This window comes from Streptomyces crystallinus, from assembly GCF_039521265.1.
Lineage (GTDB): Bacteria > Actinomycetota > Actinomycetes > Streptomycetales > Streptomycetaceae > Streptomyces > Streptomyces crystallinus.
The window spans coordinates 114,582-172,252 of record NZ_BAAACA010000035.1 but is presented as its reverse complement, the minus strand read 5'-3'; the positions used below and the strand labels follow the sequence as shown (position 1 = coordinate 172,252).

Annotated in this window: 45 protein-coding genes (1 of these 45 only partly in view); 22 read left to right on the top strand and 23 right to left on the bottom strand. The window is 73.0% G+C overall.

What is annotated here, in order from left to right:
- Window positions 1–466: 466 nt before the first annotated feature.
- Genes ABD236_RS24905 through ABD236_RS24890 form a run of 4 tightly spaced genes read right to left on the bottom strand, consistent with a single transcriptional unit; the run spans window position 467 to window position 6,170 of the window.
- Complete coding sequence (locus tag ABD236_RS24905; protein ID WP_344076979.1) at window positions 467–1,627, bottom strand: acyl-CoA dehydrogenase family protein; 1,161 nt, start codon at window positions 1,625–1,627, stop codon at window positions 467–469.
- A gap of 6 nt (window positions 1,628–1,633) precedes the next feature.
- Window positions 1,634–2,563 (bottom strand): hydroxymethylglutaryl-CoA lyase, encoded by a 930-nt coding sequence (locus ABD236_RS24900; protein WP_344077118.1) that lies wholly within the window; start codon window positions 2,561–2,563, stop codon window positions 1,634–1,636.
- A gap of 8 nt (window positions 2,564–2,571) precedes the next feature.
- Window positions 2,572–4,524, bottom strand: a complete 1,953-nt coding sequence (locus ABD236_RS24895) for an acetyl-CoA carboxylase biotin carboxylase subunit (RefSeq protein WP_344077116.1) — start codon at window positions 4,522–4,524, stop codon at window positions 2,572–2,574.
- Between the two features lie 14 nt (window positions 4,525–4,538).
- Window positions 4,539–6,170, bottom strand: a complete 1,632-nt coding sequence (locus tag ABD236_RS24890) for a carboxyl transferase domain-containing protein (RefSeq protein ID WP_344076977.1) — start codon at window positions 6,168–6,170, stop codon at window positions 4,539–4,541.
- Window positions 6,171–6,300: 130 nt separating this feature from the next.
- On the opposite strand from ABD236_RS24890, the gene ABD236_RS24885 reads away from it, so the two are divergent.
- A complete protein-coding gene (locus ABD236_RS24885; protein ID WP_344076975.1) occupies window positions 6,301–6,894 on the top strand; it encodes an SACE_7040 family transcriptional regulator in 594 nt (197 codons plus the stop codon).
- Between the two features lie 162 nt (window positions 6,895–7,056).
- Window positions 7,057–7,836 (top strand): phosphatase, encoded by a 780-nt coding sequence (locus ABD236_RS24880; RefSeq protein ID WP_344076973.1) that lies wholly within the window; start codon window positions 7,057–7,059, stop codon window positions 7,834–7,836.
- A 124-nt stretch (window positions 7,837–7,960) separates the two neighbouring features.
- Here the strand turns inward: ABD236_RS24880 and ABD236_RS24875 are convergent, their stop codons facing one another.
- The 3 genes from ABD236_RS24875 to ABD236_RS24865 all read right to left on the bottom strand — a co-directional run bounded on the left by ABD236_RS24875 (window position 7,961) and on the right by ABD236_RS24865 (window position 11,498).
- A complete protein-coding gene (locus ABD236_RS24875) occupies window positions 7,961–8,821 on the bottom strand; it encodes an acyl-CoA thioesterase (protein ID WP_344076971.1) in 861 nt (286 codons plus the stop codon).
- A complete protein-coding gene (locus ABD236_RS24870; RefSeq protein ID WP_344076969.1) occupies window positions 8,818–9,975 on the bottom strand; it encodes an acyl-CoA dehydrogenase family protein in 1,158 nt (385 codons plus the stop codon). The genes ABD236_RS24875 and ABD236_RS24870 overlap by 4 nt, the downstream gene beginning before the upstream one ends.
- Window positions 9,976–10,064: 89 nt before the next feature.
- On the bottom strand, window positions 10,065–11,498 hold the full coding sequence (locus ABD236_RS24865) for a PucR family transcriptional regulator (protein ID WP_344076967.1): 1,434 nt from the start codon (window positions 11,496–11,498) through the stop codon (window positions 10,065–10,067).
- A gap of 157 nt (window positions 11,499–11,655) precedes the next feature.
- Between ABD236_RS24865 and speB the strand changes: the two genes are divergently transcribed.
- From speB to ABD236_RS24835, 6 genes are all read left to right on the top strand, one after another.
- Window positions 11,656–12,624: an agmatinase gene (speB, locus tag ABD236_RS24860; protein ID WP_344076965.1), complete on the top strand. Its 969-nt coding sequence runs from the start codon at window positions 11,656–11,658 to the stop codon at window positions 12,622–12,624.
- 24 nt (window positions 12,625–12,648) lie between these two features.
- Window positions 12,649–14,331 carry a thiamine pyrophosphate-binding protein gene (locus ABD236_RS24855; protein ID WP_344076963.1) on the top strand — a complete coding sequence of 561 codons (1,683 nt, stop codon included), beginning with the start codon at window positions 12,649–12,651 and terminating at the stop codon, window positions 14,329–14,331.
- A gap of 175 nt (window positions 14,332–14,506) precedes the next feature.
- The gene (locus ABD236_RS24850; protein ID WP_344076961.1) at window positions 14,507–15,499 is read left to right on the top strand and encodes a serine hydrolase; all 993 of its coding nucleotides are present in this window, start codon (window positions 14,507–14,509) and stop codon (window positions 15,497–15,499) included.
- Window positions 15,500–15,640: 141 nt separating this feature from the next.
- Entirely contained in the window at window positions 15,641–19,348 is a 3,708-nt protein-coding gene (locus tag ABD236_RS24845) for an ABC transporter ATP-binding protein (RefSeq protein WP_344076959.1), read from the top strand.
- 115 nt (window positions 19,349–19,463) lie between these two features.
- Window positions 19,464–19,865 carry a hypothetical protein gene (locus tag ABD236_RS24840; protein WP_344076957.1) on the top strand — a complete coding sequence of 134 codons (402 nt, stop codon included), beginning with the start codon at window positions 19,464–19,466 and terminating at the stop codon, window positions 19,863–19,865.
- A gap of 140 nt (window positions 19,866–20,005) precedes the next feature.
- A complete protein-coding gene (locus tag ABD236_RS24835; protein ID WP_344076955.1) occupies window positions 20,006–21,415 on the top strand; it encodes a S28 family serine protease in 1,410 nt (469 codons plus the stop codon).
- Between the two features lie 139 nt (window positions 21,416–21,554).
- On the opposite strand, the gene ABD236_RS24830 is transcribed toward ABD236_RS24835, so the two are convergent.
- From ABD236_RS24830 to ABD236_RS24805, 6 genes are all read right to left on the bottom strand, one after another.
- Window positions 21,555–22,136, bottom strand: a complete 582-nt coding sequence (locus ABD236_RS24830; RefSeq protein WP_425543938.1) for a hypothetical protein — start codon at window positions 22,134–22,136, stop codon at window positions 21,555–21,557.
- Window positions 22,137–22,196: 60 nt separating this feature from the next.
- Window positions 22,197–24,017: a glycoside hydrolase family 3 protein gene (locus ABD236_RS24825; RefSeq protein WP_344076951.1), complete on the bottom strand. Its 1,821-nt coding sequence runs from the start codon at window positions 24,015–24,017 to the stop codon at window positions 22,197–22,199.
- Window positions 24,018–24,368: 351 nt separating this feature from the next.
- Entirely contained in the window at window positions 24,369–25,133 is a 765-nt protein-coding gene (locus ABD236_RS24820; protein ID WP_344077114.1) for a sugar phosphate isomerase/epimerase family protein, read from the bottom strand.
- 74 nt (window positions 25,134–25,207) lie between these two features.
- A complete protein-coding gene (locus ABD236_RS24815) occupies window positions 25,208–26,062 on the bottom strand; it encodes a sugar phosphate isomerase/epimerase family protein (protein ID WP_344076949.1) in 855 nt (284 codons plus the stop codon).
- Window positions 26,059–27,213 (bottom strand): dihydrodipicolinate synthase family protein, encoded by a 1,155-nt coding sequence (locus ABD236_RS24810; protein WP_344076947.1) that lies wholly within the window; start codon window positions 27,211–27,213, stop codon window positions 26,059–26,061. Before ABD236_RS24810 ends, ABD236_RS24815 begins: the two co-directional genes overlap by 4 nt.
- Entirely contained in the window at window positions 27,210–28,334 is a 1,125-nt protein-coding gene (locus ABD236_RS24805; protein ID WP_344076944.1) for a Gfo/Idh/MocA family protein, read from the bottom strand. The genes ABD236_RS24810 and ABD236_RS24805 overlap by 4 nt, the downstream gene beginning before the upstream one ends.
- 289 nt (window positions 28,335–28,623) lie before the next feature.
- On the opposite strand from ABD236_RS24805, the gene ABD236_RS24800 reads away from it, so the two are divergent.
- On the top strand, window positions 28,624–29,670 hold the full coding sequence (locus tag ABD236_RS24800) for a LacI family DNA-binding transcriptional regulator (RefSeq protein ID WP_344076941.1): 1,047 nt from the start codon (window positions 28,624–28,626) through the stop codon (window positions 29,668–29,670).
- A 305-nt stretch (window positions 29,671–29,975) separates the two neighbouring features.
- A complete protein-coding gene (locus ABD236_RS24795) occupies window positions 29,976–30,782 on the top strand; it encodes an SDR family NAD(P)-dependent oxidoreductase (protein WP_344076939.1) in 807 nt (268 codons plus the stop codon).
- A gap of 55 nt (window positions 30,783–30,837) precedes the next feature.
- Here the strand turns inward: ABD236_RS24795 and ABD236_RS24790 are convergent, their stop codons facing one another.
- Window positions 30,838–31,251 carry a hypothetical protein gene (locus ABD236_RS24790; protein ID WP_344076937.1) on the bottom strand — a complete coding sequence of 138 codons (414 nt, stop codon included), beginning with the start codon at window positions 31,249–31,251 and terminating at the stop codon, window positions 30,838–30,840.
- 364 nt (window positions 31,252–31,615) lie between these two features.
- Here ABD236_RS24790 and recD2 point away from each other — a divergent pair, with 364 nt between their 5' ends.
- A complete protein-coding gene (recD2, locus tag ABD236_RS24785; RefSeq protein ID WP_344076934.1) occupies window positions 31,616–33,832 on the top strand; it encodes an SF1B family DNA helicase RecD2 in 2,217 nt (738 codons plus the stop codon).
- 179 nt (window positions 33,833–34,011) lie between these two features.
- Complete coding sequence (locus ABD236_RS24780) at window positions 34,012–35,301, top strand: citrate synthase (RefSeq protein ID WP_344076932.1); 1,290 nt, start codon at window positions 34,012–34,014, stop codon at window positions 35,299–35,301.
- A 477-nt stretch (window positions 35,302–35,778) separates the two neighbouring features.
- Here the strand turns inward: ABD236_RS24780 and ABD236_RS24775 are convergent, their stop codons facing one another.
- The 5 genes from ABD236_RS24775 to ABD236_RS24755 form a co-directional block, all read right to left on the bottom strand.
- Window positions 35,779–38,046 (bottom strand): heavy metal translocating P-type ATPase, encoded by a 2,268-nt coding sequence (locus ABD236_RS24775; protein ID WP_425543945.1) that lies wholly within the window; start codon window positions 38,044–38,046, stop codon window positions 35,779–35,781.
- A 130-nt stretch (window positions 38,047–38,176) separates the two neighbouring features.
- Window positions 38,177–38,488: a heavy-metal-associated domain-containing protein gene (locus ABD236_RS24770; protein WP_344076927.1), complete on the bottom strand. Its 312-nt coding sequence runs from the start codon at window positions 38,486–38,488 to the stop codon at window positions 38,177–38,179.
- Window positions 38,489–38,616: 128 nt separating this feature from the next.
- Window positions 38,617–38,820 carry a helix-turn-helix transcriptional regulator gene (locus ABD236_RS24765; protein ID WP_344076925.1) on the bottom strand — a complete coding sequence of 68 codons (204 nt, stop codon included), beginning with the start codon at window positions 38,818–38,820 and terminating at the stop codon, window positions 38,617–38,619.
- Window positions 38,821–39,085: 265 nt separating this feature from the next.
- On the bottom strand, window positions 39,086–40,105 hold the full coding sequence (locus ABD236_RS24760) for a Gfo/Idh/MocA family protein (protein WP_344076923.1): 1,020 nt from the start codon (window positions 40,103–40,105) through the stop codon (window positions 39,086–39,088).
- A 4-nt stretch (window positions 40,106–40,109) separates the two neighbouring features.
- Window positions 40,110–41,012: a sugar phosphate isomerase/epimerase family protein gene (locus ABD236_RS24755; RefSeq protein ID WP_344076921.1), complete on the bottom strand. Its 903-nt coding sequence runs from the start codon at window positions 41,010–41,012 to the stop codon at window positions 40,110–40,112.
- Between the two features lie 131 nt (window positions 41,013–41,143).
- On the opposite strand from ABD236_RS24755, the gene iolC reads away from it, so the two are divergent.
- Genes iolC through mmsA form a run of 5 tightly spaced genes read left to right on the top strand, consistent with a single transcriptional unit; the run spans window position 41,144 to window position 47,220 of the window.
- Window positions 41,144–42,100 carry a 5-dehydro-2-deoxygluconokinase gene (gene iolC, locus ABD236_RS24750; RefSeq protein WP_344076919.1) on the top strand — a complete coding sequence of 319 codons (957 nt, stop codon included), beginning with the start codon at window positions 41,144–41,146 and terminating at the stop codon, window positions 42,098–42,100.
- Window positions 42,097–42,996 (top strand): Cgl0159 family (beta/alpha)8-fold protein, encoded by a 900-nt coding sequence (locus tag ABD236_RS24745; protein ID WP_344076917.1) that lies wholly within the window; start codon window positions 42,097–42,099, stop codon window positions 42,994–42,996. Before iolC ends, ABD236_RS24745 begins: the two co-directional genes overlap by 4 nt.
- Before the next feature lie 9 nt (window positions 42,997–43,005).
- Window positions 43,006–43,827 (top strand): 5-deoxy-glucuronate isomerase, encoded by an 822-nt coding sequence (gene iolB / locus ABD236_RS24740; RefSeq protein ID WP_344076915.1) that lies wholly within the window; start codon window positions 43,006–43,008, stop codon window positions 43,825–43,827.
- On the top strand, window positions 43,824–45,704 hold the full coding sequence (iolD, locus tag ABD236_RS24735; protein WP_344076912.1) for a 3D-(3,5/4)-trihydroxycyclohexane-1,2-dione acylhydrolase (decyclizing): 1,881 nt from the start codon (window positions 43,824–43,826) through the stop codon (window positions 45,702–45,704). Before iolB ends, iolD begins: the two co-directional genes overlap by 4 nt.
- A gap of 13 nt (window positions 45,705–45,717) precedes the next feature.
- A complete protein-coding gene (mmsA, locus tag ABD236_RS24730; RefSeq protein ID WP_344076909.1) occupies window positions 45,718–47,220 on the top strand; it encodes a CoA-acylating methylmalonate-semialdehyde dehydrogenase in 1,503 nt (500 codons plus the stop codon).
- Here the strand turns inward: mmsA and ABD236_RS24725 are convergent.
- Window positions 47,130–47,954, bottom strand: a complete 825-nt coding sequence (locus ABD236_RS24725; protein ID WP_344076906.1) for a CTP synthase C-terminal region-related (seleno)protein — start codon at window positions 47,952–47,954, stop codon at window positions 47,130–47,132. The two genes, mmsA and ABD236_RS24725, sit on opposite strands and share 91 nt — an antisense overlap.
- 76 nt (window positions 47,955–48,030) lie before the next feature.
- Here ABD236_RS24725 and ABD236_RS24720 point away from each other — a divergent pair, with 76 nt between their 5' ends.
- The 5 genes from ABD236_RS24720 to ABD236_RS24700 all read left to right on the top strand — a co-directional run bounded on the left by ABD236_RS24720 (window position 48,031) and on the right by ABD236_RS24700 (window position 55,198).
- Window positions 48,031–48,918, top strand: coding sequence for a LysR family transcriptional regulator (locus ABD236_RS24720; protein ID WP_344076904.1), 888 nt, complete (start codon window positions 48,031–48,033; stop codon window positions 48,916–48,918).
- Window positions 48,919–49,285: 367 nt separating this feature from the next.
- Window positions 49,286–50,683 (top strand): APC family permease, encoded by a 1,398-nt coding sequence (locus tag ABD236_RS24715; protein WP_344076902.1) that lies wholly within the window; start codon window positions 49,286–49,288, stop codon window positions 50,681–50,683.
- Window positions 50,684–50,778: 95 nt separating this feature from the next.
- Window positions 50,779–51,573, top strand: a complete 795-nt coding sequence (locus tag ABD236_RS24710) for a maleylpyruvate isomerase family mycothiol-dependent enzyme (RefSeq protein WP_344076900.1) — start codon at window positions 50,779–50,781, stop codon at window positions 51,571–51,573.
- A 119-nt stretch (window positions 51,574–51,692) separates the two neighbouring features.
- On the top strand, window positions 51,693–54,314 hold the full coding sequence (locus ABD236_RS24705; protein ID WP_344076898.1) for an alpha/beta fold hydrolase: 2,622 nt from the start codon (window positions 51,693–51,695) through the stop codon (window positions 54,312–54,314).
- On the top strand, window positions 54,311–55,198 hold the full coding sequence (locus ABD236_RS24700) for an ABC transporter permease (protein WP_344076896.1): 888 nt from the start codon (window positions 54,311–54,313) through the stop codon (window positions 55,196–55,198). Before ABD236_RS24705 ends, ABD236_RS24700 begins: the two co-directional genes overlap by 4 nt.
- A gap of 121 nt (window positions 55,199–55,319) precedes the next feature.
- Here the strand turns inward: ABD236_RS24700 and ABD236_RS24695 are convergent, their stop codons facing one another.
- The 3 genes from ABD236_RS24695 to ABD236_RS24685 form a co-directional block, all read right to left on the bottom strand.
- The gene (locus ABD236_RS24695) at window positions 55,320–56,111 is read right to left on the bottom strand and encodes an alpha/beta fold hydrolase (RefSeq protein ID WP_344076893.1); all 792 of its coding nucleotides are present in this window, start codon (window positions 56,109–56,111) and stop codon (window positions 55,320–55,322) included.
- A 167-nt stretch (window positions 56,112–56,278) separates the two neighbouring features.
- Window positions 56,279–57,145, bottom strand: a complete 867-nt coding sequence (locus tag ABD236_RS24690) for a class I SAM-dependent methyltransferase (RefSeq protein ID WP_344076891.1) — start codon at window positions 57,143–57,145, stop codon at window positions 56,279–56,281.
- Window positions 57,139–57,671, bottom strand: partial view of an alpha/beta fold hydrolase gene (locus ABD236_RS24685; protein ID WP_344076889.1) — the 3' portion only. Its footprint extends 241 nt past the window's final position; only the last 533 of its 774 coding nucleotides appear in the window; its start codon lies beyond the right edge, outside the window; the stop codon is at window positions 57,139–57,141. Before ABD236_RS24685 ends, ABD236_RS24690 begins: the two co-directional genes overlap by 7 nt.

Here is a 57,671-nt window from a genome sequence, read left to right as displayed (position 1 = left end):
GCCTGCGACCCCTGCGCCCGCAGGTTCGTCCGCGGACCGTGCTTTGTCTGCGGGTGAGTGGTGGGCTGCTCGCGCAGTTCCCCGCGCCCCTAGGCAGTCCGGCCCCTCGGGCGGGCCCCGTGACCCCGAGACCCGCTTTCACCTGCGGGCCGGTGGCCGGTTACTCGCGCAGTTCCCCGCGCCCCTAAAGGACTACGGCTGAGCTGGGTTCGTTGGGTGACCGGGGCCCCTGAAGGTCTGTGGCTGAGCTGGAACTCGCCGGCCGACCGCAACCCCCAAGGGGCGCGGGGAACTGCGCGAGAAGCGGCCACCGGCCCGCAGTCGACGAACTACCCTAGGGGCGCGGGGAACTGCGCGAGCAACCCACCACACACCCGCAGACGAAGGCCGGGCGCAACAGGGGCGCGGGGAACTGCGCGGCCAGCCCACCACTCAGCCGCAGACGAAGTCCGGGCACATCACACGGCTACGCCGGCAGGCCCAGCTCCCTGGCGATCAGCATGCGCTGCACCTCACTCGTCCCCTCCCCGATCTCCAAGATCTTGGAGTCCCGCCACATCCGGGCGACCGGGTACTCGTTCATGAACCCGTACCCGCCATGGATCTGCGTCGCGTCACGCGCGTTGTCCACCGCCACCGTCGACGAGTACAGCTTCGCCAGCGCCGCCTCCTTCTTGAAGGGCTCGCCGCTCACCAGGCGGGACGCCGCGTCGCGCCAGCCCACGCGGGCCATGTGCGCGCGCATCTCCATGTCGGCGATCTTGAACTGGATCGCCTGGTTGTCCCCGATGGGGCGGCCGAACGCGTGGCGCTCCTGGGCGTACTTCACCGACTCGTCGACACAGCCCTGCGCCAACCCCGTGGCCAGCGCCGAGATGGCGACGCGGCCCTCGTCGAGGATGCGCAGGAACTGGGCGTAGCCCCGGCCCTCCTCGCCCAGGAGGTTGGCCACCGGGACGCGGACGTCCGCGAAGGACAGCTCGCGGGTGTCCGAGGCGTTCCACCCCACCTTCGAGTACGGCGCCGCCACCGTGAAGCCCGGCGTGCCGGACGGGACGATGATCGAGGAGATCAGCGGGCGGCCGTCGGGCTTGCGGCCGGTCACTGCCGTCACCGTCACCAGACCCGTGATGTCCGTACCGGAGTTGGTGATGAAGCACTTGGTGCCGTTGATGACCCACTCGTCGCCGTCGCGCACCGCCGTCGTGCGCGTGCCGCCCGCGTCCGAGCCGCAGTCCGGCTCGGTCAGACCGAACGCGCCCAGCAGCTCGCCGGAGCACAGCCGGGGCAGCCACTCCCGCTTCTGCTCCTCCGTGCCGAACCGGAACACCGGCATCGCGCCCAGCGAGACCCCCGCCTCCAGGGTGATGGCGACCGACGAGTCGACCCGCGCCAGCTCCTCCAGGGCGATGCCGAGGGCGAGATAGTCGCCGCCCATGCCCCCGTACTCCTCGGGGAAGGGCAGCCCGAACAGACCCATGCGGCCCATCTCGCGGACGATCTCGTACGGGAACTCATGGCGCTCGTAGAAGTCGCCGATCTTCGGGGCGACGACGTCGTGCGCGAACTCCTCGACCGTACGGCGGAGTTCTTCGTGCTCTTCGGAGAGCCGGTGGTCAAGGGACATGGGGGGTCACTCCTTGTGGGAGTCGGGGGAGAGGGCGCGGACGGTGCGGGACGGGCTCGGCCGTCCCAGCTGCTCGGCGAGCCACACGCTGGTGGCGGTGAGCCTGCCGAGGTCGACCCCGGTGTCGACACCGAGGCCCTGGAGCATCCACACGAGGTCTTCGGTGGCGAGGTTTCCGGTGGCGGACTTGGCGTAGGGGCAGCCGCCCAGGCCGCCCGCCGAGGCGTCGACCGTACGCACGCCGTGCTGGAGCGCGGCGAAGGTGTTGGAGAGCGCCTGGCCGTACGTGTCGTGGAAGTGCACCCCGATCGCGGAGGTCGGCACGCCCTCCTCGTTCAGGGCCGCGAGCAGGCTCCGCACATGCGCCGGGGTGGCGACCCCGATCGTGTCGCCGAGGCTCAGCTCGTCACAGCCCAGGTCCATCAGCGACTTGGCGACGCGGACGACCTGGTGGACGGGGACGGCTCCCTCCCACGGGTCGCCGAAGCACATCGACAGATAGCCCCGGACGTGGCCGCCCTGCTCCTTGGCACGGGCCACGACCGGCGCGAACATCTGGAGCGACTCGTCCACCGTACGGTTCAGATTGGCCTTGGCGAACGACTCCGTGGCGCTGGCGAAGACCGCGATCCGGTCGGCGCCGAGTGCGAGGGCCCGGTCCAGACCCCGCTCGTTGGGGACCAGGACCGGCAGGGCCACCCCCTGGAGGCCGTCGAGCATGGGGAACAGGCGCTCGGCGTCCGCCAGTTGGGGCACCCACTTGGGGTGCACGAAGCTGGTCGCCTCGATCGTGGTCAGGCCCGCCTGCGCCAGGCGGTGGATGAACTCCGCCTTGATCTCGGTGGGGACGACCGCCTTCTCGTTCTGGAGGCCGTCGCGGGCCCCCACCTCGTGGATCCGCACCGAGGCGGGCAGGTCCCGCGCCGGAACGACCATGGGGAGCGTCACTGGTCCTCCTTCGGGGTCACCACGGCCAGGACCTGGTCCATGGCCACGGTCGAGCCGGGGGAGACGTCCAGCTCGGTGACGGTGCCGGCGTGCGGGGCGGAGATGACGTGCTCCATCTTCATCGCCTCGACCACCAGCAGGCTCTGACCGGCCGCGACCTCGTCCCCGACCGCCACCTTGACCACGGTGACGGTGCCGGGCATCGGGGCGGCCAGGGTGTCCGCGCCGCCGTGCCCGGCGCCGGTGAGGCTCGCCGCCACGGGGTCGTGGTCGAGCACGTGCCAGCTGTCGCCGTCCCGCCCCAGCCAGGTCCCCTCCGGGGAGGGGGCGGTGGTGAAGGTGTGGGTGAGGCCGTCGAGCTCTACGGAGACCTGGCCGGGGGCGATCCGCCCGGCCGCCTTGCCGCGCACGGTGTGGGTGACGGGTTCGAGTCCCGGTACGCGGAACGGGAAGGCCAGGGGCGCCGGTTCGCCACCCATGCGCCAGCCGCTCGGCACCGCGAACGGGTCCAGCCACCCGCCCGTGGCCGCGGGCCGCAGCCCCTCCTGGCGCACCAGGGCCGCCGCCGCGTAGACCTCCTCGGGCACCCCGTCCGGCACCAGGCCGTCCGCCTCGCGCTCCACCAGGCCCGTGTCCAGGTCGCCCGCGACCACGGCCGGGTGCGCCAGCAGGCGGCGCAGGAAGCCCGCGTTGGTGGGGACGCCCAGGGTGACCGTGTCGGCCAGCGCGGCACGCAGCCGGCGCAGCGCGGTGGCGCGGTCCGGGCCGTACGCGATGACCTTGGACAGCATCGGGTCGTAGAGGCTGCCGACCTCGGTGCCCTCGCTCAGGCCCGAGTCGGTGCGCACCCCCTCGCCCTGCGGTTCGCGCAGCGCCAGGACCGTGCCCCCCGAGGGCAGGAAGCCGCGCGCGGGGTCCTCGGCGCAGATCCGGGCCTCGACGGCGTGGCCGGTCAGGGTGATGTCGCCCTGCCCGAACGGCAGTTCCTCGCCGGAGGCGACCCGCACCTGCCACTCCACCAGGTCGAGGCCCGTGATGAGCTCGGTGACCGGGTGCTCGACCTGGAGGCGGGTGTTCATCTCCATGAAGTAGTACGAGGACGGGTCGTTGCCCGGGACGATGAACTCCACCGTGCCCGCGCCCGCGTAGCCGCAGGAGCGGGCCGCCTGGACCGCCGCCTCGCCCATCGCGGCCCGGGTCCGTTCGTCGAGCAGGACCGAGGGGGCCTCCTCGATGATCTTCTGGTGGCGGCGCTGGAGGGAGCACTCGCGCTCGCCCAGGTGGACCACGTTGCCGTGGCCGTCCGCCAGGACCTGGATCTCGATGTGGCGGGGGCGGTCGATCCACCGTTCCACCAGGAGGGTGTCGTCGCCGAAGGAGGCGCGGGCCTCACGCCGGGCGGCCGCGATCTCGTCGGCGAGCGCCGCCTCCTCGCGGACCAGCCGCATGCCCTTGCCGCCGCCGCCCGCGCTGGGCTTCAGCAGCACCGGCATCCCGATCTCGCGCGCCGCGTCGGCCAGTTGGCCGTCGCTCAGGCCGCTGCCCGAGGAGCCCGGCACCACCGGGACACCGGCCGCCTTCACGGTCTCCTTGGCCCGGATCTTGTCGCCCATCAGGGAGATCGCGTCCGCCGGGGGCCCGATGAAGACCAGGCCCGCCTCGGCGCACGCGCGCGCGAAGCCGGCGTTCTCGGCGAGGAAGCCGTAGCCCGGGTGGACGGCCTGGGCGCCGCTCCTGGCGGCGGCCTCCAGGAGCCGGTCGATGGAGAGATAGCTCTCGGACGCGGCCGCGGGGCCGATCCGTACGGCCGTGTCGGCCTCGCGCACATGGCGGGCGTCCGCGTCCGCGTCGCTGAACACCGCGACCGAGCGCACCCCGAGGGCGCGCAGGGTGCGGATGACGCGGACCGCGATCTCGCCCCGGTTGGCGACGAGGACTGTGTCGAACATCGTCATGGTCCGCCTCACATCCGGAAGACGCCGAAGCCGGGCGCCGAGTAGTCCCGCTGGGGGAGGGGGGCGTTGGCGCAGGCCGTGAGGGCGAGCCCGAGGACCTGGCGGGTCTCCATCGGGTCGATCACCCCGTCGTCCCACAGCCGGGCCGACGCGTAGTAGGCGTTGCCCTGCTGGTCGTACTGGGCGCGGATGGGGTCCTTGAAGGACTCCTCGTCCTCGGCGGGCCAGGACTCGCCGCGCCCCTCCAGCTGGTCGCGCTTGACGGTGGCCAGCACCGAGGCGGCCTGCTCGCCGCCCATCACCGAGATCTTGGCGTTGGGCCACATCCACAGGAAGCGGGGCGAGTAGGCCCGGCCGCACATCGAGTAGTTCCCCGCCCCGTACGACCCGCCGACCACGACCGTCAGCTTGGGGACGCGGGTGCAGGCGACGGCGGTGACCATCTTGGCGCCGTGCTTGGCGATGCCTCCCGCCTCGTAGTCCCTGCCGACCATGAAGCCCGAGATGTTCTGGAGGAAGACCAGCGGGATGCCGCGCTGGTCGCACAGCTCGATGAAGTGGGCGCCCTTCTGGGCGGACTCGGAGAACAGGATGCCGTTGTTGGCGACGATGCCGACCGGGTGGCCGTGGATCCGGGCGAAGCCGGTGACCAGCGTCTGGCCGAACTCGGCCTTGAACTCCTGGAAGCGCGAGCCGTCGACCACGCGCGCGATGACCTCGCGGACGTCGTACGGCGTGCGCGAATCGACCGGGACCGCCCCGTACAGCCCGAAGGGGTCGACCTTGGGCTCCTCGACCGGCTCCACGCTCCAGGGGAGCTCGCCGCGCGCGGGGAGGGTGGCCACGATGTTGCGCACGATCCGCAGCGCGTGCGCGTCGTCCTCGGCGAGGTGGTCGGTGACGCCGGAGGTGCGCGAGTGGACCTCGCCGCCGCCGAGCTCCTCGGCGGTGACGACCTCGCCGGTGGCGGCCTTCACCAGCGGGGGGCCGCCGAGGAAGATCGTGCCCTGGCCGCGGACGATCACGGCCTCGTCGCTCATCGCCGGGACATAGGCCCCGCCCGCCGTGCAGGAGCCGAGGACCGCCGCGATCTGCGGGATCCCGGCGCCGGACATCCGGGCCTGGTTGTAGAAGATCCGACCGAAGTGGTCGCGGTCGGGGAAGACCTCGTCCTGCATCGGCAGGAAGGCGCCGCCGGAGTCCACCAGGTACAGACACGGCAGCCGGTTCTCCAGGGCCACCTCCTGGGCGCGCAGGTGCTTCTTCACCGTCATCGGGTAGTACGTGCCGCCCTTGACCGTGGCGTCGTTGGCCACGATCACGCACTCGCGGCCGCTGACCCGCCCGATCCCGGCGATCACCCCGGCGGCGGGCGCCTGGTCCCCGTACATCCCGCCGGCCGCCAGCGGCGCGAGCTCCAGGAAGGGCGAGCCGGGGTCGAGCAGGGTGTCCACCCGGTCGCGCGGCAGCAGCTTGCCGCGCGCGACATGGCGCTCGCGCGCCCGCTCACCGCCGCCGAGGCGGGCCGCGGCCAGTCTGGCGCGCAGCTCCTCGCCGAGGGCGCGGTGCGCCTCCTCGTTGGCCCGCCACGCCTCGGACGCGGGATCAGCCGCGCTCCCAAGGACCGGTGCCTGCTGCATCGTGTCGAGCCCCCTTGCCCGTACGAAGTCCTCCGGCGTCTGCCGGTGAGATCCGGCCTGATGTTAATGACCGTTAACTCATTTCCTCCAGGTTAACGAGCGCTAACCGCGTTGTCTAGAATGAATTCTCATGAGCACCCGGACCGATGCCCCCACCCGACGCGAGCAGATCCTGCGCGAGGCCGCGCGCCTCTTCGCCGAGCGCGGCTTCCACGGAGTGGGCGTCGACGAGATAGGCGCGGCGGTGGGCATCAGCGGCCCCGGCCTCTACCGGCACTTCGCGGGCAAGGACGCGATGCTGGCGGAGCTGCTGGTGGGGATCAGCGGGCGGCTGTACGACGGCGGCCGCAAGCGGGTCGCCGAGGCGGACGGGGGCCCCGAGGCGGTCCTCGGCTCGCTCATTGACGGCCACATCGACTTCGCCCTCGACGACCGGGCGCTGATCACGCTGCACGACCGGGAGCTGGACCGGTTGCGCGAGAGCGACCGCAAGCTGGTGCGCCAGCTCCAGCGGCAGTACGTGGAGCTGTGGGTCGCGGTCGTCCGCGAGCTGTACCCGCACGGCACCGAGGCCGAGGTCCGGACCGCCGTCCACGCGGTCTTCGGCCTCCTCAACTCGACGCCGCACCTGGGCTCGTACGGGGCCGGGCTGCCGGGGCGCCCCGCCACGGAGGCGCTGCTGCGGCGGCTGGCGCACGGGGCGTTCGCGGCGCTCGCGGGCTGAGCGGCCACGCGCGCGTAGGCGCTCGTGCGTGTACGTGGGCGTACGGCGGGCGTACGTCAGATGTGTGTCCGGTGCGTCCGGTGTGTGCGGGCGTACGTCAGGAGTGCGTCCACTGCGCGGACGACGGCGCCCGGCGCCCCGCACCGGGGCAGAATGGGGCGCATGCCGATACCCAGCCGTGCCGCTCTCGTCGACCACCTCGTCCGCACCCGTATCGCCGGAGACGTCGCCACCCCCCGCGACAACAACCTCTCCCACTACCGCAAGCTCGCCAACGGCGACCGCCACTACTGGCTGGGTCTGGAGCTGGGTGAGCGCTGGACCGACGAGCAGGACGTGCTCGCGGTGATGGCCGAGCGCTGCGGGGTCGTCGACGACCCCGAGTACCGCACGGGGCAGGACACCATCGACCCGGAGCTGACCGTCGACGCGCTGGAGCGGATGGCGGCGCGGCTGCGCAAGGCCGTGGCCGGGCGCGAGCGGGTGCTGTTCGCGACCGGGCACCCGGGGGCGCTCATCGACGTGCACAGCCGGACGGCGGCGGCGCTGCGGTCGGCGGGGTGCGAGGTGGTGCGGATTCCGGACGGGGTGCTCGCCGACGAGGGGTGTGTCGTCCAGTTCGCCGACGTCTCGCTGTACGAGCGCGGCGCGTCCCTGTGGCACACGCACTCGCCCGCGCCGATGGCGGCGATTCTGGATGCGCTGGAGCGGGAGGGGCGGGCGCTGCCGGATCTGGTTGTCGCGGATCACGGCTGGGCCGGGTGTGCTGCCCAGCGCGGGATCGACGCGGTCGGGTACGCCGACTGCAACGATCCCGCGCTGTTCCTGGCGGAGGCGGAGGGGACGCTCCAGGTTGCCGTGCCGCTGGACGACCACGTGGTCGACCCTCGGTTCTACGAGCCGATGATCGAATACTTGCTGGGTGCGGCCGAGTTGGTCTGAAGTCGCGCCGTGGGGGCGGGGGCTCGTGGTCGCGTGCGGACCGTGCGGGGCTGGTCGCGCAGTTCCCCGCGCCCCTATAGGGCGCCCCAGGACATCGGGGACCCAGGAAGGCGCGCGGCCAGGCCTAGCGCGGGACCCTGACCACGCCCTCCTGGATCACCGTGACCGCCAAGTGGCCGTCCTGGGTGTAGATGCGGGCCTGGCCCAGGCCACGGCCCGCCGCGGACGTCGGGGACTCCTGGTCGTACAGGAGCCACTCGTCGGCCCGGAACGGGCGGTGGAACCACATCGCGTGGTCCAGCGACGCGCCCACCACGTCGCCGACCGCCCAGCCGCCCCGGCCGTGGGCGAGCAGCACCGAGTCGAGCAGGGTCATGTCGGAGACGTACGTGGCCAGCACGATGTGCAGCAGCGGGTCGTCCGCGAGCTTGCCGTTCGTGCGGAACCAGACCTGTGAGCGCGGCTCGCGCGGGGTGCCGGCGGTGGCCCATGGAGGCGCGTCGGCGTAGCGCAGGTCGACGGCCGCGCGGGCCTCGATCAGACGCTCGGCGACGTCCGCCGGGAGGTGGCGCGGCAGCATCTCGGCCGCCGTCGGCAGCGACTCGGGGTCCGGCGCGGGCGGCATGTCCGCCTGGTGCTCCAGCCCCTCCTCGTACGTCTGGAAGGACGCCGAGAGGTGGAAGATCGGCTGGCCGTGCTGGACGGCGACGACCCGGCGGGTGGTGAAGGAGCGGCCGTCGCGGATGCGGTCGACCATGTAGACGATCGGCGCGCCCGGGTCGCCGGCGCGCAGGAAGTACGCGTGCAGGGAGTGCGCGAGGCGGTCCGCGGGGACGGTGCGGCCCGCGGCGACCAGCGCCTGGGCCGCCACCTGTCCGCCGAAGACGCGCGGGACGAGCGCCGAGCGGGAGCGGCCCCGGAAGTAGTCCCGCTCGATCTGCTCCAGGTCGAGCAGATCGAGCAGGGCATCCAGAGCCTTCGTCACAGACCCATGTCCTTGGCGATGATCGTCTTCATGATCTCGCTGGTGCCGCCGTAGATCCGGTTGACGCGGTTGTCGGCGTACAGACGGGCGATGGGGTACTCGTTCATGAAGCCGTAGCCGCCGTGCAGCTGGAGGCACTTGTCGATGACGCGGTGGGCGACCTCGGTGCAGAACAGCTTGGCGGAGGCGGCCTCGGCCGGGGTCAGCTCGCCCGCGTCCAGGGCCTCCAGCGCGCGGTCGGCGACCGCCTCGGCGGCGTCCACCTCGGCCTGGCAGGCGGCCAGTTCGAACTTGGTGTTCTGGAAGTGGGCGACCGGCTTGCCGAAGACGGTGCGCTCCCGGACGTACTCCTTGGCGAACCGCACGGCGGCCTTGGCCTGCGCGTAGGCGCCGAAGGCGATGCCCCAGCGCTCGGAGGCGAGGTTGTGGCCGAGGTAGGAGAAGCCCTTGTTCTCCTCGCCGAGGAGGTCCTCGACGGGGACCTTCACGTCGACGAACGCCAGCTCGGCGGTGTCGGAGGTCTTCAGGCCGAGCTTGTCGAGCTTGCGGCCGATGGAGTAGCCCTCGGACTTGGTGTCGACGGCGAAGAGGGAGATGCCGTGACGGCGGTCCTCGGCGGTGGGGGCGGCGGTACGGGCGCACACGATCACGCGGTCGGCGTGCACACCACCGGTGATGAAGGTCTTCGCGCCGTTGAGGACGTAGTGCGTGCCGTCCTCGGAGAGCTTGGCGGTGGTCTTCATGCCCGCGAGGTCGGAGCCGGTGCCCGGCTCGGTCATCGCCAGCGCCCACATCTCCTCGCCGGAGACGAACTTGGGCAGGAAGCGCTTCTTCTGCTCGTCGGAGGCGAGCATCTTGATGTACGGCAGGCCGAGCAGCACATGCACGCCGGAGCCGCCGAACTGGACGCCCGCGCGGGCCGTCTCCTCGTACATGACGGCTTCGAACTTGTACGAGTCGATGCCCGCGCCGCCGAACTCCTCGTCCACGCGGATGCCGAAGACGCCGAGCTCGGCGAGCTTGTAGTAGAAGTCGCGCGGCGCCTGGCCGGCGGCGAACCACTCGTCGTAGACGGGGACGACCTCGGCCTCGATGAAGGCCCGGATGGTGTCCCGGAACGCCTCGTGGTCCTCGTTGAATACGGTGCGGCGCACGGACGCTCTCCTTCTGACGGTGGCGACGGCTTGGGCCAGGCTATGGCTAAGCGCTTGCTCAGAGTTTGAAATACGAAGTTACCCGGCGGTCACTCGCACTGTCCAGAGTGAGCCTGCGCACGTCCTTCCGCACTGCGCAGCGCGAGCCACAGCTCGGTGCGGACGTCCATGTCGTCCAGGTCCGCGTCCAGCAGCGCCGCGCAGCGCGCCAGCCGCTGGCGGACGGTGTTGCGGTGCACCCCGAGGGCCGTGGCCGTACGGTCCCAGCTGCCGTGCAGCGAGAGCCAGGCGCGCAGGGTGGTGAGCAGCGGCTCGGTGAGCGGCGCGAGCAGCACGCGCGCGTGGGCGGCGGCCTCCTCGGGGTCCACCAGCGAGGCGTACCCGCCGGGACGGTGGCGCACCAGCGGCGAGCGGGTGGCCTCGGCCCGGCGCAGGGCCCGGCCGGCCTGGGCGTCGGCGGCGGCCAGCTCCCCGGCCGGGACGGGCGCGCTGACGCCGAGGGTCCAGCCGGGGCGCGCGCCGACCTCCTGCCCGCCGGGGACGAGCACGCGCGCGTGGCCGTCGCCCGCCTCCACCAGCGGGCTGCCGAGGTCGGGCGGGGCGCCCTCCCCGCGCGCGTGGACGACGCTCCACGGCGGCTCGCCCAGCAGCGGCGCCACCTCGGCCGGATCCGCGCCGAGCAGCAGCCGCACCAGCGCCGCCGAGCGCATGGCCTCACCGGCGCCCTGGCGGGGCGCCGTGAGCAGCGAGAGCAGCACGCAGGCGACTCCCGCGACGGTGTGGTCGCCCGCCTCGCGCTTCTCGGTCGCGGTGCCGAGCACCAGCCCCTGCGGCCCGGCCAGCGCGTACGCGGCCAGATGGGCGCCCGCGCCGGTGTCGGTGGCGGACGCGGGGGAGCCGGGGGTGCCCGGGGCCAGTACGGCCGCCAGCCGCCGCAGGGCCGCCGCCGCGCCCGGCGCCGGCTCCCGGCCCGCCGCGCGCAGGACCTCGCCCTCGGGGTCCAGCAGCCCCGCCCAGCCGCCGAGCCGGGTCGCGAGCTGGTGCAGCACCGCCGGGACCGGGTCCGGCCGCGCGGCCGCGGCGGCCAGGCCCTGCTGGGCCTGGGCGACCCGGCGCAGCTCGTGGTGGCGGGCCCGGGTCATCAGATCCCACACCGCGCGAGCGATCGCGCTGAACGTGGTGGGCGGCGGCACTTCGAGCAGCGGCAGGCCGTGTCGCTCGCACGCCTCGACCAGCGCCGCCGGGACCGTGTCGTACACCGGCGTGACCCCGAAGCCGAGCGCCGCCGCGCCCGCCTCGGCGACCCGCGCCGCGAACCGCCGCGCGTCGGTGAGCTGCACGCCCGCCGTCAGCAGCAGCTCCCCGCCGAGGAGGTACGGATACGGGTCGGCCATCTCCGAGGCGTGCACCCCGTGGACGTCGGCCTCGGCCGGCCCGGCGATCCGCCGCAGCCCGAGGTCGGCCCGCGCCAGCAGGGCCGAGAGCGGGACAGGAGGGGTGGGTGGGACGGAGGTGTCCGGCATGGTGGATGGTCCATCCATCACTGGGGGAGCGGAGTGGAGGAAACGTACACTTCAGTGTCGCCGCCCGGCCACCTATCGTCGTAGTGAACTGCATGAAGTGCGTGAACCGAATAAACCGCACATAGTGCATGAATCGCTGAAACGAAGGGCAATTCACATGAGCAGCAACGAAAAGCCGCGCGGTCCGATCGACTCGTCCCGCATCCCGCGGTACGCCGGCCCCGCGACCTTCGCCCGGCTGCCCCGCCTCGACGAGGTCGGCACCGCCGACGTCGCCGTGGTCGGTGTGCCCTTCGACAGCGGTGTCTCCTACCGCCCCGGCGCCCGCTTCGGCGGCAACGCCATCCGCGAGGCCTCCCGGCTGCTGCGCCCGTACAACCCGGCCCAGGACGCCTCGCCCTTCGCGCTGGCCCAGGTCGCGGACGGCGGCGACATCGCCGTGAACCCGTTCAACATCAACGAGGCCGTCGACACCATCGAGGCCGCCGCCGACGACCTGCTCGGCACCGGCGCCCGGCTGATGACGCTCGGCGGCGACCACACCATCGCGCTGCCGCTGCTGCGCTCGGTCGCCAAGAAGCACGGCCCGGTCGCGCTGCTCCACTTCGACGCGCACCTGGACACCTGGGACACCTACTTCGGCGCCGAGTACACCCACGGCACCCCGTTCCGCCGCGCGGTCGAGGAGGGCATCCTCGACACCGAGGCGCTCTCCCACGTCGGCACCCGCGGCCCGCTCTACGGCAAGCAGGACCTGACCGACGACGAGAAGATGGGCTTCGGCATCGTCACCTCGGCCGACGTCTACCGCCGGGGCGCCGACGAGATCGCCGACCAGCTGCGCCAGCGCATCGGCGACCGCCCGCTCTACATCTCGATCGACATCGACTGCCTCGACCCGGCGCACGCCCCCGGCACCGGCACCCCGGAGGCGGGCGGCATGACCTCCCGCGAGCTCCTGGAGATCCTGCGCGGCCTGGCCTCCTGCAACCTGGTCTCGGCCGACGTCGTCGAGGTCGCCCCGGCGTACGATCACGCCGAGATCACCTCGGTCGCGGCCTCCCACACCGCGTACGAGCTGACCACGATCATGAGCCGCCAGATCGCGGCGGCGAAGGCCAAGTAACTCGGCGAGAAGGGCGCGTACAGCGTGACGCACGACCACGACCTGGTGCTCCGTCCGACCGAGGCCCAGACGGCGGCAGCCCTGGCGCCGCCGCCCGGCCGCACGGGCGGGGACCTGGTCGTGGAGACCCTGCGCGGCCTCGGCGCCACCACCGTCTTCGGGCTGCCCGGCCAGCACGCGCTGGGCCTCTTCGACGCGGTGGGGCGCTCGGACCTGCGGCTGATCGGGCTGCGGGTGGAGAACAACGCGGGCTTCGCCGCCGACGCCTACGGGCGGATCACCGGCGAGGCGGCCCCGCTGCTGCTGTCCACCGGCCCCGGCGCGCTCACCTCGCTGGCCGCCCTCCAGGAGGCGGCCGCCGCCTCCGCCCCGGTCGTGGCGATCTCCAGTCAGGTGCCCGCCGAGGGGCTGGGCGGCGGGCGCCGCGGCCATCTGCACGAGCTGCGCGACCAGGCGGCGTCCTTCCGTGACGTCGTGAAGTCGGTGCACGTCGCTCGTACCCCGTCCCAGATCCCGTCGGCGGTCGCGGCCGCCTGGGAGTCCGCGCTGAGCGCGCCGCACGGGCCGGTCTGGGTGGAGATCCCCGAGGACGTGCTCCGCGCCGAGACGGTGATCCCGCAGGTCACGGGTGTGGACGCGACCCCGCACGAGCTCGCGCCGCGCCCCGAGCTGACGGCCCTCGCGGCCCACTGGCTGGAGCACGCGGCCCGGCCCGTGATCATTGCGGGCGGCGGTGTCGTACGGTCCGACGCCTCCGGCAAGCTCCGCCGGCTCGCCGAGCGGCTGAACGCCCCCGTGGTCACCACCTTCGGCGGCAAGGGCGCCTTCCCCTGGCACCACCCGCTCTCCCTCCAGTCCTGGCTGGAGGACCGGCACATGACCGACTTCCTGGAGGACGCCGACGTCCTCCTCGTCGTCGGCTCGGGCCTGGGGGAGCTGTCCTCGAACTACCACACGTTCTTCCCCGGCGGCCGGGTGATCCAGATCGAGGCCGACCTCGGCAAGCTGGAGTCCAACCACGCCGCCCTCGGCATCCACGCGGACGCCCGGCTCGCCCTCCAGGCGCTCCTGGAGACGGTCGGCGAGCGCGGGGACCCGTACGCCCCGGCCCGCGTCCAGCTGGTCCTCGCCGAGATCCAGGCCCGCCTCGCCGGCCAGGACCTGGAGCTGGAGCAGTCCCTCCTCGCCTCGATCCGCTCGGCGCTGCCGCCCCGCTCCCCGTCCTTCTGGGACATGACGGTCCTCGGCTACTGGGCCTGGTCCGCCTTCGACGCCGGGCACCCCAACACCATGCACTCCGCCCAGGGCGCGGGCGGCCTCGGCTACGCGTTCCCCGCCGCGCTCGGCGCGGCCGTCGCCGAACCCGGCACCCCCGTCCTCGCCGTCTCCGGCGACGGCGGCGCCATGTACTCGATCGCCGAGCTGGCCACCGCCCGCCAGCACGACCTGGACGTCACCTGGCTCATCGTCGACGACGGCGGCTACGGCATCCTGCGCGGCTACATGACCGACGCCTTCGGCCGCACCACCGGCACCGAGCTGACCGGCCCGGACTTCGTCGCCCTCGCCGAGTCGTTCGGCGTACCGGCGGCGCGCACCACCGCGCAGACCCTGGCCGCCGACCTCAAGAAGGCCCTGGACACCCCCGGCCCCTCGGTCGTGGTGCTGCCCGCCGTCCTGCGGATGTTCGCCCCGACACATCAGTGACGCCCGGATCTGTCCCGTATCTGACTGTTATCAGTCGGTAAGTGTTTGTCAGTGACAGAGCTGTGACAGAGTTCAACGACTTTGCGAGGCAACTTTCCCGTCCTCGACTAGTCATCTCAGGTGGGCGCGCCACAGAGGCGCGCCCACCTCACGACTTTCAGGGGACGGGGACGCTTTGCCCAGAAAACTCCGCACAACCCGGATATCCCGCCGCGCCCGCCGCGGCGCGCTCTCCGTGGCGGTCGCCGCGGGCGTGCTCGCGCCGGTGGCCGCGGGTGCGGCGCCGGCCGCCGCCGCGACGACGGTGAGCTGCACCTCCGCCAAGGCCGGTCTCGCCGCCAGGCTGTCCAAGGACATCACCTCCGCGCTCGGCGGCCGCTCGTCGCTGACGGCCGTGGCGCTGTACGACCGCTCCACCAACACCAAGTGCGAGCTGCGGGCGACCGACACCTTCGACTCCGCGAGCGTGGTCAAGGCGACCGTGCTGGCCACGCTCCTGTGGGACGCGGGCAACCACCACCGCTCGCTCACCTCGGACGAGCGCGCACTGGCCACCAAAATGATCACCGCGTCGGACAACGCCTCGACGAGCACGCTCTGGAAGCAGCTCGGCACCTCCAAGGTGTCGGCCTTCCTCAAGGCCGCCGGGATGACCCAGACGACGCCGGGCTCCGACGGCTACTGGGGTCTGACCCGGATCACCGCCCGCGACCAGGCCAAGCTGCTCGCGCTGCTGACCTCGCGCAACTCGGTGCTCAGCGACGACGCCCGGGAGTACGAGCTGGGCCTGATGAACCGGGTCCGCTCCGACCAGCGCTGGGGCACCCCCGCGGGCGTCCAGGGCGGGACGACCGTCCAGGTGAAGAACGGCTGGCTGCCGCGCGCCACCCACGGCTGGCGCGTCCACAGCATCGGCGCCTTCACCGACGGCGGCCACGACTACGGCCTGGCCGTCCTCACCGAGGACAACAGCTCGATGGACCAGGGCGTCGCCACCATCGAGGCGGTCGCCCGCGCCGTCCACGCCGACCTCGGCCGTCCCTTCGAGGGCGGCAAGCCCTGGCACCCGCCGAAGTGGCAGCGGCCGACCGTGGCCAGCGAGGCCATCCCGCCGGTGCCGGAGGCACCCGCGGGCCGCGACCTCGTCACGGCGCCCCCGGTCCGCTAGGACCCGCAAGGCACGCCAGAAAGACCCGCCCGGTCCTGGGACCGCAGGCGGGTCTTTCGCTGTCCTTTGTTACAGCGGGATGAAATCCGCCGGTGACGGCGTTGCAGCCTTCCGGCGGAGCGGACACTCAGGAGGCAACCAGTGGCGGCGGCAGAGCAGGGGTGGGCACGACGGCTCACCGGGTACGCCTGGCGGTACCGGCGTGATGTCGTGCTGGCGCTGGGGTCGTCGCTCGGCGGCATGGCGGTGATGGCCCTGGTCCCGCTGGTCACCAAGGTGATCATCGACGATGTGATCGGGGCGCACACGCGTTCCCTGGCCCTCTGGACCGGTCTGCTCATAGCGGCGGCGGTCGTCGTGTACGTACTGACGTACATCCGCCGCTACTACGGGGGCCGCCTCGCCCTCGACGTCCAGCACGACCTGCGTACCGAGATGTACGCGACGATCACCAAGCTCGACGGGCGGCGCCAGGACGAGCTCTCCACCGGCCAGGTCGTCGGCCGGGCCACCAGCGACCTCCAGCTCATCCAGGGCCTGCTCTTCATGTTGCCGATGACCATCGGCAACATCCTGCTCTTCCTGATCTCGCTGGCCGTGATGGCCTGGCTCTCACCGCTGCTGACGCTGGTGGCGCTGGCCGTGGCGCCCGCGCTGTGGTTCATCGCCAAGCGCAGCCGCCACCGCCTCTTCCCCGCCACCTGGTACGCCCAGGGCCAGGCGGCGGCCGTCGCGGGCGTCGTCGACGGCGCCGTCTCCGGCGTCCGCGTCGTCAAGGGCTTCGGCCAGGAGGAGCAGGAGACCGGCAAGCTGCGCGAGGTGGGCCGCAGGCTCTTCGCGGGCCGGCTGCGCACCATCAAGCTGAACTCCCGCTACACCCCGGCCCTCCAGGCCGTCCCCGCGCTCGGCCAGGTCGCCATGCTGGCGCTCGGCGGCTGGCTCGCCACCCGGGGCGAGATCACGCTGGGCACCTTCGTGGCGTTCTCCACCTATCTGGCGCAGCTCGTCGGGCCGGTGCGGATGCTGGCCATGGTGCTCACCGTGGGCCAGCAGGCCCGGGCCGGCGTGGAGCGCGTCCTGGAGCTGATCGACACCGAGCCCTCCATCGAGGACGGCACCAAGGAGCTGCCCGCCGACGCCCCGGCCACGGTCGAGTTCGACGACGTGCGCTTCTCCTACGAGGACGGCCGCCCGGTCCTGGACGGCTTCTCGCTGGAGATCCGGCCCGGCGAGACCGTCGCCGTGGTCGGCGCCTCCGGCTCCGGCAAGTCCACCGTCTCGCTGCTGCTGCCGCGCTTCTACGACGTCACCCACGGCGCCGTCCTGGTCGGCGGCCACGACGTGCGCGAGCTCACCCTGGCCTCGCTGCGCGCCGCCATCGGCCTGGTGCCGGAGGACAGCTTCCTCTTCTCCGACACCGTGCGCGCCAACATCGCGTACGGCAAGCCCGACGCCACCCAGGAGGAGATCGAGGCCGCCGCGCGCGCCGCGCAGGCGGACCGCTTCATCGCGGAGCTGCCCGAGGGGTACGACACCACGGTCGGCGAGCACGGTCTGACCCTCTCCGGCGGCCAGCGCCAGCGCGTGGCGCTGGCCCGCGCCATCCTCACCGACCCGCGGCTGCTGGTCCTGGACGACGCCACCTCCGCCGTCGACGCGCGCGTGGAGCACGAGATCCACGAGGCGCTCAAGTCGGTGATGGCCGGGCGCACCACGCTGCTCATCGCGCACCGCCGCTCCACCCTCAACCTCGCGGACCGCATCGCCGTCCTCGACGAGGGCCGCCTCGCGGCGCTCGGCACCCACGAGGAGCTCCAGCGCGACTCGGCGCTCTACCGCAGGCTGCTGACCGACCCCGAGGAGCTGGGCGCGGTCTCGCCCGGCCATGTGCCGCCCGCCGAGGCGGTGGAGGACCACACCGTACGGGACGAGCTGGACGCCGAGTTCGACGCCGAGCGGGGCATCACGCCCCCGCTGTGGATCCGCGACGACAAGCCCGCCTCCTCGGCCCCCGGCGGTATGCCGGCCACCCCCGAACTCCTCGCCCAGGTCGATGCGCTGCCCCCGGCCGACGACACCCCGGGCATCGACGAGGCCAGGGCCGTCCAGCCGGAGAAGTCCTATGGGCTGCGCAGGCTGCTGCGCGGCTTCGGCAAGCCGCTCGCCGTGAGCCTCGCGCTGGTCGCGGTCGACGCGGGGATGTCGCTGCTGCTGCCGGTCCTGATCCGGCACGGCATCGACCAGGGCGTCAGCAAGCTGGCGCTCGGCGCGGTGTGGGCGGCGGCGGGCCTGGCCCTGCTGACCGTGCTGATCCAGTGGGCCGCGCAGTTCGGCGAGACCCGGATGACCGGCCGCACCGGCGAGCGCGTCCTCTACAGCCTCCGCCTCAAGATCTTCGCCCAGCTCCAGCGGCTCGGCCTGGACTACTACGAGCGCGAGCTCACCGGCAAGATCATGACCCGGATGACCACCGACGTGGACGCCCTGGCCACCTTCCTCCAGACCGGCCTGGTCACCGCGTTCGTCGCCGTCGTCACCTTCTTCGGCATCATGCTGGCGCTCCTGGTCATCGACCTCCAGCTGGCGCTCGTCGTCTTCGTGACGCTGCCGCCGCTGGTCATCGGCACCTACTACTTCCGCCGCCAGAGCGTGAAGGCGTACGAGCTGGCCCGCGAGCGGGTCGCCGGGGTCAACGCCGACCTCCAGGAGTCGGTGAGCGGGCTGCGGATCGTCCAGGCCTTCGGCCGCGAGCGCGACGGCGCCGAGCGCTTCACCGCCCGCAGCGCCGACTACCGCAAGGCCCGCATCCGCGGCCAGTGGCTGATCTCGGTGTACTTCCCCTTCGTCCAGCTGCTGTCGTCGGTCGCGGCCGCCGCGGTGCTGATCGTGGGCGCCCACCGGGTCGACGCGGGCACCCTCACCACGGGTGCGCTCGTCGCCTACCTCCTCTACATCGACCTGTTCTTCGCCCCCGTACAGCAGCTCTCGCAGGTCTTCGACGGCTACCAGCAGGCGTCCGTCTCCCTCAAGCGCATCCAGGAGCTGCTGCGCGAGCCGACCTCCACCGAGGCGGCCGAACAGCCGCAGGACGTCCGCTCGCTGCGCGGCGAGATCGCGTTCGAGGACGTCGACTTCGCGTACGGGGACGAGGAGGAGGCCCTGTCGGGCGTCAGCCTGCACATCCCGGCCGGGCAGACCGTCGCCTTCGTCGGCGAGACGGGCGCGGGCAAGTCCACGCTGGTCAAGCTGGTCGCGCGGTTCTACGACCCGACCGGCGGGCGGGTCACCGCCGACGGCACCGATCTGCGGGCGCTGGACATCACCGCCTACCGCCACCGCCTCGGCGTGGTGCCGCAGGAGGCGTACCTGTTCGCCGGGACCGTCCGGGACGCCATCGCCTATGGGCGGCCCGACGCCACCGACGCGCAGGTGGAGGCGGCGGCCCGGGCGGTCGGCGCGCACGACATGATCGCCACGCTGGACGGCGGCTACCTCCACGAGGTCGCCGAGCGCGGCCGCAACCTCTCGGCCGGCCAGCGCCAGCTGATCGCGCTGGCCCGCGCCGAGCTGGTCGACCCGGACATCCTGCTCCTGGACGAGGCCACCGCCGCCCTGGACCTGGCCACCGAGGCCCAGGTCAACCAGGCGACCGACCGGCTCACCGGCCGCCGCACCACCCTGGTCGTCGCCCACCGCCTGACCACGGCGGCCCGCGCGGACCGGGTCGTGGTGATGGACCACGGCCGCGTCGTCGAGGACGGCACCCACGACGAACTCCTCGCCCAGGGCGGCCGCTACGCGAGTCTGTGGCGCACCTTCATCGGCGAGGACGAGCCGGCGGCGGTGTGAGCGGGGCGTGAACGAGGGCTGTCCACATGGTGGGCAGCCCTCCGCCGGCACGCAACCGACGGTAGCCCCCGCGCGTCCGTACTCACATACGCTCATGTGACGGAAGGGGGCAAGCGTGTTCGGTGGGGGAGAACGGGGGCTGCGCGACCGGGCGGGACCGGGTCTTCTCGTGCTGCTCGCGACGGCCGGCCTGGCCGTGCTCGGACCGGGAGCGGGCAGCGCCGACGCGGCCGACTCGTGCGGCGGACGGCAGGTGAAGACGGTCCGCTTCGCCACCGGTGAGCTGCGGGTCTACAAGACGCACGGCTACGCCTGCGCACTGGCGATCGCCAAGACTCCGGGCGCCAGACGGCAGATGTCGGTGACCATCCAGGCGCGCGGCGGCGGCCCGGTCTCGGACAGTGGCCGGTTCACCCGGCAGGCGGGCCCGGTCACCGTGCACGCCATCAACCGCTGTGTACGGGCCTCCGGCTCGGTGGCGGGCAGCGGCGGCTCGACGGGCTGGATCCTGTGCTGAGAGGGGCTCGAGGACGCGGCTGAGGGCGGCATGACAACGCTGCCATGGGGCCCGGCGTTCCAACTGGGTCTGGTCGCACTGGTGTTGCCCCCGCTAGGTTCACGACGATCGCGTCACGTCGTGACCCCAGGGGAGAGTGCATGCGCAAGACGCTCAGATGGCTTCTTTCACTCGTCGTGCTCATAGGCACGGTGAGCGTGGCGGGAGCCACGGCAGGGGCGGCCACCGCCGCCGAGCCGGACATCAAGGACCGCATCCTGGCGATACCCGGGATGAGTCTCATCGAGGAGAAGCCGTACCCCGGCTACCGGTACTTCGTCCTCAACTTCACCCAGCCGGTGGACCACCACCGCCCGTCGGCGGGCACCTTCCAGCAGCGGATCACCCTGCTGCACAAGGACACCGCCCGCCCGACCGTGATGTACACCAGCGGCTACAACGTCTCGACCAACCCGAGCCGCAGCGAGCCGACCCAGATCGTGGACGGCAACCAGGTCTCGGTCGAGTACCGCTACTTCACCCCGTCCCGGCCCGCCCCGGCGGACTGGGGCAAGCTGGACATCTGGCAGGCGGCCAGCGACCAGCACAGCATCTTCGAGGCCCTGAAGCCGGTGTACGGCAAGAACTGGCTGACCACCGGCGGTTCCAAGGGCGGGATGACGGCGACGTACTACAAGCGCTTCTACCCGAAGGACATGGACGGCGTGGTGGCGTACGTCGCCCCCAACGACGTCGTCAACAACGAGGACTCGGCGTACGACCGGTTCTTCGCGAACGTGGGCACCAAGGAGTGCCGCGACAAGCTGGAGGGGGTCCAGCGCGAGGCGCTGGTGCGCCGGGGGCCGCTGGAGGCCAAGTACGCGGAGTACGCCAAGGCCAACGGCTACACCTTCGGCACGGTCGGCTCCCTCGACAAGGCGTACGAGGCGGTCGTGCTCGACTACGTCTGGGGTTTCTGGCAGTACAGCCTGCTCGCGGACTGCGCCACCATCCCGGCGGACGCCCCGCACGCCACCGACCAGGCGATCTGGGACAGCGTCGACACGATCTCCGGCTTCTCGTTCTACACCGACCAGGGTCTGGAGCCGTACACGCCGTACTACTACCAGGCCGGTACGCAGCTGGGCTCGCCCACGATCAAGCAGCCCTGGCTGGGCGGTCTGAGCCGCTACGGCTACCAGCCGCCGCGCAACTTCGTCCCGCGCTCCATTCCGATGCGCTTCCAGCCGATGGCGATGGTGAACGTGGACACGTGGGTGCGCCACCACGCCGAGAACATGCTGTACGTGTACGGCCAGAACGACCCGTGGGGCGCGGAGCGCTTCCGGCTCGGCGCCGGCACGCGTGACGCGTACGTGTTCACGGTCGCGGGCGGCAACCACGGCTCGAAGGTGGCGGGTCTGGCGGCGCCGGAGAAGGCGACGGCGACGTCGGCGATCCTGCGGTGGGCGGGCCTGCCCGCCGCGAGCGTTTCGGCTCGGCCGTTGGCGCGTTACGACGCGGTGCTCGACCGCCAGTCGGTCGAGCGCGAGCCCACGTTGAGGCCGTAGGGGCCGGGTGTTCGTCTGCGGGTGGTGGCCGGTTGCTCGCGCAGTTCCCCGCGCCCCTTGAGTTGCCGCTGCGCGGCAACCCCTTGGGGGCGCGGGGAACTGCGCGCCCAGCCCCCACCGACCCGCAGACGAACGCCATTCACAAGCGCCGCGCGCAACCCACTCCCGCCGAACCCCCCGGCAGCTCCACATACAGCGCCGTGGACGCGGGGCAGTCCACCCGGCGCGACACCGCCGAAGTGACCCGGTACTCGGGGGCGTTCGCCCCCGAGCCGTCACACGGCGTCTCCTTCACCTGCTCCGCCCCCGCGTGGTACACGCAATCCCCCACCACCGTGAACGGCCCGCCCCCCATCCCCGGATCCCCCGGATGCGGCGCCTCCAGATTGCGCATACAGGCGTAGCCCGACGCCCCGCCCCCGATGTACAGCACGAAGTCCGTGTCCAGCGGACACCCCGCCGCCCCGGAGGCACGGCCGCCCTCCCGGCGCACCAGCACCCGCCCCACCGCGCGCTCGCTGGTGCAGGGCACCTCGGTGAAGGACTGCCCGCGCGCCGCGCAGTCCCCGGCGCCCAGGAAGGTGGCGCCGTAGGACGGCGTGGACGGGGACGGGGAAGCGGGCGCCGCCGGTGCCTGCCGGCAGCCCGTCAGCAGGAGCGTTCCGGCCCAGAACGCGGCCGAAACGGCCCGAACCACTCTTGCGGCACCGTACTCGTACATGTCCGACCCCCCGCCCCAGCGTGACCGCTCACGCCGAGAACACGCCAGAGGGCCCGGGGGTTATCTCCGGTACGACAGCCCGTACCCGATCGGGTACAGCACCCGGGCCGGATCGTCCCCGCGCGGCACCGCCACCGGCAGCCGCCCGGCGGGCGCGGCCCGGCCCGCCACGACCCGTACCGCCGCGCGCAGTTCGACGTCGGTCCAGGAGTAGGTGGCCAGCGAGGCCGTGTACCCGCTGAGGTGCGCGATGTCGTACGGGTTGCGGATCGCGAGGTGCACCACCGGCACACCGGTCGCGCCGAGCGCCGCCACCAGCCGGGCCTGCGCCCCGCCCGGCCCGGCGTTGTACGTGCCCACGAGCACCGCGTCGCTGCCCCGCGCCGCCGCCACCGCCGCGTCGATCTGCGCCTGCGAGGGCAGGGTGCCGGTCGACAGGGCGCTCGCGGTGAAGCCGAGCTCGGTCAGGGCCTTGGCGAGGACGGCCGTCGGGGGACCGGTCGTCCCGGAGGGGGAGGCCGGGTCCGCGCCCACCACCAGCACGTTCCGGTGGCGCCGCCGCGACAGCGGGAGCAGCGAGCCGGTGTTGGCGAGCAGCGTCGTGGTCCGCTCGGCCACCGCGTCGGCGGCGGCGAGGTGCGGCCGGGTGCCGACCACCCGGTCCACCTCGGCGTCCGAGACGTACGGATGGCTGAACAGGCCCCGTCGCTCCTTGAGCGCGAGCACCCGCAGGATCGATTCGTCGAGCCGGGCCTCGCTGATCTCGCCACGGGTGACGGCCGCCATCACGCCGTTCCACGCCACCGCCAGGTCCGGCGGGTTGAGCAGCTGGTCGGCCCCGGCCTTCAGGGCGAGCACCGGAACCCGGTCGTCGCCGTACTTGTCCCGTACGCCCTGCATCCCCAGCGAGTCGGTGACGATCACCCCTCGGTAGCCGAGCTCCTCGCGCAGGATCCCGGTGAGGATCGGACGCGAGAGCGTCGCCGGGTCGTTGGTCGCGTCCAGCGCCGGGAACTGGATGTGCGCCGTCATGATCGAGTCGATCCCGGCGGCGACGGCGGCCCGGAACGGCGGCGCGTCCAGCTCCTCCCACTGCTGCCGGGTGTGGGTGATCACCGGGATCCCGGTGTGGCTGTCGACCGTGGTGTCGCCGTGCCCGGGGAAGTGCTTGGCGGTCGCGGCGACGCCCGCCTCCTGGTAGCCGCGCACCTCGCCCGCCACCAGCCGGGCGACCGCCGCCGGATCGGCGCCGAAGGAGCGTACCCCGATGACGGGGTTGGCCGGGTTGACGTTCACATCGGCGTCGGGGGAGTAGTTCTGCCGGATCCCCAGCGCCCGCAGCTCCGCTCCGGCGATCCGCCCGACCGTCCGGGCGTCGCGCGCCGAACCCCCGGCCCCCAGCGCCATCGCGCCCGGGAAGAGGGTGGCGGGGGAGCCGACCCGGCAGACGATGCCGTGCTCCTGGTCGGTGGCGATCAGCAGCGGTACGGGAGTGGGCTGGGCCAGGCCCGCCCGCTGGATGCCGTTGGAGAGCGCGGCGATCTGGTGCGGGTCGCGGGTGTTGTGCGCCCAGGTGAAGTAGATGATCCCGCCGACGTGGTACCTGGCGATGAGCTCGGCGGCGGTGCGTACGCCCATCTCCTTCATGTTGGCGTCGATGTCCACCTGGTCGGGCGCCGTCGCGGAGTGTCCGTACACCCGCATCACGAAGAGCTGGCCGACCTTCTCCGTGAGGGACATCCGGGAGACGATCCGGCGCAGCCGGGCGTCGGGGGCGCGCCGGGCTTCGGCGTACGCGGGGAGCGCGGGCCCCACGGCGGCCGCGGCGGCCGTCGCGGCGGCGCCGGCGAGGAGGGTGCGTCTGGAGGTGCGGTGCGACACGGGCACTCCATCCCTAGGTCTGGAAGAAACTTCCAAACCGAACCGATAACCGGAAAGTTATTGCCGGTCAAGGGGGCGCGCACCGCCGGACCCGGAATACGGGCCGCCACCGGCGCAGTCGGAGGGGGCGCACCGGTGGCGGCTGTGCTGCCGGCCGCAGACCGGTTGGAGAGGGGTGGTCGGACGTTCGCAGCCAGCAGCGAGGACCGACACCGCTCTGCGGAGACTCACCGGCAGTACGGCCCTTGGACGGGGGCCGTCGGCCCGGGGTTCCGGCGTCGGCTCGCTGCCGCGGAAAAGGTAGGTGACCGAGCTTCGGGGGGCGCACGGCCGAGGCGGCCCGCCCGGGGCTCAGCGCCGGACCAGCGCGGCCAGCCGCTCGCGCCCCGCCGTCAGCAGTCCCGGCAGCTCCGCCGCCCGCGGATACCACCGCTTCTCGTACTCCCAGCACACCCAGCCCCCGGGGTCGAGCGGCGCGAGGGCCCCGGCCAGCGGCAGCACTCCGGCCCCGAGCGGCAGCGGGGTGGTGTCCTCGGCCGAGGCGATGTCCTTGACCTGGACGTATCCCAGGTGCGGAGCGAGCGCCGCGTACGACTCGGCCGGGCTCTCGCCGCCCAGCCAGGTGTGCATCACATCCCACAGCGCGCCCACCGAGGGCGCGCCGACCCGGTCCAGGACACGGGCGACGGCCGCGCCCGTGCGGTGGGAGTCATGCGTCTCGAGCAGGACCCGCACGCCCCGGTCGGCGGCGAGCGCGGCCACCGACCTCAGCCGCCGCACGGCGACCCGGTCGTCGTCGGGGCCGCCCCGGCCGCCGGGGAAGACACGGACGTAGGGGGCGCCGAGGCCGGACGCGAGCTCCACCAGCGCGTCGAGCCGTTCGCCGTCGTCGGGGTCGGCCACGCGCGCGTACCCGGCGACCGTGAGCACCTGGACGCCGTGCGCGGCGAACTCGGCCGCCACCGCCGCCCGTCGGCGTGCGTCGATCCCGGGGTGCACCGGCTCCTCGGGGTGGGCGCGCAGCTCCACGCCCTGGTAGCCGTGCGCGACCGCGAGGCGGACGACCTCGGGGACGGGCAGGCCCGGCACCCCGAGGGTGGAGAACGCGTACCGCACTCCGCCGCTCACCAGCCGTACTCGGGGGCGCGGGGAGGGGGTGTCGGCCACGCGGCCAGTATGCCGGGCGGAGCTCACCGTACGGAGGAGCTCCGGGGCACGACCGACGCGAACCGCTCCACCGTCTGCCTGAGCACCTCCCGCCCGTCCCGCCGCCACAGCTCCTCGTTGAACAGCTCGACCTCCACCGGGCCGGTGTACCCCGCCGAGGCCACCCGCTCGTACCACGCCGCCAGGTCGATCACGCCGTCCCCCAGCTGCCCGCGCCCGGTCAGCACTCCGGCGGGCAGCGGCGTGATCCAGTCGGCCAGTTGGAACGCGTGGATCCGGCCGCCCGCGCCGGCGCGGGCCACCGCGGCCGGGGCCCGGTCGTCCCACCAGAGGTGGTAGGTGTCGACGACGACCCCCACTTCTTCGGCCGGAAACCGCTCGGCCAGCTCCAGGGCCTGGTCGAGGGTGCAGACGACACAGCGGTCCGAGGCGTACATCGGATGCAGCGGCTCGATCGCCAGCCGTACGCCACGGGCGCGCGCGTGAGGACCCAGCTCCGCCAGTGCGTCCGCGACCCGCTTCCGTGCCCCGGTCAGGTCCCGGCTCCCCTCGGGCAGTCCGCCGCAGACCAGCACCAGGGTGTCGGTGCCCAGCGCCGCCGCCTCGTCGACGGCCGCCCGGTTGTCGTCGAGCGCCCTTACGCGCGCGTGGGGCTCGCTCGCCGTGAAGAAACCGCCCCGGCACAGCGTGGTGACGCCGAGACCGGCCTCCCGGACCAGCCGCGCGGCGGCCTCCACGCCGTACGCCCGCACCGGCTCGCGCCACAGCCCGACGCCCGGAACGCCCGACTCGGCGCAGGCGCGGACCAGTTCGGGCAGCGGGAGCTGCTTGACGGTCATCTGGTTGATGCTGAGGCGGGCGAGGTGTGCGGGGTTCATGAGGTGACTCCATAGACCGTGAGCAGGGCGCGCATCCGGGCGGCGGCCGCCTCCGGGTCGGGGAAGAGGCCCAGGCCGTCGGCGAGTTCGTACGCCCGCGCCAGATGCGGCAGCGGGCGGGCCGACTGGAGGCCGCCGACCATGGCGAAGTGGTCCTGGTGGCCGGCCAGCCAGGCGAGCAGGACCACGCCCGTCTTGTAGAAGCGCGTCGGCGCCCCGAAGAGGTGGCGGGCGAGCCCGACCGTCGGGTCGAGACGCTCGCGGAAGCCCGTGGGGTCACCCGCGTCCAGCGCCCGCACCGCGTCCGCCGCCAGCGGCCCCAGCGGGTCGAAGATCCCCAGCAGGGCGTGGCTGAAGCCCTGTTCGTCGCCCTCGATCAGCTCGGGGTAGTGGAAGTCGTCGCCCGTGTAGCACTTCACGCCGTCCGGCAGCCGCCTCCTCAGCTCCACCTCGCGGCGGGCGTCGAGCAGCGACACCTTCACGCCGTCGACCCTGCCGGGGTGGGTGGCGACGAGCGCGAGGAACGCCTCGGTGGCCGTGTCCAGGTCGGCGGAGCCCCAGTAGCCGGCCAGCGCGGGGTCGAACATCGGGCCGAGCCAGTGCAGCACGACCGGCCGTGCGGTCTGCTCCAGCAGCCGCCCGTAGACGGCCGCGTAGTCCTCCGGGCCGCGCGCCGCCGCCGCCAGCGCCCGCGAGGCCATCAGGACCGCCCGCGCGCCCGCGCCCTCGACGACGGCGAGCTGCTCCTCGTACGCGGCGGTCACCTCGGGCAGCGAGGCGCCCGGCGGCAGTTGGTCGGTCCCGGCCCCGCACACGATCCGGCCGCCGACCGCCCTCGCCTCGGCGGCCGAGCGCCGGATCAGCTCGGCCGCCGAGGCCCAGTCCAGGCCCATCCCGCGCTGCGCGGTGTCCATCGCCTCCGCGACCCCGAGGCCGTGCGACCACAGATGGCGGCGGAAGGCGAGCGTGCTCTCCCAGTCGAGGGCCGCGGGCCCGTCGGGCGCGGTGTCGGCGTAGGGGTCGGCGACGACGTGCGCCGCCGAGAAGACCGTACGGGACAGCGGCGGGCCGCCCGGGGCGACGACGACCGGGTCCCGGCGCGGCTCGTACCGTACGAGCGTCCCGTCCGCGCGCGGCAGCGGCAGGCTCACAGCGCGATCTCCGGCACCTCGACGCGGCGGCCCTCGGCCGAGGACCGCAGCCCCAGCTCGGCCAGCTGCACCCCGCGCGCGCCCGCCAGCAGGTCCCAGCGGTACGGGGTGCCGAGGGCCACATGGCGCAGGAAGAGCTCCCACTGCGCCTTGAAGCCGTTGTCGAAGCCGGTGTTGTCCGGCACCTCCTGCCACTGCGCGCGGAACGGCTCGGTGGCGGGCAGGTCCGGGTTCCACACCGGCTTGGGGGTGGCGGCGCGGTGCTGGATCCGGCAGGTGCGCAGCCCCGCCACCGCCGAGCCCTCGGTGCCGTCCACCTGGAACTCGACCAGCTCGTCGCGGTGCACCCGGACCGCCCAGGAGGAGTTGATCTGGGCGACCGCGCCGCCCTCCAGCTGGAAGATCCCGTACGCGGCGTCGTCGGCGGTCGCGTCGTACGGCTTGCCGCTCTCGTCCCAGCGCTGCGGCACATGGGTGGCCGCCAGCGCCTGTACGGAGGTGACGCGGCCGAAGAGCTCGTGCAGCACGTACTCCCAGTGCGGGAACATGTCGACGACGATGCCGCCGCCGTCCTCGGCGCGGTAGTTCCACGACGGGCGCTGGGCGCCTTGCCAGTCGCCCTCGAAGACCCAGTAGCCGAACTCGCCCCGCACCGAAAGGATCCGCCCGAAGAAGCCGCCGTCGACCAGCCGCTTCAGCTTCAGCAGGCCCGGCAGGAAGAGCTTGTCCTGGACGACGCCGTGCTTGATCCCGGCGTCCCGGGCGAGCCGGGCCAGCTCCAGGGCGCCGGCCAGACCGGTCGAGACGGGCTTCTCGGTGTAGACGTGCTTGCCCGCCGCGATCGCCTGGGCGAGGGCCCGCTCGCGGGCGGAGGTGACCTGGGCGTCGAAGTAGATCTCCACGGTGTCGTCGGCGAGCACGGCGTCCAGGTCGGTGGACCAGTGGGCCAGGCCGTGCCGCTCGGCGATCGCCCGCAGCGCGGGCTCGCGGCGGCCCACCAGGACCGGCTCGGGCCACAGCGCCGTGCCGTCGCCGAGGTCCAGGCCGCCCTGGTCGCGCAGGGCGAGCAGGGAGCGGACGAGGTGCTGGCGGTAGCCCATGCGGCCGGTGACGCCGTTCATGGCGATCCGCACGGTACGGGCCGCGGGCGGCGGTGTCGTCCGGTGTGCGCGGGGCGCTGGCCCACTGGCGGGCGGCGGTGTCATCTGAAGTCCCCTCAATCCCATCGGCCCCTTCCGTCACGGTGTCAGGAGCCCGGTGATCCAGCGGTCATCTACTGGTAACAGGTCTAGCAAGCGCTTTCTATCGAGGGGGACGCTAGCCTGCGCACAGCGCCGCCGACAAGAGGCGCGCGGCGGACCGCTCCACGTGCCCGTGAGACGTGCCCACGAGACCTGCCCGGAGGAAGAGATGACAGCGACCCTGGCGGATGTGGCGGCGCGCGCCCGGGTGTCCCCGGCGACCGTCTCGCGCGTGCTCAACGGCAACTACCCGGTCGCCGCGGCCACCCGCGAACGCGTCCTGCGGGCCGTGGACGAGCTGGACTACGTCCTGAACGGGCCCGCGAGTTCGCTCGCCGCCGCCACCTCCGACCTGGTCGGCATACTCGTCAACGACATCGCCGACCCGTTCTTCGGGATCATGGCGAGCGCGGCCCAGTCCGAGATCGGCGGCGGCCCCGGCGCCCGCGAGAAGCTGGCCGTGGTCTGCAACACCGGCGGCTCGCCGGAGCGCGAACTCACCTATCTCACCCTGCTCCAGCGCCAGCGCGCGGCGGCGGTCATCCTCACCGGCGGCGCCCTGGAGGACCCCGACCACGCGGCGGCGGTCGCGGCCAAGCTGGGGCGGCTCGCGGAGGCCGGGGCCAGGATCGTGCTGTGCGGACGCCCGCCGCTGGCGGCTCCGGCCCAGGGCCCGGTCGCGGCGACCCTGACCTTCGACAACCGGGGCGGGAGCCGTCGGCTGACGGAGCATCTGCTCGCCCTCGGCCACCGCCGCATCGGTTATGTGGCGGGCCCCGAGGAGCGCACCACGACCCGGCACCGCGTCGAGGGCCACCTCGCCGCGCTCGCGGACGCGGGCGTGCCGCCGGGCCCGCTCGTCCACGGCTCCTACGACCGCCGCTCGGGCTACGACGCGGCCAACGAACTCCTGCGCCTCGACCCTTCGTTGACGGCCGTGGTCGCCGCCAACGACACGGTCGCCCTCGGCGCCTGCGCGGCCCTGCGCGACCGGGGCCTGTCCATCCCGGACGACGTCTCGGTGGCGGGCTTCGACGACCTCCCCTTCAGCACGGACGCGGCCCCCGCCCTGACGACGGTACGGCTACCGCTCCACGAGGCGGGCGCGAGGGCGGGCCGCCTGGCCATGGGCAAGGAACAGCTGCCCCCGGGCGGGATAGCTACGTTCCACGGCGAGTTGATGGTGAGGGGCTCGACCGGGGGGACGCGCGCGTAGCGACCGACCACGCCCCACAGCCGAACACCGCTCCTCCGGCGAACTCTATGTCTCCGGCTGCACCCAACCCGCCTAGGGGCGCGGGGAACTGCGCGAGAAGCGACCACGGCTGGCAGCCGAAAGGGGGGTTAGGGGCGCGGGGAACGGCGCGAGCAACCGACCACGCACCCGCAGACGAAGACCGGGCCCAAAAAATTGCGTGACGGATTCCCGCCAGCGGGAGGGGCCGGGGCGAACCAGGATCGTGTGCACGGCCCCCGGTTCGCCCCAGAACGGGGCGAGGGGCCGGACTCCAAGGAGCCCCCATGGACCTGCACCTTTCCGGCCGCACAGCCCTCGTCACCGGCGCCTCCAAAGGCATAGGCCTCGCCGTGGTGAGCACCCTGCTGGACGAGGGCGCCCGCGTGGTCGCGGTCTCCCGCCGTACCAGCCCGGACCTGGACAAGCTGGCCCGCCCCGAGCTCGTCCACGTGCCCGCCGACCTCATGGACCCCGACGCCCCCGCGCGCGTAGTGGCCCGTACCGTCGAGGAGTTCGGCGGCCTGGACGTCCTGGTCAACAACGCGGGCGGCCCGCCGCCGGGCGTGACCCTGCCGCGTACCTCGTTCCTGGACGCGGACGAGTCGGACTGGTCCTCGATCTTCGAGTTCAACCTGTTCTCGGCGGTACGGACGGTCCGCGCGGCCCTGCCGCACCTGCTCGCCGACGGCGGCGGCGCCGTCGTCACCGTCTCGACGGGCCTGGCGCGTCAGCCCGCGGTCGGCAACGCCGAGTACGGCGCGGCCAAGGCGGCCCTGACCAACCTCACCAAGGTCCTCTCGGAGGAGTACGCCCCCCAGGGCGTCCGCTTCAACACGGTCTCGCCGGGTGCGGTGCGCACCGCCTGGTGGACCGAGGAGGGCGGCGCGGCCGACGTGATCGCCGCGATGGCGGGCTCGGACCGCGACACGGTGATGGACACCCTGGCCCCGCAGATGATGAACGTCTCCACCGGTCGTCTGGTGACCCCGCAGGAGGTGGCCGACGCGGTGGCGCTGCTGGCCTCCCCGAGGTCGGGGAGCACCACGGGGGCCGACTTCGTGGTGGACGGGGGCTACCTGAAGGCGGTGTGACCGCCGAGACGCCAAGGGGGCGGACACGGGGCCGGGGCCGGGGCACCCGCGCGCGTCACCCGGACCGCTTGCGGCCCGCCGCCCCCCGCTTGCTCAGCACCGTGAGCACCACCGGCACCAACAGCTCCAGCCCCCGGGTGACGGTCGCGACCGGGAGCCCCGTCTTCTTCGCCACCGCCGTGGCCACCGGCTTCGTCGCCTTCGCCAGCACCCCGGCCATCAGCCCGCCGCCGACCGCCCCGAGCCCGCCGAGCGTGGCCACGCCCTGGAGGGGCGCGTCCTCGGGCGGGGCGGCGGCCTCCGACGCCACCGCGTCCGGGGGCAGCTCGTCCGCGAGGCCCGAGGCCGCCGACGCCACGACGTGCCGGGCGGCGACCGGGTCCGTACCGAGTTCCTGGGCGAGCCGGTGCAGCCCGTCGTCCCCCAGCTCGTTCAGTACGTCCTGTTCAAAGCTGGAATCATCACTCATGGGCGAAACGCTACGACCACCCCCCTTTGTCGGCACGTCGAGATTCCGGAAAAATTACTGCCCGCAGTTGTACAACCCTTCTGGCGTGACGGGTGTCTTACTTGGCGTCGGTGTTCCAGGGGAGGGATCTGGGGGGATCCGAGGGGACGCCGGCAGGGGAGGGAAAAGGGGAGGGAATCGAGGGGCCCGGTCATACGGACCGGGCCCCCTTGAGTTCCCGGCCCGCCGCACGGCCGCACCTGCGCACAGCCGCACCGCCGCCCGCGGGCCCGCAGCCACCCGGCCCCCGGCCAACCCCCGCCCATGCGCGGAAAGTTATCCACAGGCATCCCGCGGTGTCCGAGCCCACCGGTAGCGTCGGATCATGTCCAATCTCGCGGTGCTCGAAGGGGTCCTTGAGCGGATCACCTACGCCAACGAGGAGAACGGCTACACCGTGGCCCGGGTCGACACCGGCCGCGGCGGTGGCGATCTCCTCACGGTGGTCGGCTCGCTGCTCGGCGCGCAGCCGGGCGAGTCGCTGCGGATGGAGGGCCGCTGGGGCTCCCACCCGCAGTACGGCAAGCAGTTCACGGTGGAGAACTACACGACGGTCCTGCCCGCCACCATCCAGGGCATCCGGCGCTATCTCGGCTCCGGCCTGATCAAGGGCATCGGCCCCCGCATCGCCGACCGCATCGTGGAGCACTTCGGCACGGACACCCTCGACATCATCGAGCAGCACCCGGGGCGCCTGGTGGAGGTGCCGGGCCTGGGCCCCAAGCGGACCAAGCTCATCGGCGCCGCCTGGGAGGAGCAGAAGGCCATCAAGGAGGTCATGGTCTTCCTCCAGGGCGTCGGCGTCTCCACCTCCATCGCCGTGCGCATCTACAAGAAGTACGAGGACGCCTCGATCTCCGTGGTGAAGAACCAGCCCTACCGGCTGGCGGCCGACGTCTGGGGCATCGGCTTCCTCACCGCCGACCGCATCGCCCAGGCCGTCGGCATCCCGCACGACAGCCCGGAGCGAGTGAAGGCCGGCTTGCAGTACGCACTGAGCCAGTCCACCGACCAGGGCCACTGCTTCCTGCCCGAGGAGCAGCTGATCGCGGACTCGGTCAAGCTCCTCCAGGTCGACATGGGCCTGGTGATCGACTGCCTGGGCGAGCTGGTCGCCGAGGAGGGCGTCGTCCGCGAGCCGGTCCCCGGTCCGCCGGGCGGGGCCGAGCGGGTCAACGCCGTCTATCTGGTCCCCTTCCACCGCGCCGAGCTCTCCCTGGCCGCCCAGGTCGTCCGGCTGCTGCGCACCGGCGAGGACCGGATGCCGGGCTTCCAGGACGTGGACTGGGACCGGGCCCTGTCCTGGCTCGCGGGGCGCACCGGCGCCGAGCTCGCCCCCGAGCAGCAGGAGGCCGTGCGGCTCGCCCTGACCAGCAAGGTCGCGGTGCTCACCGGCGGCCCCGGCTGCGGCAAGTCCTTCACCGTGCGCTCGGTGGTGGAGCTGGCCCGCGCCAAGAAGGCGAAGGTGGTGCTGGCCGCGCCCACCGGCCGCGCCGCCAAGCGGCTCGCCGAGCTCACCGGGGCCGAGGCGTCCACCGTGCACCGCCTGCTCGAACTGAAGCCGGGCGGCGACGCGGCGTACGACAAGGACCGTCCGCTCGACGCCGACCTGGTGGTGGTCGACGAGGCCTCGATGCTCGATCTGCTGCTCGCCAACAAGCTGGTGAAGGCGGTCGCCCCGGGCGCGCATCTGCTGATGGTCGGGGACGTGGACCAGCTGCCCTCGGTCGGCGCGGGCGAGGTGCTGCGGGATCTGCTCGCCGAGGGCGGCCCGGTCCCGCGCGTCCGGCTGACCAGGATCTTCCGCCAGGCCCAGCAGTCCGGTGTGGTCACCAACGCCCACCGCATCAACTCCGGCCTCCCCCCGCTCACCCAGGGCCTCAGCGACTTCTTCCACTTCGTGGAGGAGGAGACCGAGGACGCCGGCCGGCTCACGGTGGACGTGGCGGCGCGGCGCATCCCCGCCAAGTTCGGCCTCGACCCCCGGCGCGACGTCCAGGTGCTCGCCCCCATGCACCGTGGCCCGGCGGGCGCCGGGAACCTCAACGGCCTGCTCCAGCAGGCCATCACCCCGGCCCGCCCCGATCTGCCCGAGAAGCGGTTCGGCGGAAGGGTGTTCCGGGTGGGCGACAAGGTCACCCAGATCCGGAACAATTACGAGAAGGGAAAGAACGGTGTCTTCAACGGCACCGTCGGCGTGGTGACCGCGCTCGACCCGGACGAGCAGCGTCTGACGGTGCTGACGGACGAGGACGAGGAGGTGCCGTACGACTTCGACGAACTGGACGAGCTGGCCCATGCGTACGCGGTGACGATCCACCGCTCGCAGGGCAGTGAATATCCCGCCGTGGTGATCCCGGTCACCACCGGCGCCTGGATGATGCTCCAGCGGAACCTGCTCTACACGGCGGTCACCCGCGCCAGAAAACTCGTCGTGCTGGTGGGGTCCCGCAAGGCGATCGGCCAGGCGGTGCGTACGGTTTCCGCAGGCAGACGCTTTACCGCACTCGCTCACCGGCTGGCAGGGGGTGTTTTGGTGTGAAACATCACCTGGGGCTTCCAGAACCGGGGCGAAGGGGGCAGGATGAGCAGGTTGACGGCACTGAGTGCCGCTAATAAGCCCAATGGGCGACCCCGAGTGCACTCTGCTGAGCCAAATGGGGGATGGTAGAGACAGTCAGGGCACCTCGAAGAAGAGGCACTACGTCGGTGAGGGATGACGTGAGCGACAACTCTGTAGTACTGCGGTTCGGCGATGGCGAGTACACCTACCCGGTGATCGACAGCACCGTCGGCGACAAGGGCTTCGACATCGGGAAGCTCCGGGCCCAGACCGGTCTCGTGACCCTGGACAGCGGATACGGCAATACCGCCGCCTATAAATCCGCCATCACCTACCTCGACGGCGAGCAGGGCATCCTGCGCTACCGCGGCTACCCCATCGAGCAGCTCGCCGAGCGCTCGACCTTCCTGGAGGTCGCCTACCTGCTCATCAACGGCGAGCTGCCGACGGTCGACCAGCAGGCGACGTTCAAGAGCGAGATCACCCAGCACACGCTGCTGCACGAGGACGTCAAGCGCTTCTTCGACGGCTTCCCGCGCGACGCCCACCCGATGGCCATGCTGTCCTCGGTCGTCTCCGCGCTGTCCACCTTCTACCAGGACAGCCACAACCCGTTCGACGAGAAGCAGCGCCACCTCTCGACGATCCGGCTGCTCGCCAAGCTCCCGACGATCGCGGCGTACGCGTACAAGAAGTCGATCGGCCACCCGTTCGTCTACCCGCGCAACGACCTCGGCTACGTCGAGAACTTCCTGCGGATGACGTTCTCGGTCCCGGCGCAGGAGTACGAGCTGGACCCGGTCGTCGTCTCGGCGCTCGACAAGCTGCTCATCCTGCACGCGGACCACGAGCAGAACTGCTCGACCTCCACCGTGCGCCTGGTCGGCTCCTCGCAGGCGAACATGTTCGCCTCGATCTCGGCCGGCATCAGCGCCCTGTGGGGCCCCCTGCACGGTGGCGCCAACCAGTCGGTCCTGGAGATGCTGGAAGGCATCCAGGCCAACGGCGGCGACGTCGACTCCTTCATCCGCAAGGTGAAGAACAAGGAGGACGGCGTCCGTCTGATGGGCTTCGGCCACCGGGTCTACAAGAGCTTCGACCCGCGCGCGAAGATCATCAAGGCTGCCGCGCACGACGTCCTGTCGGCCCTCGGCAAGTCCGACGAGCTGCTCGACATCGCGCTGAAGCTGGAGGAGCACGCGCTCTCCGACGACTACTTCGTCTCGCGCAACCTGTACCCGAACGTGGACTTCTACACGGGTCTGATCTACCGCGCGATGGGCTTCCCGACCGAGATGTTCACGGTCCTGTTCGCGCTGGGCCGGCTGCCGGGCTGGATCGCCCAGTGGCACGAGATGATCAAGGAGCCGGGCTCCCGTATCGGCCGCCCGCGCCAGATCTACACGGGTGAGGTCCTCCGCGACTTCGTCCCCGTCGAGGCTCGCTGAGCCCTTCGGCCGCGGTGCCCGAGGGGATGCGCCCGACCCCCGGCGAGTGAGCCGAAGGGGCGCGCCTGTGTCGAGAGACCGAACGCGCGGAGGCCCGACGAAGGAGGGTCGAGCACGATCGGGCTCTCGACACAGGCTTTTGCGCCCCGGAGGCGAACCGAGCCCCAAAAAGACATAGAAGCGCCCCGCCCACCAATCCCCCCACGGGTTGGCGGGCGGGGCGCTTCCCCTATACCCGGTGCGGATTCCCCCCACGGGATCCGGCCGGGAGTCCGGCGGTCTGCCGGGGTACGTACGTCACGGGTGGGCCGCTCAAAGCTTCCCGTTGTACGTGCCCCGGCCAACGCGCTGCCTGGAACGTCCCCCAAGACATTCCATGGACATCCCCCAAGACGTCCTCGGCATCGACCACTTAGACTCCCGAACCGGCCCGATGGTTACCTCATCATCTCTGTGATCTAGCTCTCTTTGTGGAGATCAGGTGAAGGAGCGCAACCGTAGGCTGTTGGTTACCACGAAGACGGATGAGAACGCCATAGCCGCGCCCGCGATCATAGGGTTCAGCAGGCCCGCCGCGGCCAGCGGAACCGCGGCCACGTTGTAGCCGAAGGCCCAGAACAGGTTGCCCTTGATGGTCGACAGGGTCCGCCGGGAGAGCCGGATGGCGTCGGCGGCGACCCGCAGATCCCCCCGAACGAGGGTCAGGTCGGACGCCTCTATCGCCGCGTCCGTCCCGGTGCCCATCGCCAGTCCCAGATCGGCGGTGGCCAGCGCGGCCGCGTCGTTGACGCCGTCACCCACCATCGCCACCGAACGGCCCTCGGCCTGGAGCCGCTTGACCACGTCGACCTTGTCCTCGGGCAGCACCTCGGCGTGCACGTCCTCGGCGGCGATCCCGACCCGGGCCGCCACCGACTCGGCCACCGCCCGGTTGTCCCCGGTCAGCAGCACCGGCCGCAGCCCCAGACCGCGCAGCAGGGACACCGCCTCGGCGCTGGTCTCCTTCACCGCGTCGGCGACGGTCAGCACGCCCCTGGCACTCCCGTCCCAGGCCACCACGACCGCCGTGCGGCCCTCGGCCTCCGCGGCCTCCTTGGCGGCGGCGAGGGAGGCGGGCAGTTCGACGCCCCGGCCCACGAAGACGGTGTGCCCCTCGACGACGCCCTCGACCCCGCGCCCGGGCAGGTTCCGGAAGGACTCCGGCACGGGCAGCTCGCCCACCTGCTCGGTGGCGCCCTCCGCGATCGCGCGGGCGATGGGGTGCTCGGAGGCATGCTCCAGGGCGCCGGCGTACCGCAGGAGCTCCTTGTCGTCGGCGCCCTCGGCCGCGTACACGTCGTACAGGCTCATCCGGCCCGTGGTGACCGTGCCGGTCTTGTCCAGGACGACGGTGTCGACGCGGCGGGTGGACTCCAGGACCTCGGGGCCCTTGATGAGGATGCCGAGCTGGGCGCCCCGGCCGGTGCCGACCATCAGCGCGGTCGGGGTCGCCAGCCCCAGCGCGCACGGGCAGGCGATGATCAGGACCGCGACGGCGGCCGTGAAGGACGCGGTGATGTCGTCGGTGGCGAGCAGCCAGGCCACCAGGGTGGCGAGCGAGACCAGCAGCACGATCGGCACGAAGACGCCGGAGATGCGGTCGACGAGGCGCTGGACCTCGGCCTTGCCGTTCTGCGCGTCCTCCACGAGGCGGGCCATCCGGGCCAGCTGGGTGTCGGCGCCGACCCGGGTCGCCTCGACGACCAGACGCCCGCCGACGTTGACGGTGGCGCCGGTGACGCCGTCGCCCGCGCCCACGTCGACCGGGACGGACTCGCCGGTCAGCATGGAGGTGTCCACGGCGGACGCGCCCTGAACGACCGTGCCGTCGGTCGCGACGGTCTCGCCGGGCCGCACCACGAACCGGTCGCCGACCCGCAACTCGCCGACGGGCACGCGTACTTCGCCGCCGTCGCGCAGGACGGCCACGTCCTTGGCGCCGAGTTCGAGCAGCGCCCGCAGGGCGGAGCCGGCCTTGCGCTTGGAGCGGGCCTCCAGATAGCGGCCGAGCAGGATGAAGGTGACGACGCCCGCGGCGACTTCCAGGTAGATGGTGGAGGCGCCGTCCGCGCGGCTGACCGTGGCGTCGAAGCCGTGGCGCATCGCGGGCATCCCCGCGTCACCGAAGAACAGCGCCCACAGCGACCAGAGGAAGGCGGCGAGGGTGCCCACGGAGACCAGGGTGTCCATGGTGGCCGAGCCGTGGCGCAGATTGGTCCAGGCGGCCCGGTGGAAGGGCAGTCCGCCCCAGACGACCACGGGCGCGGCGAGCGTGAGGCTCAGCCACTGCCAGTTGTCGAACTGGAGCGAGGGGACCATGGCGAGCAGCACCACGGGCGCGGCCAGCAGGGCGGAGACCTGGAGCCGCTGGCGCAGCGCGGCGAGCGCCTGCGCGGCCCGGCTCTCGGCGGCGCCCGCCGCGTCCGCCCGCGCGTCGGCGCGGGGCGCGGGCGGCTCCGGCCGGTCCTCTCCGGCCGCCTCCCGCCGCGGCCGGTCCACCGCGGGCGGCGGGGGCTGTGGCGGGGGCGGTGCCAGTGACTCGGCGGTGTACCCCATCTTGACGACCGTCGCGACCAGGCCCGCCACCTCGACCCCGTCGGCGAAGGCGACCTTGGCCTTCTCGGTGGCGTAGTTGACGCTCGCCTCGACCCCGTCCAGCCGGTTCAGCTTCTTCTCGATACGGGCCGCGCACGAGGCACAGGTCATACCGCCGATGGTCAGTTCGACCGTGTTCGTTTCCACCGTGTTCGTCTCCACGTGGGCTCCTGAAAAAGAGACCGGGCCGTACGGCGCGGATGCGCTGGTCGTACGGCCCGGAAGAGGAAGATCGGGCCGTTCAGGCCCGGCCGACCAGCTCGAAGCCGGCCTCGTCGACCGCCGCGCGCACGGCCTCGTCGTCCAGCGGCGCGGCCGACACCACCGTCACCTCGCCGGTCGAGGCGACGGCCTTGACCGAACCGACGCCGGCGATCTCGCCGATCTCGCCCGACACGGCGCCCTCGCAGTGTCCGCAGGTCATGCCGGAGACCTTGTAGACGGTGGTGACGGAGCCGACCCGCACGTCGGCCGGGCCCTCGCTGTGGCAGGAGCCGGCGGGCGAGCAGCAGGAGCCGGTCGTGGTGGCGGCGGCTTCGGTCTCGGCGGTCATGGGGTTCTCCTCTTCGGGGGTACGGATCCATGGTGCACCAGGGGGTCACGGGAAGGCCGGGACCGCCTGACGGCTCCACGTTATACCCCTGGGGGGTATAAATCCAGTACCCCCTCGCCGCTCCTCAGTCAGTCGTTCGCCCTGCGGCTGCGGTTCCCCGGGCGGCGCGCGACCCAGGCGCGGATGGTGTCGGCGTACCAGAAGGGCTTGCCGTTCTCGGTGAGGTCGGGCGCGGGCAGCAGTCCGTGTTTGCGGTACGAGCGGACCGTGTCCGGCTGTACCCGGATGTGTGCGGCGATCTCCTTGTACGACCAGAGCCGTCGGTCGGTCATGGTGGGCACCTCCCTGCGTGCGCCGCAGCGGCGGTCTGGCGGCCGTCGGGGGAGCTGGGCGCGGGACTTGACGATCACTCAGCCTGTGCCCGTTGAACGACGGAGCGTGAAGGCGGGGGTGTGGCTGTCGACCCTCTGTGACGCAAGACCCGCGTAACTGAGACATGTGTGACGGGAAGGGGACGGTTGTGACAGAGGTGAGGAAGGGGAGAGGGGGTGCGGGACCGGACATCCCCCACCCCCTCCTGGTGCCTCGGGCCCCGCCCTACGCGTAGAGCCCCGGCCGTTCGAGGGCCGGCTCCACCGGCACCCGCTCGCCCGAGCGCTGGGCCCGCACCCCCGCCTCGCAGACCACGGCCGCCATATAGCCGTCCCAGGTGCTCGGGCCCTCGACGTCCCCGCGCCGGGTGGCGTCCACCCACGCCTGCACCTCGCGGTCGTACGCGTCGGCGAAGCGGGCCGTGAAGTCCTGCGGGAGCTCGCCGCCCCAGCGCCCGCCGGAGCGGACGACCGGGCCGGTCCCGGCGCCGGTCGAGGCGGCCCCGCGCTCGCAGACGGCCTCGCAGCGCACCTCGTACCCGAAGCCGCAGTTGACGAAGATCTCCACGTCCACGACCGCCCCGCCGGCCGTCTCGAACAGCACCAGCTGGGGGTCGCCCAGGCCCTCCGGGGCGTACGAGGAGGGGCGCGGGCGCAGCACCTGGACGGCGGTGAGCTCCTGGCCGAGCAGCCAGCGGGCCGCGTCGACCTCGTGCACCACGGAGTCGCGGATCAGCATCTCGGTGGTGAAGAACGAGGGGGAGGAGGCGTTGCGGTGGCGGCAGTGCAGGAACAGCGGCCGCCCCAGCCCGCCCTCGTCGAGCAGCGCCTTCAGCCGTACGTACTCGGCGTCGTAGCGCCGCATGAAGCCCACCTGCGTCAGACGCCGCCCGAGCCGGGTCTCGGCCTCCAGGACGCGCAGGGCGCCGCCCGGGTCCGGGGTGAGCGGCTTCTCGCACAGCACGGGCAGACCGCGCCGGAACGCCTCCAGGAGCGCGCTCTCGTGGGCCGGGCCCGAGGAGGCGATCAGGACCGCGTCGACGCCCGGCGCGGCCATCGCGGCAGCCGGGTCGGTGTGGGCGGTGCAGCCGTCGATCGGGCCCGCCACGTCCTTGGCGCGCTCCGCGTCGACGTCGGCGACGGCGGCGACCCGGGCCCCGCCGATCACGGAGGTGAGGCGGCGCACGTGGTCGGCGCCCATCTTCCCGGTGCCGACGACGGCGATCCCGAGCGGTGCGGAGGGCATCGGCTCACGCCCCGCAGGAGCGCAGGAAGGCGCGGGTGCGCGTGGCGATGGGCAGCGGGCGGTCCGGGTCGCACGGGTACATGTCCTGCTCCACGATCGCGAACAGGTCCACGTCGAGGGCCTGCGCCGCGGCCAGCACCGGTTCGAGGGCCGGCACCCCGGCGGGCGGCTCGCACATCACCCCGCGCGCCACGGCCGGCCCGAACGGCAGCTGCTCGGCGTGCACCTGGGCCAGCACGTCCGGGTCCACCTGCTTGAGGTGCAGATAGCCGATCCGCTCCCCGTAGGTCTCGATCAGCTTGACGCTGTCGCCGCCGCAGTAGGCGTAGTGCCCGGTGTCCAGGCAGAGGCCGACCAGGTCGGGGTCGGTGGCGTCGAGGAAGCGGGCGACGTTCTCCTCGCTGTCGACATGGGTGTCGGCGTGCGGGTGGACGACGATCCGCAGCCCGTACCGCTCGCGCACCTCGCGGGCGAGCCGCTCGGTCTGCCCGGCGAGGTCGCGCCACTGCGCCGCGCTGAGCGTCGAGCTCTCCAGGACCTCGCCGGTCTTGTCGTCGCGCCAGAACGCCGGGATGACGACCAGGTGCCCGGCGCCGGTGGCCCGGGTCAGCTCGGCCACGTCCGCCACGTGCTCCCAGGTGGTGTCCCACACCGCCGGGCCGTGGTGCAGCCCGGTGAACACGGTCCCGGCCGAGACGCGCAGGTTCCGGCGCGCGGTCTCGTCGGCGAGGCGGGCCGGGTCGGTGGGGAGATAGCCGTACGGTCCGAGTTCGATCCACCCGTACCCGGCCCCGGCGACCTCGTCGAGGAAGCGGGTCCAGGGGACCTGGCGGGGGTCGTCGGGGAACCAGACGCCCCAGGAGTCGGGGGCAGAGCCGATCCGGATGCGGGTCTTGGCCGTCGTCATGGGAGCCAGACTCGCCGGGCCGCCGGAACGGTGTCAAGACTACGTCCGAATGTCAGGACAAAAGATTGACAGGGCCGGGGCGGGGCGGCTAGACCTGGGAGCTCCACGGGGCGCTGACGAAGGGGGCGTGCATGGAGGCGGATCCGTACGACGTGATCACCATGGGGCGGATCGGGGTGGACCTCTACCCGCTCCAGACCGGCGTGCCACTCGCGAAGGTGACGTCGTTCGGCAAGTTCCTCGGCGGCTCGCCCTCCAACGTGGCGGTCGCGGCGGCCCGGCTTGGGCGCCGCACGGCCGTCGTCACCGGCACCGGCGAGGACCCCTTCGGGGAGTATCTGCGCGCGGAGCTGGGCGGGTTCGGGGTCGACGCGCGCTGGGTGAAGAGCGTGCCGGGCCTGGCGACCCCGCTCACCTTCTGCGAGATCTTCCCGCCGGACGACTTCCCGCTGTACTTCTACCGCGCCCCCAAGGCCCCCGACCTGGAGCTGTACGAGGCGGACCTCGATCTGGACGCGATCCGCGCGGCCCGGATCTTCTGGGTCACCGGCACGGGCCTGAGCGTCGAACCGAGCCGGTCCACCACGCTCGCGGCGCTGGCCGCCCGGGCGGGCCGAGGCACCACGGTCTTCGACCTGGACTGGCGGCCCATGTTCTGGACGGACCCGGACGAGGCGCGCCCCCACTACCGCGAGGCCCTGCGCCACGCCACCGTGGCCGTCGGCAACCTGGAGGAGTGCGAGGTGGCCACCGGGGAGCGCGAACCGCTCGCCGCCGCCCGCGCGCTGCTCGCGGCCGGGGTGGAGCTCGCCGTGGTCAAACAGGGGCCGAAGGGCGTGCTCGCCGTGCACCGGGACGGCGGCGCCGCCGAGGTGGCGCCCGTGCCCGTCGAGGTGGTCAACGGGCTCGGCGCCGGGGACGCGTTCGGCGGCGCCCTCTGCCACGGGCTGCTGTCCGGCTGGGACACCGAGCGGCTGATGCGGTACGCCAACGCCGCCGGCGCCATCGTCGCCTCCCGCCTCGCCTGCTCCTCCGCGATGCCCGGCCCGGCCGAGGTCGAGCGCGTACTGGCGGGAGGGACGGCGTGAGCATCCGCATCAGCCCCGGCGAGCTCGCCCGGCTGCGCAGCAGCGAACCCGAGGCCGTCGCGGAGGCGGCTGCCCGGCGGACCCGGCGTCCGCTGGTCCGGGGCGCCGGACGGCTGCTGATCGTCGCGGCCGACCACCCGGCCCGGGGCGCGCTCGGTGTGGGCGACGACCCGTTCGCCATGGCCGACCGCTCGGTCCTGCTCGAACGGCTCTGTCTGGCGCTGTCCCGGCCCGGCGTCGACGGGGTGCTCGCCAGCGCGGACATCCTGGAGGACCTGCTGCTCCTGGGGGCCCTGGAGGACAAGGTCGTGATGGGCTCGATGAACCGGGGCGGGCTCGCCGGCGCCGCCTTCGAGCTGGACGACCGCTTCACCGGCCACCGCGCCCAGGACCTCGCCCGGCTCGGCTTCGACGCGGGCAAGCTGCTGCTGCGCCTGGACTACGACGACCCCGGCTCGCTCAGCACGCTGCACTCGGCCGCCCGCGCCGTCGACGAGATGGCGGAGCGTCGACTCCCCGTCTTCGTGGAGCCGTTCATCTGTCACCGCCGCGACGGACGGCTGTACAACGATCTCAGTGCGGCCGCGGTGACGCGCTCGCTCGCCATCGCCTCGGGACTGGCCGGCACCTCGGCGTACACCTGGCTGAAGGTGCCCGTCACCGAGGACCCCGACGCCATGGAGCGGGTGATGGCGACCACCACACTGCCCGCCGTGCTGCTCGGCGGGGACATCGGCAAGACGCCGGGGGAACAGGAGGCGGCGTACGAGAAGTGGCGCGGCGCGCTGCGACTGCCCACCGTGCGGGGGCTGGTGGCCGGGCGCACCCTGCTCTATCCGGCCGACGGCGACGTGGCGGGCGCGGTCGACATCGCCGCCGGGCTGCTGAAGGGGTAGGGATCGGGCATGGACGCGCACAAGGACGAGCTGTTCGTACGGGCCGGATCCGCCGCCCGTGAGGCGTACGCCCTCGACATCGGCCCCGAGCGGGCCGGCTGGGGGTACTCGGCGCTGCGGGTGCTGGAGCTGGCGCCGGGCGGGGAGCACTCCTTCGCCACCGGCGACAGCGAGTGGATCCTGCTGCCCCTCAGTGGTAGCTGTACTGTACAAGTGGATGGTCTGGCCCTGGAACTGCTGGGCAGGGAGAGCGTGTTCGCCAAAGTCAGCGACTTCGCCTATCTCCCGCGCGACGCCCACGCACAGATCGCCTCCGGCGCGGGAGGCCGCTTCGCCCTGGCAGGAGCGAGATGCGAGCGCCGACTCCCCGCTCGTCACGGCCCCGCGCCGGAGGTGCCCGTGGAACAGCGCGGCTCGGGGGTGAGCGCCCGCGAGGTGCGGGGCTTCGCCGCCGCCGACGCCTTCGCCTGCGACCGCCTCATCGCCGTCGAGGTGATCACCCCGGGCGGCAACTGGTCCTCCTATCCGCCGCACAAGCACGACGAGCACGTGCCCGGGCGGGAGTCGGAGCTGGAGGAGATCTACTACTTCGAGTTCGCGACCCCGAACGGCTTCGGCTACCAGCGCGTGTCGCCGTCGCGGCCGGGCGGCGCCGACGTGCTCGCCGAGGTCCGCGCCGGGGACGCCGTGCTCGTCCCCGACGGCTGGCACGGCCCCTCGATCGCCGCGCCCGGGCACCCCATGTACTACCTGAACGTGATGGCGGGGCCCGGCGAGGAACGCGAGTGGCGCATCAGCTTCCACCCCGATCACGCGGAGGGTTACCGATGAGCGGTACGACCAGGCGACTGACCACCGCGCAGGCGCTGCTCGCCTTTCTCTCCCGCCAGTACACCGCCCGGGCCGGCACCGAGCAGCGCCTGATCACCGCCACCTGGGGCATCTTCGGCCACGGCAACGTCGCCGGGATCGGCCAGGCGCTCCTGGAACCCGGCAGCGACATGCCGTTCCACCAGGGCCGCAACGAACAGGCCATGGTGCACGCGGCCGTCGGCTACACCCGCCAGTCGGGCCGGCTCTCGGCGCACGCGGTGACCACCTCGATCGGGCCGGGCGCCACCAACCTGGTCACGGGCGCGGCCCTGGCGACCGTCAACCACCTCCCGGTCCTGCTGCTGCCCGGCGACGTCTTCGCCTCGCGCCCGGCCGACCCGGTCCTCCAGCAGCTCGAAGTGCCGTACGCGGGCGATGTGTCGGTCAACGACTGTCTGCGCCCGGTGTCCCGCTACTTCGACCGGATCACCCGGCCCGAGGCGCTGATCCCGGCCGCGCTCGCCGCGATGAGCGTGCTCGCGGACCCGGCCAGGACCGGCGCGGTCACCCTGGCGCTGCCGCAGGACGTGCAGGCGGAGGCGTACGACTGGCCGGAGGAGTTCTTCCGGCGGCGGGTGTGGCAGGTGCGGGCCGCGCCGCCCGACCCACGCGAGCTGGACGCGGCCGTCGAGCTGCTGCGCGGCGCGCGGCGCCCGCTGCTCGTGGCGGGCGGCGGCGTCCACCACGCCCGCGCCGAGGAAGCCCTGCGCCGCTTCGCCGAGCGGACCGGCATCCCGGTCGCCTCGACCCAGGCGGGCAAGGGCTCGCTGCCGTACGACCACCCCTGCGACGTGGGCGGCATCGGCCACACGGGCACGGCCACCGCCGACGAACTGGCGCGCACCGCCGACGTCGTCCTCGGGGTCGGCACCCGCTGGACCGACTTCACCACCGCCTCCTCGACCCTGTTCCGGCATCCGGACGTCCGCTTCGCGAGCATCAACGTCAACGGCGCCGACGCCCACAAGATGGGCGGTCTGCAAGTCGTCGCGGACGCGCGCGTGGGGCTCCAGGCGCTCACCGAGGCCCTCGGCGGGCACCGCGTGGACCCCGCCTACCCGGCCGCGTACGGCGAGGCGAAGGCCGCCTGGGAGGAGCGGGTCACCGCCGCCTACGCCCCGGCCACCGAGGACGCCCGCCCCACCCAGGCCCAAGTCCTCGGCGCACTCGACACGTTGGTCACCGGCGACGACATCCTGATCAACGCGGCGGGCTCGCTCCCGGGCGATCTGCACAAGCTCTGGCGGACCCGCTCGCGCGACCAGTACCACGTCGAGTACGGCTACTCCTGCATGGGATACGAGATCCCGGCGGCGATCGGGGTGGCCCTGGCCGCGCCCGGCCGCCCGGTGTGGGCGCTGGTCGGCGACGGCACGTATCTGATGAATCCGACCGAGATCGTCACCGCCGTGCAGGAGAACCTGCCCCTCAAGGTGGTGATCCTCCAGAACCACGGGTACGCCTCGATCGGCGGCCTCTCGGAGTCGGTGGGCGGTGAGCGCTACGGCACCGCGTACCGCTTCAGGGCGGCGGACGGGGGCTGCACGGGCGAGCCGCTCCCGGTGGACCTGGCGGCCAACGCGGCCTCCCTCGGGATGGCCGTACTGCGCCCCAAGACCATCCGTGACCTGCGCGAAGCCCTCGCTGCCGCCCGTGGGGCGGACCGCCCTACATGTGTCTACGTCGAGACCGAAACGGCAGACACTGTGTCGGGCCCGCCCCCGGCGCAGGCGTGGTGGGATGTTCCCGTGGCCGAGACCGCGACCCGCTCGTCGGCGGTCGAGGCGCGCGAGGAGTACGAACGGCAAGTCGCAGCCCGACGCCGCCATCTCTAAGGAGTTTCCTGTCATGACGAAGACCGTCAACCACTGGATCGGTGGCAAGGCTGTCGAGGGCGCGTCCGGTTCGTACGGCCCGGTCACCGACCCCGCGACCGGCGCCGTCACGACGAAGGTCGCCTTCGCGAACGTGGACGAGGTGGACGCGGCCGTCGCCGCCGCCCGCGAGGCGTACACGACCTGGGGCCAGTCGTCCCTCGCCCAGCGCACCACGGTGCTGTTCAAGTTCCGCGCGCTGCTCGACGCCAACCGCGACGCGATCGCCGAGCTGATCACCGCCGAGCACGGCAAGGTGCACTCGGACGCGCTCGGCGAGGTCGCCCGCGGCCTGGAGATCGTCGACCTGGCCTGCGGCATCACCGTGCAGCTCAAGGGCGAGCTGTCCACGCAGGTCGCCAGCCGCGTGGACGTCTCCTCGATCCGCCAGCCGCTGGGCGTCGTCGCGGGCATCACGCCGTTCAACTTCCCGGCCATGGTGCCGATGTGGATGTTCCCGCTCGCCATCGCCTGCGGCAACACCTTCGTCCTCAAGCCGTCGGAGAAGGACCCGTCGGCCGCCATGAAGATCGCGGAGCTGCTGGCCGAGGCCGGGCTGCCCGACGGCGTCTTCAACGTGGTGCACGGTGACAAGGTCGCCGTCGACCGGCTCCTGGAGCACCCGGACGTGGCCGCTGTCTCCTTCGTCGGCTCCACCCCGATCGCCCGGTACATCCACACCACGGCCTCCGCCAACGGCAAGCGCGTCCAGGCGCTGGGCGGCGCCAAGAACCACATGCTGGTCCTGCCGGACGCCGACCTGGACGCGGCCGCCGACGCCGCCGTCTCGGCCGCCTACGGCTCGGCGGGCGAGCGCTGCATGGCCATCTCGGCGGTGGTCGCGGTGGGCGCGATCGGCGACGAGCTGGTGGCGAAGATCCGCGAGCGCGCCGAGAAGATCAAGATCGGCCCCGGCGACGACCCCACCTCCGAGATGGGCCCGCTGATCACAGCCGCCCACCGCGACAAGGTCGCCTCCTACGTCGAGGGCGCCGCCGCGCAGGGCTGCGAGGTCGTCCTGGACGGCACCGGGTACAGCGTCGAGGGCTACGAGGACGGCCACTGGATCGGCCTCTCGCTGCTCGACCACGTACCGACGTCCGCCGACGCCTACCGGGACGAGATCTTCGGCCCGGTGCTGTGCGTGCTGCGCGTGGAGTCGTACGACGAGGGCCTGGCGCTCATCAACGCCTCGCCGTTCGGCAACGGCACCGCGATCTTCACCCGCGACGGCGGCGCGGCCCGCCGCTTCCAGCTGGAGGTCGAGGCCGGCATGGTCGGCGTCAACGTGCCGATCCCGGTGCCGGTGGGCTACCACTCCTTCGGCGGCTGGAAGGACTCGCTCTTCGGCGACCACCACATCTACGGCAACGACGGCACGCACTTCTACACCCGCGGCAAGGTCGTCACCACCCGCTGGCCGGACCCCTCGGACGCCCCCTCGGGCGTCGACCTGGGCTTCCCGCGCAACCACTGAGCGGACGGCGCCTGCCCGGCGTGGCGCACGGCCGCGGCCGCGAAGCCCCGCACCACGGGGTGCGGCCGCGTGCCGTCCCCGTACAGCTCCGGCTGGAAGAGCGTGGCCAGGAAGAACGGGTGGCCGGGCAGCTCGGCGACGCGGACGGCGCCCTCGCCGTCCGTGCCGCTGAACCGCAGCCCGTGCGCCCGCAGGGTGTCCAGGTGCCGGGGGTCGGGGCCGAAGGAGCAGTGGTAGCGCTCCACCGTCCGCTCGGCGCCCAGGAGTTGCCGGGCCAGTGAGCCCGGCGCCAGCTCGACGGTGCCCTCGTGGCCGACCAGCGAGCAGGCGAGCGGGACGATCAGAGTCTGCTCCGGCGGCGCCGCCGGGTCGTTCTCGGCGTGCAGCAGATGGCTCAGCCCGCACACGGCGCGGGCGTATTCGAGCAGCGCGTGCTGGAAGCCGCCGCAGGTGCCGAGGAAGGGGACGCCGCCCTCGCGGGCGGTGCGGGCGGCGGCCACCGCCCCGGCCTCGCTGCGGTACGGGCTGCCAGGCAGCAGCCAGATCCCGTCGAACCCCGCGAGCCCCTCGGCCGCCTCGTCGGTGGGGATCCAGTACGCGTCCAGGTCGAGCCCGTCGCGCTCGCGCAGGGCGTCCAGCAGGCGCGGGATGCGGACGTGGGAGCGGACGCCCGGGGACCGGTCGCCGACGAGGGCGATCCGCGCGGTCGCGGCTTGCTGCGTTTTCTCCGTCATGGCCCCATCCTCGAAGCCCCGCGCCCATCGCGTCCAACGATGATGCCTGCACCGGCCATCAGCGATACTGATGGCCATGGATCCGCATCTGCTGCGCACCCTCGTCGCGGTCGTGGAGCACCGCTCCTTCTCCGCCGCCGCCCGCGCGCTCGGCTATACGCAGTCGGCCGTCTCGCAGCACATCGCGTCCCTGGAGGCCGACCTCGGCACCAAGTTGGTGGAGCGCCGCCCGGTCGGGCCGACCGGGGCGGGGGAGCGGCTGATGGAGCACGCCGGGCCGCTGCTGCTGCGCCTGGACGCGGCCCGCGCCGACATCGCCCGGCTGCGCGCGGCGCCCCCGACCCGCCTCACCCTGGCCTGCACCCCGGCCGCGCTCACCCCCTCCCTGGCCGCCGCCCTCGCGCGGGTGCGGCGGGGCGCGCCGGGGTTGGCGGCCGGGGTGCGGGTGCTCGGGCCGGACGCGGTGGTGCGGGCCGTGCTGACCGGGGAGGCCGACCTGGGCCTGGTGGACGGGGCCGCCGCCCCGAACGACCCGCTGCCGCTGCCCGACGCCGGGCCGATGGCCACCGTGGGCGTCGCCGAGGAGCCGCTGGCCGTGCTGCTGCCCGCCGGCCACCCGCTCGCGGGCCGGCCCGCCCTGCGCCTCGCGGACCTGGCCGACGCCCACTGGATCGACGCCCCGGACACCGCCGTCCCCCTCGCCCAGCTCCGCGCCGCCGCCCACACCGACGGCTTCCGGCCCCGGCTCGCGTACGGCGGCGGCGACCTGGCGGGACTCGTACGGCTCGTCGCGGCCGGGCACGGGCTCGCCGCCACCGGCCTCGCGGCGGCGGCCGGGCAGCCGGGAGCGGTCGCGGTGCGGATCTCGGCGCCGCGGCTGGTGCACCGTACGGAGGCGGTCCACCCGCGTACCCCCGCCGAGCCGGTCCGGGCGCTGGTCGAGGCGCTCGGGCACACCGCGTGAAGCGGCATGGTGACCCGCGGTAACCGCAGATATGGCACGGGGTGCCGAGAGTGCGCGCACGGGGTGCCAGTGGGTGTTCCGACATACGGAATCAGGCAATTTTTTTCCGCGCGGAGGCTGCGGTTCCCGTACCGGCCGAACATTGCGCTTTTGTTGCGCTCTTAACGCCGTATCAGTGCCGAGAGGTCGATGAGCCGACGGATTCCGTAGGTGAACAGCTATTGACCTGCGGATCGCGTGGAGATTGAAATGGCGGCCCGGGAGCGACCCACCACTCACCACCGGGGCCGGACGGGCCCCGGAGCACCACCCGGAGGTCGATAGCGCTCCCCGCTCACACCCCCACCCGCCGATCGGACGCACCTCGATGACCGAAACGCTCAGCCCGCCCCACGTCCTCTCCCCGGACACCGGCGATGCCCCGAAGAAGCTCAAGCGTTCCATCGGCGTCGTGGGCGGAACCCTGCTGACGCTGTCCTGCGTGACCCCCGCCTCGACCCTCTTCGTGGTCGTACCGGACCTCTTCTCCAGCCTCGGCACCTACACCGCGCTCACCATCGCCATCGGCTCACTGCTCTGTATCGGCGTCGCGTTCTGCTACTCGGAGCTGGGCACCCTCATCCCCAGCGCGGGCGGCGAGTACGCGATGGTCTCCACCCTCGCCGGACGGCTCGCGGGCTGGCTGGTGTTCGTCCTCTCGCTGCTCGTCGTGATGATCGTCCCCCCGGTCATCGCCATGGGCACGGCCGACTACCTGGCCCCGCTCGTCCATGTCCCCGCCCCCCTCGCGGGCGGCGGCGTGATGCTGCTGGCCACCCTCGCGGGCCTGCTCGACCTGCGGGCCAACGCCTGGATCACCGGGATCTTCCTGGTGCTCGAAGTGGTGGCCGCGGCCGTCGTCGCCGTCCTGGGCTTCGCCCACAGCGAGCGCGGCGCCTCCTCCCTGGTGCACGGCACGGTCGCCGCGGACGGCGGCGGCCACTCCACGGTCACCGCGATGATGGTGGTCTCGGGCCTCGCCATCGCCCTCTTCATCACCCAGGGCTTCTCGACCGCCGTCTACCTCTCCGAGGAGCTGGAGCACCCGCGCCGCAACGTGGCCCGGACCGTGCTCGCCACCCTCGCCATCTCCACCGCCGTCATCCTCGTCCCCGTCATCGCCATCACGCTCGGCGCCCCCGACCTCTCCGCGCTCACCTCCGGCGACCTCAGCGGCATGGTCACCGCCTGGTCCAACTCGGCCGTCGGCACCTTCGTCAGCCTCTGCGTGGCCCTCGCCATCGTCAACGCGGGCATCGTGATGGTCATCCAGAACTCCCGCGTCCTGTTCGCCTCGGCCCGCGACAAGGCCTGGCCCGAGCCGGTCAACCGCGGGCTCTCCCGCCTCGGCCGGTTCGGCTCCCCGTGGGTGGCCACCCTGCTGGTCGGCGTCCCCGGCGCGGCCCTGTGCTTCGTCAACCTGGACACCCTGTACGGCGTCACCGGCGTCTCGGTCACCGGCATGTACCTGCTGGTCGCCGTCGCCGCCCTGCTCAGCCGCCGCGGCGCGCACCGCGCCACCTCCGCCTGGCGGATGCCGCTGTGGCCCGCGGTCCCGGTGGTCCTGATCGCCGTGCTCGCGTACATCCTCACCCAGCAGGAGACCCGCTACCTGCTGTGGACCGGCGGCATCACGGCCGCCGCCACCCTCTACTGGGCGCTGTACCTGCGCCCGCGCCGCGAGACGCGGTGGCTGGTGAGCATCCCCGAGGACGAGCAGGTCTGAGGCGCCCGCACCGCACCCACACCCCGGCGGGGTCTGTCCGGATCCGGCGGTCGTTCCGCGGGACGCAACGGGCGGGCCCCGCCTAGGGTTTGGGTATGACTGCCGCGCACCCGCCTCTCGACCACGACTTCTACTGTGCCGAAATCCTGCGCCAGACCGACGCGTTGAGGTCCCACCTGACCGGCGCCGAGCTCACCGTCACCGTACCGACCTGCCCCGACTGGACGCTGAGGCAGCTCGCCGTCCATGTGGGCGGCGCCCACCGCTGGGTCGCCGAGATCGTCCGCACCAAGAGCACCGCGGCCGTCCCCCAGGAGCGCGTGCCCGGCTTCGAGGGCCCCGAGAAGGACGAACCGGAGGCGCTGGACGCCTGGCTGGCCGAGGGCGCGGCCCTGTGCGCCGACTCCCTGCGGACCGCCGGGGCCGACCAGGCCGCCTGGAGCTGGGCGGGCGAGGCGACCGCGGGGTTCTGGGCGCGCCGGATGACGCACGAGACGGTGGTCCACCGGGCGGACGCGGCCCTGACCGTGGGCGCGGAGTACGTGCTGGCGCCGGAGGTGGCCGCCGACACCATCGACGAGTGGCTGGAGATCGTCACCTACGTCCAGGCCGCCAAGCTGGCCCCGGCCGCCGCCGAACTGCGCGGCCCCGGCCGCAGCATCCATCTGCACGCCACCGACGCGCCCGGCGCCGAGTGGCTGATCGAGCTCGGCGAGGACGGGGTGAGCTGGCGGCGCGCCCACGAGAAGGCCACGGTCGCCCTGCGCGGCCCGCTCACCGACGTCCTGAGCGTCTTCTACCGGCGGCTGCCCGCCGACAGCCCGAAGGTCGAGGTCCTCGGCGACGCCGCTCTCCTGGACTTCTGGCTGGAGCGGGCCTCCTTCGGCTGACCGCTCGGGGCCGTACTCCCGCCGCGGTACGAGAACCCCGCCCCGTACGCCGCGAGTACACCCGTGACCTCCACCTGGCGGCAGGCTCGGTTGTCGGACCCGGCGCTTACCGTGGAGGCATGAGACTGCGCAGACCTCGTGGGAGGGCGGCGGCCGGGGTGGCCGCCGCCCTCGCGGTGCTCGCCGGAGCCGGCGTGTGGACGGCCACCGGCGCCGGCGGCGCGCCCGCGGTGCACCAGGAGGACCGGGTGATGGAGATGCCCGGCGCGAAGATCGACACGTCGTACTTCACGGCGGGCGACGCGAAGAAGAAGCGGCCCGCCGTCCTGCTGGGCCATGGCTTCGGCGGCAGCAAGGACGACGTCCGGGCCCAGGCGCGCGACCTCGCGCGCGACGGCTTCGCGGTGCTGACCTGGTCCGCGCGCGGCTTCGGCGACTCCACCGGCGAGATCGGCCTCAACGACCCGGACTTCGAGGTGAAGGACGTCTCGCGGCTCGTCGACTGGCTGGCCGGGCGGCCCGAGGTGCGGCTGGACGCGGCGGGCGACCCGCGCGTCGGCGTCACCGGCGCGTCCTACGGGGGCGCGATCTCGCTCCTGGCCGCCGGGTACGACAAGCGGATCGACGCGATCGCGCCGCAGATCACCTACTGGAACCTGGCGGACGCGCTCTTCCCCGACGGGGTGTTCAAGAAGCTCTGGGCCGGGATCTTCTTCTCCACCGGCGGCGGCTGCAAGACCTTCGAGAAGCAGCTCTGCGAGATGTACGAGAGGGTCGCCGTCAGCGGCAAGCCGGACCAGCGGGCGCGCGACCTGCTGGCGGCCCGCTCCCCGTCCGCCGTGGGCGAGCGCATCAAGGTGCCCGCGCTGATTGTCCAGGGCCAGAGCGACTCCCTCTTCCCGCTCGGCCAGGCCGACGCCATGGCCCGGCGGATCCGCGCCAACGGCGCCCCGGTCGCGGTCGACTGGATCACCGGCGGCCACGACGGCGGCGACCGCGAGTCCGGCCGGATCGAGGCCCGGGTCACCTCCTGGTTCGACCGCTACCTCAAGGGCGACGAGGGCGCCTCCACCGGCCCCGCCTTCCGGGTCACCAGGACCGGCGGCATCAGCTCCACCGACGGCGCCGCCCAGCTGCGCGGCGCCACCAGCGGCGGCTACCCGGGCCTGACCGACGGCACCCGGCAGGTGAAGCTCACCGGCCGCGAGCAGACCTTCGAGAACCCGGCGGGCGCCGCCCCGCCCGCGATCTCCGCCGTGCCCGGCGTCGGCGGGGGGCTCGCGGGCCTGTCCTCGCTCGGCGTGGGCGGCCTCTCGATCGACTTCCCCGGGCAGTACGCGCGCTTCGACTCCGCGCCGCTGAGGCCCGGCCTGCGCGTCACCGGCTCGCCCACCGTCCGCCTCAAGGTCACCTCCAGCGGTCCCGACGCGGTGCTCTTCGGCAAGGTGTACGACGTGAGCCCCGACGGCAAGCAGCAGGTGCTCCCGGCCCAGCTGGTCGCGCCCGTCCGGGTGGCGGGCGCCAAGGAGGGCAAGGAGGTCGAGGTCACCCTGCCCGCCGTCGACCACAACGTGGAGGCGGGCCACCGGCTGCGCCTCGTGCTCGCCGCCACCGACCTCGGCTACGCCTCCCCGGCCGAGCCGGGTACGTACAAGGTCGCGCTGGTGGACGGCTCGCTCACGGTGCCGACCGCGCCCGGTGTGAAGACCGAGCCCGCCGGGGTGCCCTGGTGGGCCTGGGGGCTGCCGCTGGCGGGCGCGGTCATCGCGCTCGGGCTGCTGGTCACCCGCCGCGCCACGGCCCCCGCCCCCGACCCGGAGCTGGCCGAGGTGCCGCTCCAGATCACCGGCCTCACCAAGAAGTACGCCAAGTCGACCGACCGGTACGCGGTCCGCGACCTCTCCTTCCGTGTCGAGAAGGGCCAGGTGCTCGGTCTGCTCGGGCCCAACGGCGCGGGCAAGACCACCACCCTGCGCATGCTGATGGGCCTCATCCGCCCCGACAGCGGTGAGATCCGCGTCTTCGGCCACGCCATCCGGCCCGGCGCCCCGGTGCTCTCGCGGGTCGGCGCCTTCGTGGAGGGCGCGGGCTTCCTGCCGCATCTGTCCGGCCGCGCTAACCTGGAGCTGTACTGGCAGGCCACCGGCCGTCCCGCCGAGGACGCGCACATGGAGGAGGCCCTGGAGATCGCGGGCCTCGGCGACGCGCTCCAGCGCGCGGTGCGGACGTACTCGCAGGGCATGCGCCAGCGCCTCGCCATCGCCCAGGCCATGCTCGGCCTGCCGGACCTGCTGATCCTCGACGAGCCGACCAACGGCCTGGACCCGCCGCAGATCCGCGAGATGCGGGACGTGATGATCCGTTACGCCCAGGGCGGCCGCACGGTCATCGTCTCCAGCCATCTGCTGTCCGAGGTGGAGCAGTCCTGTACGCATCTGGTGGTCATGGACCGGGGCCGGCTCGTCCAGGCGGGCCCGGTCGCCGAGATCACCGGCGGCAGCGACACGCTGCTGGTCACCGTGGGCACCCCGGTCACCGAGGTGCTCGCCGACAAGGTGGCCGCGCTGCCCGGCGTGGGCGCGGCGACCCCGACCGAGGAGGGCATGCTGGTGCGCCTGGAGGGTGCCTCGGCGACGGAGCTGATCGCCGAACTGGTCCGCCTCGACGTGCCGTTGACGGGCGTGGGCCCGCACCGCCGCCTGGAGGACGCGTTCTTGACCCTGATCGGAGGATCGGCATGAGTGCGCCGACGCACACCGGGGCCGGGGCCGCGGCCGACCTGAGGGCGACCGCCCCCGGCTACCGCCCGCGCCGCACCCTGCCCCTGCGGGTGGAGGCGGCCCGCCAGCTGCGCCGCAGGCGCACCCTGGTGATGGGCGGCATCCTGGCCGCGCTGCCGTTCATCCTGGTCACGGCGTTCGCCATCGGCGGCACCCCGTCCGGGCGGGACGGCCGGATCACCCTGATCGACACGGCCACCGCCTCGGGGGCGAACTTCGCAGCGACCGCCCTGTTCGTCTCGGCGGGCTTTCTGCTCGTGGTGCCCGTCGCCCTGTTCTGCGGGGACACGGTCGCCTCGGAGGCCGGCTGGTCCTCGCTGCGCTATCTGCTGGCCGCGCCCGTGCCCCGGGCCCGGCTGCTGTGGAGCAAACTGGCGGTCGCGCTCGGGCTGAGCGCGGCGGCGATCGTCCTGCTGCCGCTGGTGGCGCTGGCGGTGGGCACCGCGGCGTACGGCTGGGGGCCGCTGGAGATCCCCACCGGCGGCTCGCTGGGGTCCGGCGAGGCGATACCGCGCCTGGCCATCGCCGTGGCGTTCGTCTTCGTCTCCCAACTGGTCACCGCCGGGCTGGCGTTCTGGCTCTCCACCAAGACGGACGCGCCGCTGGGCGCGGTCGGCGGCGCGGTGGGCCTGACGATCGTGGGCAACGTCCTGGACGCGATCACGGCCCTGGGCGACTGGCGCAAGGCCCTGCCCGCGCACTGGCAGTTCGCCTGGGCGGACGCCCTCCAGCCGCATCTGGAGTGGAGCGGTATGGCCCAGGGCGCGGGGGTGTCGGTGGCGTACGGGCTGGTGCTGGTGGCGCTGGCGTTCCGGGGCTTCGAGAAGAAGGACATCGTGTCGTAGGGCGACGGGCCCGGGGCGGTGCGCGTCCCGGCCGGGCGCGGGGTGCCCGGGCGCGGGGCGCGAAAAGGCCCAAAGGGGCACCCCGTCGAGCGGAGTGCCCCTTTGGGCCGGTTCCCCGGTGTCAGGCGGCGGCCGCGGCCACGTCCTCGTACAGGAACTCCTGGAGCAGGACGGTCAGTTCGTCCGCCTTCTCGAAGAGGGCGAAGTGGCCGGCGTCCAGCTCGGCGTAGCGGCTGCCCGCGATCGCCTGGTGCAGCCCGCGCGAGTGCTCGACGGGGACGACGCGGTCCTGAGTGGCGCCGATGACCAGCGTCGGGGCGGTGATCTTCGGCAGCAGGTCGGTGATGTCGGCCTGGAGGTTCAGCGCGATCTGACGGCCGATGCCCGCCGGGATGCCACCGGCGAGCAGCCCCTCGACGCCCGCGACGCCGAACGCGTTGATCTGGTTGTCCGTCCAGCCGTGCAGCTGGAGGAAGCGGCCGAAGGCGTCGTGGTCGAGCTGGTCGAGACGGGCCCACAGGTCGAAGAAGAGGCGCTGGCGCTCGTCCAGGGCGGACCAGCCGGTGAGCAGCACGAGGCGGTTGACCAGCTCCGGGTGCTTGGCGGCGAGCGCGGCGGCGTTCAGCGCGCCCAGCGACCAGCCGACCAGGTCCACCGGGCCGGCGCCGGCGTCGCGGATCGCCGCGGCGACCTGCTCGACGACGCTGTCGACCGTGAGCGGCTCGCCGTTGTCCTTGGTCTGGCCGCTGCCCGAGTAGTTGGGCGTGATGACCGTGCGCTTGTCGCTGAACTTCTCGACGAGGTGCGCGAAGCCCTCGGCGGCGCCGCCGGTGCCGTGCAGCAGAACGAGGCCGGGGCCTTCGCCGGTGACGAAGTACTCCACCTCGGCGCTGGAAGTCTTGACGGTGGGCATGCGGGCTCCTCTGTGAATTCCCTTGCGGGACCGATCTCGTGAACGGGCGCGGCCCGAGGCTGGTCGGGCCGTCTGCGCCTGCGGGGTAAGTTACCTCTGGCTACATTGCATGCACAAGCATGGAATGAGAGGGTAATTGCCGCCCGATTACCGGTGGCGCCCGCCGGTCACCCGGTGGCGCCCGGCACCGTCCCGACGGCCAGCACGTTGCCCTCGCTGATGTAGCCGTCGGGCGCGTCCAGCGGGTGGTCGGGACCGGCCGGGTCGAGGAAGCGCCGCCACTCCTCGTCGAGCCCGAGCCCGGCGGCCTGCTCCGCGAGCCGGGCGCAGGAGAGCCCGTAGAACTCCCGGGCCGGGCCGGTCAGCGGGGCGTAGTGCTCGATCACCATGGTCTGCTGGCGCACCCCGACGAGCCCCGCCTCCCGCAGCCAGCGGTAGAGCTCACGGCTGCGCAGGAGCTGGGCCGCGTAACCGGGCGTGCTGCCCGCCGCGCGGAAGAAGTCGGAGAAGAGGTACGGGTCGGCCGGGCGCGCGGTGATCAGATGGGCGTCCAGGTCCTTGACGGCCACGACGCCGCCGGGGCGCACCACCCGCACCAGCTCCCGCAGCGCGAGCGCCAGCTGCTCGTCGTCCAGGTACTGCATGGTGTTGGCGCACCACACCGCGTCGAACGAGTCGTCCGCGTACGGAAGGCGGAGGAGGTCGCCCTGGCGGACGTCCACCGGGCACGGGGGCTTCCAGCGGGCGACGCGCTCGGTGGCGAGCGCCGCGTTCTCCTCGGCCAGGTCGATGGCGCGGACCCGGCCCTCGGGTCCGACCAGTTCGGCCAGCCACGGCAGGAACTCGCCCGGGCCGCAGCCCGCGTCCAGCACCCGCCAGCCGCGCTGGAAACGGGCCTGCTCCAGCAGCTCCTGGTAGGGGACCGCGCAGGCGCGGAAGTGGGCGTCGACGACGGTGTGGTGGGTGAAGCCGAGGCCGGTGGAGGTGGTGAACCCCCAAGCCTCGTGGTCCTCGGCGGGGCCTGCGGTCAGCATGCGGGGGTTCCGATCTCGTCGAGCAGTGCCAGGAGTTCCCTGGTCACGCGTTCGGGTGTCTCCAGCGGCTGGAGGTGCCCGGCGCCCGGCAGGGTCACCAGCCGGCCCCGGCGCAGCAGCGCCGCCGTGTGCCGGGTCTCCTGCGGGGTCACGAGCTCGTCCTGCGCGCCCGCGATCACCACGGCGGGCACGTCGGCCGCGCGCAGGGTCTCCGTCGCGTCGGGCCGGTCCGCCACGGCGCGCTGGGCCCAGGCGAGGGCCGCCGGGTCGGCCTTCGCCGCGTCGGCGAGGAGCCGGTCGACGACCTCCGGGCGCCGCGCCCGGGTGGTGGCGCCGACCAGCATCGGGGTCGTCCGGGCGATGAGGGCGGGGCGCGCCTGGTCGTCGCGGATCAGCTCCGCGAACTGGAGCCGCCCCGCCCTCGCCTCGGGGGAGTCGGCGGTGGTGCGGGCCGAGAGCAGGGCCAGGCCCGCGGTGCGTCCCGGGTGGCGGCGCACGAACGCCATCGCCGTGTAGGCGCCCATGG

Coding starts and splice junctions, on each gene's coding strand:
- mmsA (WP_344076909.1), top strand. CDS start 45,718: ATGACGAAGACCGTCAACCACTGGATCGGTGGCAAGGCTGTCGAGGGC.
- ABD236_RS24800 (WP_344076941.1), top strand. CDS start 28,624: ATGACAGCGACCCTGGCGGATGTGGCGGCGCGCGCCCGGGTGTCCCCG.
- ABD236_RS24705 (WP_344076898.1), top strand. CDS start 51,693: ATGAGACTGCGCAGACCTCGTGGGAGGGCGGCGGCCGGGGTGGCCGCC.
- ABD236_RS24690 (WP_344076891.1), bottom strand. CDS start 57,145: ATGCTGACCGCAGGCCCCGCCGAGGACCACGAGGCTTGGGGGTTCACC.
- ABD236_RS24865 (WP_344076967.1), bottom strand. CDS start 11,498: ATGCCGGACACCTCCGTCCCACCCACCCCTCCTGTCCCGCTCTCGGCC.
- ABD236_RS24835 (WP_344076955.1), top strand. CDS start 20,006: ATGCGCAAGACGCTCAGATGGCTTCTTTCACTCGTCGTGCTCATAGGC.
- ABD236_RS24890 (WP_344076977.1), bottom strand. CDS start 6,170: ATGCAGCAGGCACCGGTCCTTGGGAGCGCGGCTGATCCCGCGTCCGAG.
- ABD236_RS24725 (WP_344076906.1), bottom strand. CDS start 47,954: ATGACGGAGAAAACGCAGCAAGCCGCGACCGCGCGGATCGCCCTCGTC.
- ABD236_RS24695 (WP_344076893.1), bottom strand. CDS start 56,111: ATGCCCACCGTCAAGACTTCCAGCGCCGAGGTGGAGTACTTCGTCACC.
- ABD236_RS24760 (WP_344076923.1), bottom strand. CDS start 40,105: ATGCCCTCCGCACCGCTCGGGATCGCCGTCGTCGGCACCGGGAAGATG.
- iolC (WP_344076919.1), top strand. CDS start 41,144: ATGGAGGCGGATCCGTACGACGTGATCACCATGGGGCGGATCGGGGTG.
- ABD236_RS24815 (WP_344076949.1), bottom strand. CDS start 26,062: ATGAACCCCGCACACCTCGCCCGCCTCAGCATCAACCAGATGACCGTC.
- ABD236_RS24715 (WP_344076902.1), top strand. CDS start 49,286: ATGACCGAAACGCTCAGCCCGCCCCACGTCCTCTCCCCGGACACCGGC.
- ABD236_RS24900 (WP_344077118.1), bottom strand. CDS start 2,563: ATGGTCGTTCCGGCGCGGGACCTGCCCGCCTCGGTGCGGATCCACGAG.
- ABD236_RS24700 (WP_344076896.1), top strand. CDS start 54,311: ATGAGTGCGCCGACGCACACCGGGGCCGGGGCCGCGGCCGACCTGAGG.
- ABD236_RS24765 (WP_344076925.1), bottom strand. CDS start 38,820: ATGACCGACCGACGGCTCTGGTCGTACAAGGAGATCGCCGCACACATC.
- ABD236_RS24905 (WP_344076979.1), bottom strand. CDS start 1,627: ATGTCCCTTGACCACCGGCTCTCCGAAGAGCACGAAGAACTCCGCCGT.
- ABD236_RS24885 (WP_344076975.1), top strand. CDS start 6,301: ATGAGCACCCGGACCGATGCCCCCACCCGACGCGAGCAGATCCTGCGC.
- ABD236_RS24720 (WP_344076904.1), top strand. CDS start 48,031: ATGGATCCGCATCTGCTGCGCACCCTCGTCGCGGTCGTGGAGCACCGC.
- ABD236_RS24795 (WP_344076939.1), top strand. CDS start 29,976: ATGGACCTGCACCTTTCCGGCCGCACAGCCCTCGTCACCGGCGCCTCC.
- ABD236_RS24755 (WP_344076921.1), bottom strand. CDS start 41,012: ATGACGACGGCCAAGACCCGCATCCGGATCGGCTCTGCCCCCGACTCC.
- iolB (WP_344076915.1), top strand. CDS start 43,006: ATGGACGCGCACAAGGACGAGCTGTTCGTACGGGCCGGATCCGCCGCC.
- ABD236_RS24880 (WP_344076973.1), top strand. CDS start 7,057: ATGCCGATACCCAGCCGTGCCGCTCTCGTCGACCACCTCGTCCGCACC.
- speB (WP_344076965.1), top strand. CDS start 11,656: ATGAGCAGCAACGAAAAGCCGCGCGGTCCGATCGACTCGTCCCGCATC.
- ABD236_RS24775 (WP_425543945.1), bottom strand. CDS start 38,046: ATGACCTGTGCCTCGTGCGCGGCCCGTATCGAGAAGAAGCTGAACCGG.
- ABD236_RS24710 (WP_344076900.1), top strand. CDS start 50,779: ATGACTGCCGCGCACCCGCCTCTCGACCACGACTTCTACTGTGCCGAA.
- ABD236_RS24895 (WP_344077116.1), bottom strand. CDS start 4,524: ATGTTCGACACAGTCCTCGTCGCCAACCGGGGCGAGATCGCGGTCCGC.
- ABD236_RS24790 (WP_344076937.1), bottom strand. CDS start 31,251: ATGAGTGATGATTCCAGCTTTGAACAGGACGTACTGAACGAGCTGGGG.
- recD2 (WP_344076934.1), top strand. CDS start 31,616: ATGTCCAATCTCGCGGTGCTCGAAGGGGTCCTTGAGCGGATCACCTAC.
- iolD (WP_344076912.1), top strand. CDS start 43,824: ATGAGCGGTACGACCAGGCGACTGACCACCGCGCAGGCGCTGCTCGCC.
- ABD236_RS24805 (WP_344076944.1), bottom strand. CDS start 28,334: ATGAACGGCGTCACCGGCCGCATGGGCTACCGCCAGCACCTCGTCCGC.
- ABD236_RS24830 (WP_425543938.1), bottom strand. CDS start 22,136: ATGTACGAGTACGGTGCCGCAAGAGTGGTTCGGGCCGTTTCGGCCGCG.
- ABD236_RS24770 (WP_344076927.1), bottom strand. CDS start 38,488: ATGACCGCCGAGACCGAAGCCGCCGCCACCACGACCGGCTCCTGCTGC.